This is a genomic window from uncultured Halovibrio sp. (genome assembly GCF_913056445.1).
Lineage (GTDB): Bacteria > Pseudomonadota > Gammaproteobacteria > Pseudomonadales > Oleiphilaceae > Halospina > Halospina utahensis_B.
On the sequence record NZ_CAJXMA010000017.1, the window covers coordinates 1 to 43630 of the forward strand.

Annotated in this window: 37 protein-coding genes; 10 read left to right on the forward strand and 27 right to left on the reverse strand. The window is 62.3% G+C overall.

Annotation, left to right across the window (positions count from 1 at the left end; genetic code table 11):
* Positions 1 to 146: 146 nt before the first annotated feature.
* From QZ501_RS05485 to QZ501_RS05495, 3 genes are all read right to left on the reverse strand, one after another.
* Positions 147 to 2249 (reverse strand): FAD-dependent oxidoreductase, encoded by a 2103-nt coding sequence (locus tag QZ501_RS05485; protein WP_295717840.1) that lies wholly within the window; start codon positions 2247 to 2249, stop codon positions 147 to 149.
* 233 nt (positions 2250 to 2482) lie between these two features.
* Complete coding sequence (locus QZ501_RS05490) at positions 2483 to 2875, reverse strand: nuclear transport factor 2 family protein (RefSeq protein ID WP_151441385.1); 393 nt, start codon at positions 2873 to 2875, stop codon at positions 2483 to 2485.
* A gap of 42 nt (positions 2876 to 2917) precedes the next feature.
* Positions 2918 to 3670 (reverse strand): aspartate/glutamate racemase family protein, encoded by a 753-nt coding sequence (locus QZ501_RS05495; protein WP_295717843.1) that lies wholly within the window; start codon positions 3668 to 3670, stop codon positions 2918 to 2920.
* A gap of 507 nt (positions 3671 to 4177) precedes the next feature.
* On the opposite strand from QZ501_RS05495, the gene QZ501_RS05500 reads away from it, so the two are divergent.
* Positions 4178 to 4645 (forward strand): transposase, encoded by a 468-nt coding sequence (locus tag QZ501_RS05500; protein ID WP_295717845.1) that lies wholly within the window; start codon positions 4178 to 4180, stop codon positions 4643 to 4645.
* Between the two features lie 322 nt (positions 4646 to 4967).
* On the opposite strand, the gene QZ501_RS05505 is transcribed toward QZ501_RS05500, so the two are convergent.
* Positions 4968 to 5225: a YkgJ family cysteine cluster protein gene (locus QZ501_RS05505; RefSeq protein ID WP_295717848.1), complete on the reverse strand. Its 258-nt coding sequence runs from the start codon at positions 5223 to 5225 to the stop codon at positions 4968 to 4970.
* A gap of 245 nt (positions 5226 to 5470) precedes the next feature.
* Positions 5471 to 6805, reverse strand: coding sequence for a conjugal transfer protein TraF (gene traF, locus QZ501_RS05510; RefSeq protein ID WP_295717850.1), 1335 nt, complete (start codon positions 6803 to 6805; stop codon positions 5471 to 5473).
* A 221-nt stretch (positions 6806 to 7026) separates the two neighbouring features.
* On the opposite strand from traF, the gene QZ501_RS05515 reads away from it, so the two are divergent.
* Positions 7027 to 7575, forward strand: a complete 549-nt coding sequence (locus tag QZ501_RS05515; protein WP_295717852.1) for a hypothetical protein — start codon at positions 7027 to 7029, stop codon at positions 7573 to 7575.
* Positions 7572 to 8735, forward strand: a complete 1164-nt coding sequence (locus QZ501_RS05520) for a flagella assembly protein FlgT middle domain-containing protein (protein ID WP_160897788.1) — start codon at positions 7572 to 7574, stop codon at positions 8733 to 8735. The genes QZ501_RS05515 and QZ501_RS05520 overlap by 4 nt, the downstream gene beginning before the upstream one ends.
* A gap of 99 nt (positions 8736 to 8834) precedes the next feature.
* Here QZ501_RS05520 and QZ501_RS05525 read toward each other — a convergent pair whose 3' ends face one another.
* The 7 genes from QZ501_RS05525 to sufB form a co-directional block, all read right to left on the reverse strand.
* The gene (locus QZ501_RS05525) at positions 8835 to 9287 is read right to left on the reverse strand and encodes a SufE family protein (RefSeq protein WP_295717856.1); all 453 of its coding nucleotides are present in this window, start codon (positions 9285 to 9287) and stop codon (positions 8835 to 8837) included.
* Between the two features lie 299 nt (positions 9288 to 9586).
* Positions 9587 to 10126 (reverse strand): putative Fe-S cluster assembly protein SufT, encoded by a 540-nt coding sequence (gene sufT / locus QZ501_RS05530; RefSeq protein ID WP_160897792.1) that lies wholly within the window; start codon positions 10124 to 10126, stop codon positions 9587 to 9589.
* A gap of 17 nt (positions 10127 to 10143) precedes the next feature.
* Positions 10144 to 10500, reverse strand: a complete 357-nt coding sequence (locus QZ501_RS05535; protein ID WP_151441378.1) for an iron-sulfur cluster assembly accessory protein — start codon at positions 10498 to 10500, stop codon at positions 10144 to 10146.
* Between the two features lie 246 nt (positions 10501 to 10746).
* Positions 10747 to 11964, reverse strand: coding sequence for a SufS family cysteine desulfurase (locus QZ501_RS05540; protein ID WP_295717859.1), 1218 nt, complete (start codon positions 11962 to 11964; stop codon positions 10747 to 10749).
* Positions 11961 to 13268, reverse strand: a complete 1308-nt coding sequence (gene sufD / locus QZ501_RS05545; protein ID WP_295717861.1) for a Fe-S cluster assembly protein SufD — start codon at positions 13266 to 13268, stop codon at positions 11961 to 11963. Before sufD ends, QZ501_RS05540 begins: the two co-directional genes overlap by 4 nt.
* Positions 13269 to 13278: 10 nt before the next feature.
* Entirely contained in the window at positions 13279 to 14040 is a 762-nt protein-coding gene (gene sufC, locus QZ501_RS05550) for a Fe-S cluster assembly ATPase SufC (RefSeq protein ID WP_151441375.1), read from the reverse strand.
* 264 nt (positions 14041 to 14304) lie between these two features.
* Positions 14305 to 15819 carry a Fe-S cluster assembly protein SufB gene (sufB, locus tag QZ501_RS05555; RefSeq protein ID WP_160897797.1) on the reverse strand — a complete coding sequence of 505 codons (1515 nt, stop codon included), beginning with the start codon at positions 15817 to 15819 and terminating at the stop codon, positions 14305 to 14307.
* Between the two features lie 343 nt (positions 15820 to 16162).
* Between sufB and QZ501_RS05560 the strand changes: the two genes are divergently transcribed.
* Positions 16163 to 16501: a tRNA-binding protein gene (locus QZ501_RS05560; protein WP_151441373.1), complete on the forward strand. Its 339-nt coding sequence runs from the start codon at positions 16163 to 16165 to the stop codon at positions 16499 to 16501.
* Positions 16502 to 16519: 18 nt separating this feature from the next.
* Here QZ501_RS05560 and QZ501_RS05565 read toward each other — a convergent pair whose 3' ends face one another.
* Together QZ501_RS05565 and QZ501_RS05570 are read right to left on the reverse strand one after the other, a co-directional pair.
* Entirely contained in the window at positions 16520 to 17674 is a 1155-nt protein-coding gene (locus tag QZ501_RS05565) for an MFS transporter (RefSeq protein WP_160897798.1), read from the reverse strand.
* Positions 17675 to 17845: 171 nt separating this feature from the next.
* Positions 17846 to 18412 (reverse strand): porin family protein, encoded by a 567-nt coding sequence (locus QZ501_RS05570; protein WP_295717866.1) that lies wholly within the window; start codon positions 18410 to 18412, stop codon positions 17846 to 17848.
* Positions 18413 to 18750: 338 nt separating this feature from the next.
* Here QZ501_RS05570 and QZ501_RS05575 point away from each other — a divergent pair, with 338 nt between their 5' ends.
* Positions 18751 to 19782 carry a hypothetical protein gene (locus QZ501_RS05575; protein WP_151441370.1) on the forward strand — a complete coding sequence of 344 codons (1032 nt, stop codon included), beginning with the start codon at positions 18751 to 18753 and terminating at the stop codon, positions 19780 to 19782.
* A 51-nt stretch (positions 19783 to 19833) separates the two neighbouring features.
* Here the strand turns inward: QZ501_RS05575 and QZ501_RS05580 are convergent, their stop codons facing one another.
* A complete protein-coding gene (locus QZ501_RS05580) occupies positions 19834 to 20613 on the reverse strand; it encodes a hypothetical protein (RefSeq protein ID WP_151441369.1) in 780 nt (259 codons plus the stop codon).
* Positions 20614 to 20805: 192 nt separating this feature from the next.
* On the opposite strand from QZ501_RS05580, the gene QZ501_RS05585 reads away from it, so the two are divergent.
* Positions 20806 to 21402 carry a hypothetical protein gene (locus QZ501_RS05585; RefSeq protein ID WP_295717871.1) on the forward strand — a complete coding sequence of 199 codons (597 nt, stop codon included), beginning with the start codon at positions 20806 to 20808 and terminating at the stop codon, positions 21400 to 21402.
* A gap of 196 nt (positions 21403 to 21598) precedes the next feature.
* Here the strand turns inward: QZ501_RS05585 and QZ501_RS05590 are convergent, their stop codons facing one another.
* From QZ501_RS05590 to ilvD, 4 genes are all read right to left on the reverse strand, one after another.
* The gene (locus QZ501_RS05590) at positions 21599 to 23119 is read right to left on the reverse strand and encodes a SpoVR family protein (RefSeq protein ID WP_295717874.1); all 1521 of its coding nucleotides are present in this window, start codon (positions 23117 to 23119) and stop codon (positions 21599 to 21601) included.
* 147 nt (positions 23120 to 23266) lie between these two features.
* The gene (locus tag QZ501_RS05595) at positions 23267 to 24556 is read right to left on the reverse strand and encodes a YeaH/YhbH family protein (RefSeq protein ID WP_225741767.1); all 1290 of its coding nucleotides are present in this window, start codon (positions 24554 to 24556) and stop codon (positions 23267 to 23269) included.
* A gap of 23 nt (positions 24557 to 24579) precedes the next feature.
* Positions 24580 to 26502 carry a PrkA family serine protein kinase gene (locus tag QZ501_RS05600; RefSeq protein ID WP_151441365.1) on the reverse strand — a complete coding sequence of 641 codons (1923 nt, stop codon included), beginning with the start codon at positions 26500 to 26502 and terminating at the stop codon, positions 24580 to 24582.
* Positions 26503 to 27068: 566 nt separating this feature from the next.
* A complete protein-coding gene (gene ilvD, locus QZ501_RS05605) occupies positions 27069 to 28748 on the reverse strand; it encodes a dihydroxy-acid dehydratase (protein WP_295717881.1) in 1680 nt (559 codons plus the stop codon).
* Positions 28749 to 29007: 259 nt separating this feature from the next.
* Between ilvD and QZ501_RS05610 the strand changes: the two genes are divergently transcribed.
* From QZ501_RS05610 to QZ501_RS05620, 3 genes are all read left to right on the forward strand, one after another.
* The gene (locus QZ501_RS05610; protein ID WP_295717884.1) at positions 29008 to 29427 is read left to right on the forward strand and encodes a secondary thiamine-phosphate synthase enzyme YjbQ; all 420 of its coding nucleotides are present in this window, start codon (positions 29008 to 29010) and stop codon (positions 29425 to 29427) included.
* A gap of 12 nt (positions 29428 to 29439) precedes the next feature.
* On the forward strand, positions 29440 to 30735 hold the full coding sequence (locus tag QZ501_RS05615) for a YihY/virulence factor BrkB family protein (RefSeq protein ID WP_202405502.1): 1296 nt from the start codon (positions 29440 to 29442) through the stop codon (positions 30733 to 30735).
* Positions 30736 to 30943: 208 nt separating this feature from the next.
* Positions 30944 to 32461, forward strand: a complete 1518-nt coding sequence (locus QZ501_RS05620) for a methyl-accepting chemotaxis protein (RefSeq protein ID WP_160897813.1) — start codon at positions 30944 to 30946, stop codon at positions 32459 to 32461.
* Between the two features lie 7 nt (positions 32462 to 32468).
* Here QZ501_RS05620 and QZ501_RS05625 read toward each other — a convergent pair whose 3' ends face one another.
* The 8 genes from QZ501_RS05625 to QZ501_RS05660 form a co-directional block, all read right to left on the reverse strand.
* Complete coding sequence (locus QZ501_RS05625) at positions 32469 to 33245, reverse strand: transporter substrate-binding domain-containing protein (RefSeq protein WP_295717887.1); 777 nt, start codon at positions 33243 to 33245, stop codon at positions 32469 to 32471.
* A gap of 83 nt (positions 33246 to 33328) precedes the next feature.
* Positions 33329 to 34558 (reverse strand): hypothetical protein, encoded by a 1230-nt coding sequence (locus tag QZ501_RS05630; RefSeq protein ID WP_295717889.1) that lies wholly within the window; start codon positions 34556 to 34558, stop codon positions 33329 to 33331.
* Positions 34555 to 35304, reverse strand: coding sequence for a 16S rRNA (uracil(1498)-N(3))-methyltransferase (locus QZ501_RS05635; protein ID WP_160897815.1), 750 nt, complete (start codon positions 35302 to 35304; stop codon positions 34555 to 34557). Before QZ501_RS05635 ends, QZ501_RS05630 begins: the two co-directional genes overlap by 4 nt.
* 7 nt (positions 35305 to 35311) lie before the next feature.
* Positions 35312 to 36664 (reverse strand): adenosylmethionine--8-amino-7-oxononanoate transaminase, encoded by a 1353-nt coding sequence (locus tag QZ501_RS05640; RefSeq protein WP_295717892.1) that lies wholly within the window; start codon positions 36662 to 36664, stop codon positions 35312 to 35314.
* A gap of 163 nt (positions 36665 to 36827) precedes the next feature.
* The gene (gene metF, locus QZ501_RS05645) at positions 36828 to 37709 is read right to left on the reverse strand and encodes a methylenetetrahydrofolate reductase [NAD(P)H] (protein ID WP_151440965.1); all 882 of its coding nucleotides are present in this window, start codon (positions 37707 to 37709) and stop codon (positions 36828 to 36830) included.
* 104 nt (positions 37710 to 37813) lie between these two features.
* Positions 37814 to 39196, reverse strand: a complete 1383-nt coding sequence (gene ahcY / locus QZ501_RS05650; protein ID WP_151440966.1) for an adenosylhomocysteinase — start codon at positions 39194 to 39196, stop codon at positions 37814 to 37816.
* Between the two features lie 78 nt (positions 39197 to 39274).
* Positions 39275 to 40462 (reverse strand): methionine adenosyltransferase, encoded by a 1188-nt coding sequence (gene metK, locus QZ501_RS05655; RefSeq protein ID WP_151440967.1) that lies wholly within the window; start codon positions 40460 to 40462, stop codon positions 39275 to 39277.
* A gap of 54 nt (positions 40463 to 40516) precedes the next feature.
* A complete protein-coding gene (locus QZ501_RS05660; protein WP_151440968.1) occupies positions 40517 to 41509 on the reverse strand; it encodes a metalloregulator ArsR/SmtB family transcription factor in 993 nt (330 codons plus the stop codon).
* Between the two features lie 183 nt (positions 41510 to 41692).
* On the opposite strand from QZ501_RS05660, the gene tkt reads away from it, so the two are divergent.
* Positions 41693 to 43630 (forward strand): transketolase (gene tkt, locus QZ501_RS05665; RefSeq protein WP_295717898.1); only part of this gene is annotated, 1938 nt, incomplete at its 3' end.

The window sequence follows — 43630 nt, forward strand, 5'->3', positions numbered from 1 at the left end:
GACCAGCCCCACCGGCAGTATCCGCAGCACGGCCGCCATCAGCGGCTTGTCCGGGGGCAGCAGCTCGGTGGTCACCAGGTAGGTGCTGCCCCAGATTGCCGGGGGCAGCGCCGCCATGAGCAGGATCAGGGCACGGTGAGCGGGGCTCACAGAAGCTCCTTGCGCCAGCTCTCGTCAAAGCCCTCCAGCGCGCCGTGCTCGATGAACCGGTCCGGGCTGTCCAGCAGTTCCCGGCCGGCAAGCATGCCCTCGTAGATCACGTCCTGGAGGGGACGGGGGAGCTGGGCATCACCGACGCAGTGCAGGTTCTCGATGCGCCCCTGGAGCGCCCCGTAAAGGGCGTTGTCCGAACGGTGACCGCAGGCCATGACGAAGGTGTCGGCCTCCAGCACCTGGGTGTCCTGGTCGGTGAACAGGTTGAACAGCTGCGTCCTGCCGCCGTCGATCCAGCGGACCCAGGCATTGATGGTGTACTCCAGCCCCTTGCGGAAGACGTGCTGGTAGTTCACCGGCAGGTCCAGTGTTACGGCCAGGTTGGGGGCCAGGGCGTTGAACCGGCTGATCAGGTGCACGTTGTGGCCCCGGTCCAGCAGGAATTCCGCCGCGCCCAGGGCGTAACGGCCGCCATCCTCGTCGAACAGCACGACGTTTTTACCCACGGAGCCGGGGTTGTCCAGGATGTCCATCACGCTGAGCACGTTGGCCTGGTTGGTGCCCGGGACTTCGTCCACGGCGGGGCGGGTGGAGGTGAAGCCGGTTTTCAGCGGTACCGAGCCGGTGGCGATGATGACGCCGTCCGCCCCGAACGCTTCGATCTCGTCGGCGCTCCAGCTGGTGTTGAGCTGGATATCGACGCCGGCCTTGCGCAGCTGGCGTTCCAGGTCGCGCGGGATGAAGCCGAACTTGTCGCGCCGTGGCAGCTGGGCGGCGTAGTTCACCTGCCCGCCCAGCTTGCCGGCACGTTCGATGAGGGTCACCTCGTGACCGCGCTGCTGCAGCGTCAACGCGGCTTTCATGCCGGCAGGGCCGCCCCCGACAACAAGCCAGTTCGCCGGTTTCCGGGCGGGCTGCAGCGTGTGCGCCCCAAAGGCCTGCTCACGCCCGGCGGCGGGGTTCACCACACAGGAGATGGCATTGCCCATCATCAGCCGCGCAATACAGCCCTGGTTGCAGCGGATGCAGTGGTTGATCTCGTCCTCACGGCCTTGCTGGAGCTTGTTGGCGAAGGCCGGGTCGGCGATCTGGGTGCGGGTCATGGCGACCATGTCCGTGGCGCCGCTGGCGACCAGTTCCTCGGCGCTGTGCGCATCCACGATGTGGCCGACGATGAACATGGGCACGTTCGGGTTGACCGACTGGATGGCCTTGCGCATGCGGGCGCCATCCTTGACCAGCCAGTTCTCGGCGTAGTCCCCGGGCGGGATCTGGTCGGCGTGGGCGGCGTAGGTGCCGGCGGTGGCGCTGACGTAGTCGACCTTGCCGGTGGCGACCAGCAGCTTGGTCATCTCGATGGCCTCATCGGCCTGCATGCCGCCAGCGGTGCACTCGTCCATGGAAACGCGGATGCCGACCATGAAGTCCGGCCCCACGGCCTCGCGCACCCGATCGATGGTCTCGATCGGGAAGCGCACGATGTTCTCACGGCTGCCGCCGTACTCGTCGGTGCGCTTGTTGTAGACGTAGGACAGGAACTGCTGGTGGAGGTAACCGTGCGAATAGTGCAGCTCCACGCCGTCAAAGCCGGATTCCTTGGACTGTACCGCCGTGTGGGCAAAGGCCTCGGAGACTTCGTCCATCTCGGCCTTGGTCATCTCCCGGGCCCACTCGTTGTAGGCGGGGGATTTCATGGTGGAGGGGCCCCAGACCACGCGGTAGTCGTCCTGGGAGCCACTGCGCCCCTGAGGGCCGAAGTGGATGAGCTGGGCCACGATCCGGCCGCCGAACTCGTGCACCGCCTGGGTCATCTGGGCGTCGCGCTCGACAATGGCCCTGAGGTTGCCGCGGGCCATGGTCCGGTGCGGGCCGGTGGAGTTGGGGTGGACGTGGCGCGCGCCGGTGACGATCAGGCCAATGCCGCCCTTGGCGCGCTCGGCCTGGTAATAGATGTCGCGGTTGTTGGTCAGTCCATCGCCGGCATGGAAGCCCTTGGCATGGGCGGTCTGCATCAGCCGGTTACGGATGGTGACGTTGCCGATGGTCAGCGGCGTGAACAGGTTCGGGTAGGCGTGGGAATTGTTATTGGTGCTCATGGTGGACCCCTTTGTGTGGTTCAAGGAGGTGTAGCAAACCGCAGGCCAACCCGGATAGGCTTTTAAAAACATGTGTTTATGGTTGTGGTTTGGGGTTTGGGAGGTGGGGGTGATCCATTGTGAAAGGGTGCGTCTTTCACAGCTGAAAAAAAGGCGCCGACCCGGAGGTCGGCGCAAGGACAGCGCTCGCATCGCTGTATCGGAGGCAGGGTGGTGCGCGAGTTGATGCTGGCTTACTTGAGAACGTTGGGGCCGCTCATGAACACAAAGACCCGGGAGAACTTGCCGTCCTCGACGTACCAGAAATTGCAGTTGGTGAGTTTGATCTCGCCGCCGTCTTCGGTTTTCAGGTAGACGTTGAAGCGGGCGGCGATGCTCTGGGTGGCTTCATCCGCCGTGCACTCGAAGTCGCCGTGCCAGATCTCGGTGTAGGAGTCGAACAGGGTCTGGAACATCTGGCGGATGCCGTCATCCCGGCCTTCGTGGACGATCGGGTCCGTGGGCACGGTGAGCGTGGCGTTGTCGTGGAAGTTGGCGAGCACGCCATCCATGTTCTTCCTGTCGACGTTGGCGAAGTAATCCATGGTCGCCTTTTCGATGAGCTGGTCGCGTGTGAGCTTGGTCATTGGGGTTATCCTCTCTGGTGTTGTTGGTGGCCTCGGACAGTCTCAGCCGCCTTTCACGATCTGGTGGTAGACCTCGAAATTGGGCTTCTCCGGCGCGGGATAGGCCTTCTTGCTGTGGGTCAGCCCCAGTTCCAGCATCATCTGGCAGGTCTTGAACGTGACCTGGCCCGGGTTGACCACCGGCACCGGGAGTCGCTCGGCCAGGAAGGCGTGGGACTGGTGCATGGTGGTCGAGCCCAGAATGATGGTGTCGGCGCCGTCTTCGGTGATCGCCTTCTGGGATTCCTCCAGAAGCTTATTGAACACCACTTCTTCCTTGCCGGCGAGCAGTTCCGACAGGTCCGGGCGTGTCTTGATCGAGCGCATGCACGCCAGACGGTCCCACATGCGGTATTCGGTCAGGGTCTTGTCGTAGAGCGGGAACCATTCGTCCCACATGGTGACAATGCCGAACTTCTTGCCCAGGTTGGCAGCCATGTAGAAGCTGGAGGCGCCGGGGGCCACAACCGGGATGTTGAGGCACGAGCGCAGGGCGTTGATGCCGGAGTCGCTCATGGTGTCGATGCAGACGGCGCTGTAGCCTTCCTTCTCGGCAGTCAGCGCGGCCTCGACCACGCTCACGTCCATCAGCAGGGCATCGTGGAAGCTGTCGCCCAGGGCCGCGCCGGCCTTGACCGCCTCAAACACGACCTCGTAGTCCGGAGGCAGCAGACCGTCCGGCAGCTGGGCCTGGCGCGCGGCCACGCCGGCGGCATCCACCGGGATGGGAATGATCACTTTGATTCGGTGGCTCATGGTGCAGTGTCCTTGTTGTGGCGTTGTTGTGAAGAGACAGCAGCATGCTCTGTGCCATGTTGTGATCGGATGGAAAGGGTCTTTTTAAAACAGGGTCTTAAAGGGGCGCGAGCGATAAGGGATGGGCACGGATTCTTCAATTCTGAAAAGCCCCCGTCCACGAATGAAACGCCCCCTATCGCGGCCATGGCCGCTCCCACAGAACCCCGCTCCCCCTCCCCCTGTAGGAGCAGCCATGGCCGCTCTAACAAAACCTGCTACCTATCCCCCTGTAGGAGCAGCCATGGCTGCGACAGGAAAAGGTCGCGGCCGTGGCCGCTCCTTCGGGTGAGCCTGGATTTGTAGGAGCAGCCATGGCTGCGACAGAAACAGGCCATGCCATCACTGCGATAGGACAGGAGTCGCGGCTATAGCCGCTCCTACAGGGATGGTGGGGGTTCCGTTGCGGTAGGCCGCGTGGGATCATTCCGGCCGGAACGCGTCTACAACCAGGGAAGGAGACCGCCCATGGAACGGGCCACCCAACCTGCAGGCCATCGCCTGCGTCGAGGCCGGGTCAGCGAGCCGGGCCGCATCTATCTCGTTACTGCAAACTGCTGGAACCGGCACACCGTATTCAGGGAATTCGAATCCGGCCGAGCCGTTGTTGGAGGGCTTCGTGAGGCGGAAGACCTTGCGGAGACCTGGTGTTTTGTGGTGATGCCCGACCATATCCATTGGCTGATGCAGCTGCGCGACGGCGCGTCACTTGAACGGGCAGTGGGCAAGGTAAAGGCCAGAGCTACGCTGCGCCTCAGAAATCTTCGTCCGGAACTGGCCGAAGCCCGTATATGGCAGCCAGGGTTCCATGACAGGGCGTTGCGCCGGTACGAGGATTTGCGGGCAGTGGCGCGCTATGTTGTGGCCAACCCCCTGCGGGCGGGGCTGGTCGAGCGGATTGAGGATTATCCACTTTGGGATGCTTGTTGGTTGTGATGGGGGATGATCGCGGCCATGGCCGCTCCCACGGGTGAGCCTGGATTAGTAGGAGCAGCCATGGCTGCGACAGGAAAGGTCGCGGCCGCGGCCGCTCTCACGGGTGAGCCTGGATTTGTAGGAGCAGCCATGGCTGCGATAGGAAAAGGTCGCGGCCGCGGCCGCTCTCACGGGTGAGCCTGGATTTGTAGGAGCAGCCATGGCTGCGACAGGAAAAGGTCGCGGCCGTGGCCGTTCCTACGGAGGAGGATGGGTGTTTGGTTGTAGGAGCAGCTATAGCTGCGATCAGTGAATCGCGGCCGTGGCCGCTCTCCTACGGGGGTCAGCCTTCCATTTCTTTCAGGATCATCAGGGCCTCTTCCCGGCTGTTTCCGCACACGCTGTGTTCGGCCTGGAAAGCTTCACACACGGCGGGGCGGCTGGGGTCACCGAAAAGTCTGCAGTGGTAATTCTCATCGAGTTGCACACAGGGCGTGCCGGCGGGCTTGCCGTTGGGCATGCCAGGGATGGGCGACGAGATGGAGGGCGCGATACAGCAGGCGCCGCAGCCGGCGCGGCATTCGAAGGTGTTGGTATGCATTGGGGCATGATACCAGCCACCGCCCAGTGCCTGTAGGAGCAGCCAGGGCTGCGATAGAAGCAGGTCGCGGCCGTGGCCGCTCCTACGGGGGAGGATGGGCTTTTGGTTGTAGGAGCAGCTATAGCTGCGATCAGGGAATCGCGGCCGTGGCCGCTCCTACGGGGGAGGATGGGTTTTTTGGTTGTAGGAGCAGCTATAGCTGCGATCAGTGAATCGCGGCCATGGCCGCTCCTACGAGGGGGTGGTCAGAAGGACATGCCCAGCTCCACGGCGCCGCCTACTTCCTCGCTGCTGAACAGCGCGCCGGCCTCGATGCGCAGGGCCCAGGGGGACAGGGCAAAGCCGGCGGTGTACTGGGTTTCCTCCTCGATGCCATCCTCCCCGGTATCGCTGGCGAGGTTCTGGCGGGCGCCAGCGCGCACGTTGATCCAGTCGTAGACGTTGAATTCACCACCCACGGCGAGCCACTGCTGGTCGGCGGCCGGGCCGATGCCTTCGTTCTTGGTCAGGTCCAGGTCCGCGGTCAGGGTGTGCCAGCCGCTGGTGTGGGCCACGCCGACGGTGACGAGCGGATCGAGTTTCATTTCCTCACGATCGTATCGGCCCGGAACAGGGCTGTCGTTGTCCTCAACCGTTTTCAGGGTTTGCGGGATCAGGTTGCGGACGGAGGCACCGACCCGCCATTGGTCACTGCTTCCAAGATCGGCGCTGGCGCCGATGTCCACGTTGATGTGGGTGTCTTCGGTTTCGTATTCGGAGGCGTCGAAGTCGTCTTCGTCAAAATCATCCACGCCCTGGGCGTAGTCGAAGGTGCGCATCTGAACGAGTTTGGGGGTGACGCCGAAGTTCACGCTCTGCCCCTGGATCTCGAAGGAACGGGCAAGGGTGAGACCGATTTCGCCGACGGCTGAGGCGAGGACGCGGCCATCGGATTTCGGGTTGATTTCGCCGGACTCATAAAGTGAGCCGAGAGCGTTCTCAATGTCATTAGCATCTTGAGGGTTGTTGAGATTTGCTACTTCGTCCAATGCCTCAAGGTCTTGCGGGTCAATTCGGCTTTCCACGGTGGCGCGAAGCTGGGCGTTGGCGTGTAGGCTTACTCCCAGCGTGGGTGAGGGCAAAGCGAACAAGGTGCCAAGGCCCACATCTCCCCGGACGAATTCGTTATCGATACCGCGCAGTTGGCTGGCCAGTTCGCCGGCCTGGTTCTGAACTGCATCGATATCCGATTGGGTCGCAGTGTTCGTGTTAAGACTGTTAAGGGTGGTTTCCAGATCTTCAATCGTATCCTGGATCCGGTCGACTTCATCCACCACATCCTCGTTCTCCGCATACCGAGCATTCACGGAAGGCAGGGTGACTGAGAACCCATCGTTCCAGCCGCTGTGATCGGCCGCCAGCAGCGATGGGTTGAACAGCGCGGCACCGCTCGGGCGTGCTGCAGCGACGCCGGTGCCGCCCATGCCGAAGGCTCGGACGTCGTTGAACTGGGGTGGCGCGGCCTGGGTGCTCGCAGCTGCCGTAGTGAACGCAACCGCCATGGCGAGGCGGGTCCGGGCTCGGGAGGAGCTTGTGGTCATGGGGTGATTCCCTCTCAGTGACGTGGATTTAATCCGGTGAACACTGGCAGCGTAGTCAAAGCACGGGGAAAGGCCATGTTTTGCTACGTGCGGAAACGACTTTTTACAGGCACTTGCAGAGTGATCAGATGCTGTACTGTCGGAGTATGGAAGGTGTTCTTTCTGGTCCGGTATTTGCATGCATCTACTGACGGCAAACCTGAGGGGAGCTCCGGCAAAGCGTGAAGATTGTGCAACTGACCCTTGCCATGGTGGCGGCACTGCTGGCGGCAGGCTGTTCCAGTCTGCCCTGGATGGATACGCCTTTCGGTGCCCCGGAGGAGGCCTGGTTGCTGCTGGCCCGGGGGGAACTGGATGAGCCCACGGCTGAGTTCGGTGAGGTTGAGGACTACTGGCGCCAGCGTCTGTGTGAGACCGAGCAGCAGGCGAGAAGCCGACTGGAACACCGGGTGAGGGCGGAACTGGAAACGGCATGGGCCGAGGCAAGGCTGGCCGGGGGAGGCAATGCCTTGCCGGCGCTGACCCAGGGGAAACGGGAACAGATGGTCTCGCAGGTGATGGCCGAGGCCCGTCTGCTCGGTCGGGTCCGGCCTGAGTCGGGGCGTTTTGAGTCGTTCCATGGGGTTCGGTTGAGCGGCCGGCTGGCACAGTGCCTGACCGAGACCGCAGGGGCGAAGGGGTGCGCCCGTCCGCCGGTAATGGAGCCGGTATCGGCCTGCGGGGATCTGACTCCCGCGCCTGAGCCACTGTATTTCCTGGAGGGGGCATGAGAATCACATTGATGGGAGCGCTGCTCATGGCGCTCGTGGCCTTGCCGCTGGGTACCAGTGGTGCCCAACAACAGAGCGCTGGCGCGGATAAGCAGCCCGTGCAGGTCCACTTCCCACAGCAGCTGCGCCCCCAGCCTGCGGTTTCGAGACTAGGCGGGCCGGGCAGTGCCGGGCAGGGTGAGGCAGTGAAAGAGACCCGCCCGGTCGCGCTGGTACCCCGGGATACGGACAACCGTGAGCGCTCGGCCGCCAACCTCCGGCGTTTGCAGCGGGCGCCCTCGCTGCAGGAGGGGTCCTCCTGCCCGGGGCGTGATACCAGCCGGTTCCGCAAGAGTGTGGCCATCACCCGTTTCCCATTGCTGGACTCCGATGGGGCGATGCTGGGGCGGCTGGGCAACGTTGTCCGGGCCCTGCCGCGGATGCTCAACGATGATCTGAGTTCCCGTGAAACCATCCTGATGCATCAGGCCTTTGACCGCCGGCTCTATGATCGGGCGGTCAACGCCCCGACCGTACAGGCGGTTGACCGGCATCTGACCCGTGCCTCGGAGCTGACCCGTGCCATGGGGGTGCAGTTTGTGATCTCCGGAGTGGTTCACGACATCGGCGTTGAGAACCCGGACGCCTGGGGAACCTCAGCCGCATCCTGGCTGGGTCGCGGATTGGGCGTCGCGAATCAGCAGCGCCGGCTGGCGGTGGATCTCTTCGTGTATGACGGGCTCAGTGGTGTGATGGTCATGAGTGACCGGCTGGCGGTGCGTGGCGAGTGGGATCACGCTCGGGAAGCCGACGTGGGTTTCGGCACGCCAGCGTTCGCGGAGACCGAATTCGGGAAACGGATTGGTGAGCGGGTTTCTGAGCTGGCGGACGAGGTGGCGGTGAATCTGGGCTGCCAGCCGTTCATCGCCTCCGTGGAGCGGGTGGACAGTCGCCGCGTACGGATCAGCGCCGGTGCGGATTCCGGGCTGCGCCCTGGCCAGACCATGGAAATTCTGCGCGCTGAGCGCTATCTGGATCAGCCCCAGGAATACCCGGCCCTGAGACCCATTGGCCGGACTCTGGAAATCCAGCAGGTCCAACCGCGCTTCAGCAGTGGTCAGCTGCCAGTGGAAGGTGGGCGGATCAATGTTCAGCGTGGGGATCGTGTGGTGATCTGGTAACCAGAACGGCGCCGTCACTAACCGTAGGAGCGGCCATGGCCGCGAAACCCGAAACAGATCGCAGCTATAGCTGCTCCTACAGGGAATAGGTGGGGCGGGTCAGGTGTACTGCTGGGCGGTGGCGCGGATCTGTTCGACCATGGCGCGCAGGCCGTTGCCCCGGGTGGGCGAGATATGGCGCATCAGGTCCAGTTCCTCGAACAGGCCCTCGATGTCCACCGCCAGAAGGTCATCCGGTGTGCGGCCGTTCAGGGCGATCATGATGATGGCGGCGAGACCGCGCACGATCATGGCGTCGCTGTCGATCAGCAGGTAGAGCCGGCCACTTTCCGGGTCTTTCCAGTGGATCAGCCAGACCTGGCTCTGGCAGCCGTGGACGTAGTTCTCCTCGCGCCTCTCGTCGTCCGGGAAGGCGGGAAGCTTCTTGCCCAGGTCAATGATGTAGCCGTAGCGTTCTTCCCAGTCGTCCAGCAGCTCAAAGCCGTCCCGTACATCATCGGTTGTGATGTCGGTGCCGAGTTCGGTGTTGGTGAAGTTGGTATCCGTCGTCATGGGAACCTGTTCATCAGTAGGAGCAGCTATAGCTGCAATCTGTTTTGGGGTTCGCGGCCATGGCCGCTCCCACATGTTCTGTGTTTTCTGTAGGAGCGGCTATAGCCACGATTTGTTTCGGTTTCGCGGCCATGGCCGCTCCTACGTGTTCTGTGTTTTCTGTGGAAGCGGCTATAGCTGCAATCTGTTTCGGTTTCGCGGCCATGGCCGCCTCTACGTGTTCTGTGTTTTCTGTAGGAGCGGCTATAGCCGCGATCTGTTCGGGGTCTCGCGGCCGTGGCCGCTCCTACAGTGGGGGATCAGAGCAGGCCGAGTTCGAGTTTGGCCTCTTCAGTGAGCATCTCACTGCTCCAGGGTGGATTAAAGGTGAGTTCCACCTCGACATCGTCCACGTTCGGAACGGACTCTACCTTACGCTTCACGTCATCGGCAATCACAGGGCCCATGCCGCAGCCCGGCGCAGTCAGGGTCATCAGGATGTAGGCGTGGTTACCTTCGCTGTCGTTCCAGACCTTGCAGTCGTAGATCAGTCCCAGATCGACGACGTTCACGGGAATTTCCGGGTCGTAGCAGGTCATAAGGGCTTCCCAGACCTGGTCCTCGTTGATGCTGCCGTCGCTGGGGGTCTCGAACTCGCTTTCGGCTACCTGTTTGCCGATGGCGTCGGCGTCCTTGCCGTCAAGGCGCGCCAGGTTGCCGTTGACGGCCACGGAGAAGCTGCCGCCCAGTGCCTGTGTGAGCGTGACAAAGGTGCCCTCGGGGATGGTGATGGCGGTGCCGGAGGGCACCAGCCGGGCTTCCACATCCCGTTGGGTTACGACAACTTCCCGATCCTGCATAGTCTGTTCCGGTTGCCTCAGTTCACCGCAAAGCTTTCGCCACAGCCGCACTCGGCGGTGGCGTTGGGGTTGCGGAATTCGAACATGCTGTTGATGCCCTGAGTGACGAAGTCGATCTCAGTGCCGCCGACCATCGTCAGGTCCTTGGCGCTGACGTAGACCGTTACGTCCTCTGACATCTGAAACGCGGTGTCATCGTCGCCGGGGTCGCGCACGAAATCCGTGGTGTACTTGAACCCGGAGCAGCCGGATTTTTTCGTACCCAGGCGGATGCCGGCCATTTCCGGCCGCTTTTTCAGCTGTTCACGACAGTGTTCGATGGCTGCATCGGTCATGGTGACGCCGGTCTGGGGCGTTACGGTTTCCACTGTCATGTTGCCCTCCTTATTCCGATGGGCATTTTTTCCGTGGGAATCGCTTGTTAGCAAGCGCCTACGGTAACTCTGTTTGCAGGGTTTCGCAGCTGTAGCTGCTCTTACTGAAACCCGAACCTTGGGAGCGGGCGCCGCGGCGATCAGCACTGATCGCAGCTGTCGCTGCTCCTACAATAAATCTGGAGTCGTAGGAGCGGCCATGGCCGCGATTACCGCCGGTCGCAGCCATATGGCTGCTCCTGCTGTTTATTTGCCGGTGAACAGGCGCTGGATCCTCTGCAGGCCCTGGAAGAAAGTGTCCACCTCTTCCACCGTATTATAAAACGCGAACGAGGCCCTGGCAGTACCCGCGATGCCGAAGTGCTCCATCAGCGGCATGCAGCAGTGATGACCGGTGCGGATAGCGATGCCCTGCTGGTCGAGCAGGGTGCCCAGGTCGCTGGGATGCAGGCCTTCGAGCCAGAACGAGAGCACTGGGACCTTATTTTCCGCCTGGCCATAGCGCGTCAGGCCGGGGAAGTCGGCAACCCATTCGTCCACGCGCCGGCCCAGCGCGGCCTCGGCCTCACGCAAGCCGTCGTGGCCCAGATCGTCCAGGTAGCGCATGGCGGTGGCCAGGCCGATGGCTTCGGCGATGGCCGGTGTACCGGCCTCGAAGCGGTAGGGCGTCTTCTGGAAACTGGTGCCCTCGAAGCTCACCCGGTGAATCATCTCGCCGCCGGTCTGGTAGACAGGCCACTCGTTGAGCAGGTTCTCCCGCCCATAGAGCACACCGATGCCGGTGGGGCCGAACAGCTTGTGGCCGGAGAAGACGTAGAAGTCGCAGTCCAGAGCCTGAACGTCCGCGCCCAGATGCGGTATGGCCTGGGCGCCGTCGACCAGGGTGTAGGCGCCGGCTTCCTTCGCGGCTGCCACCATTTCCCGGGTGGGATTGATGGTGCCGAGCACGTTGGACACCGCCGTGATGGCGAAGACCTTCGTGCGCTCACTCAGCTGGTCGCGGAAGCTCTGCTGGTCCAGCTCGCCCTCGGGGGTAACCTCGATCACCTTCAGGCTCGCGCCGGTGGCCTCGGCCAGCATCTGCCAGGGCACGATGTTGGCGTGGTGCTCCATGCGCGAGACCAGGATTTCGTCCCCCTGTTTAAGAGAGCGGTAGAACCCGTTGGCCACGAGGTTGATGCCCTCGGTGGTGCCGCGCGTCCAGATGATCTCGTTGGCGCTGGCGGCGTTGATCTGGCTGCGGACCGTCTCGCGGGCACCCTCGAACAGGGCCGTGGCACGATCACCCAGGCTGTGCGCGCCGCGGTGCACGTTGGAGTGCGTCTCGCGGAAGTACTGGGTCATGGCGTCCATGACCGCCTGCGGTTTCTGGGCCGAGGCGGCGTTGTCCAGATAGACCAGTGGCTTGCCGTTGACCTCCTGCTCGAGGATCGGGAAATCCGCGCGCACCTGCTCCAGATTCATTCAGCCGCCCTCCGGAAGCTGGCTTCGATGAAGTCCGTCAGGCGGGTGTTGACCGCCTCGCGGATGTCCTCCAGCGGTACCTGGCCCACAAGCTCGTGCACGAAGGCCATGCTGAGCATGGTTGCCGCCGTGTCGCGGTCAATGCCGCGCGAGGTCAGGTAGAACAGCGAGCCTTCGTCCAGCTGGCCGACGGTGGCGCCATGGGCGCAGGTGACGTCGTCCGCGTAGATCTCAAGCTCGGGCTTGGTATCAATCTCGGCGTTGGTCGACAGCAGCAGGTTCTTGTTGTTCATATCCGCGTGGGACTGCTGGGCGTCCGGGTGGATATGAATGCGGCCGTTGAAGATCGCGTGTGAGCGGTCCGCCGCGAGGCAACGGTAGTTTTCGTCGCTGTCGCAGTTCGGTACCACGTGGTCGATGGCCGTGTGGTTATCGTAGTGCTGGCGGTCCTGGGTCAGGGCAATGCCGTTCAGCCGTGCGTAACCACCCTGGCCTTCGAGCCTGACCTGGAGGTCGTGCCGGCGCAGGTCGCCGCCGAAGCCGATGCAGTGGCTGTCGAGTTTGGCATTGGCGCCGACCTTCACGCCGGTAGCGCCGATGTGGCGCACGTTGGCCGGGTCCATGCACAGCCGGATGTAGGTGATGTTGGCGCTGTCGTCGAGCAGCAGTTCGGAGACGCTGTCCACCAGTACCGGCTGGTCGCCATTGCTGATGTATTCTTCCACCAGTGTCATCTTGCTGCCCTGGCCGGCTTCGACCATGACGCGGGGGTAGTTGGAGCCACTGGCACCGGCATCGGTGACGTACTGGATGTAGACCGGTTTGTCGACGCTGGTGTCCGCTGAAAGCCGGATCAGTACGCCGTCTTCGAGCCGCGCGGTGTTGAGCGCCGCCAGCTGGGTGGTGCCGTGGTCGAGCGTGGTGTCGAGTTTCTTGGCCACGCTCTGGGCGGCGACATCGTCCAGATCCACAAAACGGCGAATGTCCACGCCGCTGGCGCTGGGCAGGTTGCTGCTGTCGAGATCGACCACCCCGTTGCGGATGACCAGACGGTAAACGCCTTCAACGCTGCGGTAATCAGCGTCACCCGTGGCCTGGGTCTGCGGCGCCAGTTCCGGATCCAGCTTGAGGTAGCGGCTGGAGTATTTCCAGTTCTCGGTCCGGCGGTTGGGCAGTGCCATGCCAGTGATGGCCTTGCTGCGGATGTCGCGCAGGCTCTTCAGCGGCGCGGGCAGCTGCTTGCCACCTTCCGGTGTGAAGGCATCGTCCAGCGGTGTCAGGGGCGTCTTGTGCGCAAGTGTCATGGAACCTCCTTCAGCCGGCGGCTTCCGCTTCGTTGATGCCGAGCCAGCCGTAGCCGTGTTCTTCGAGTTCCATCGCCAGCTGCTTGTCGCCGGTCTTGATGATCTGACCGTTGGCGAGCACGTGCACGACGTCCGGCACGATGTGGTTGAGCAGGCGCTGGTAGTGGGTGACGACGAGGAAGGAGCGGTTGTCGGCCCGCAGGGTGTTCACGCCGTTGGCGATGGTTTTGAGCGCGTCGATGTCGAGGCCGGAGTCGGTCTCATCGAGGATGCCCAGGCGCGGCTCCATCATGAGCATCTGCATGATCTCGTTGCGCTTTTTCTCGCCACCGGAGAAGCCTTCGTTGACGCCACGCTTGAGGAAGTCGGGGCTGAGGTCAACCTGCTTGGCTTTTTCCTTGGCCAGCTTCATGAAGCTGGGGGCGTCGAGTTCGTCCTGGCCGTGGTGCTTGCGCAGGGTGTTGAGGGCGGTGCGCAGGAACTGGAGGTTGCTGACGCCGGGGATTTCGACCGGATACTGGAACGCCAGGAAGAGGCCAGCGAGGGCGCGCTCTTCGACTTCGAGCTCGAGCAGGTTCTGGCCGTCGAACAGGATTTCGCCTTCGGTGACTTCGAAGGCTTCGTGGCCGACGAGAACCTGGGCGAGGGTGGACTTGCCGGAGCCGTTGGGGCCCATGACGGCGTGGACTTCGCCAGGTTTGATCTCGAGGTTGATGCCCTTGAGGATCGGGGTGCCCTCGACGCTGGCGTGGAGATTTTTGATGGTCAGCATGTGGGTGCTCTCTACCTGTTTACAGTTGTTCAAATGATCAAGACTGATGAATTCCTGCTCCGGGCGCTGGGGGACTTCGCTCCGGGAATCGCCACGAGTACGTCCATGTAGGCTGCTCTTCCGCCATCCATGGCTCCAGAGCTTCCCGGATCGAAGTCCCCCACCACCCGGTATCTGATTCTCTGCTGTACGCCGCTGGTGATGGGGTGATGTACCCCACCCACCTTGATCTGATCGCCTCGAAGACGCCTGATCCGGGTGTCTTTACCCGACTGAGCCTTCCAGGCTCACTTCCAGCAGCTTGCCGGCTTCGACGGCGAACTCCATGGGCAGTTCCTTGAAGACTTCCTTGCAGAAGCCGTTGACGATCATGGACACGGCCTGTTCCGGGTCGATGCCGCGCTGGCGGCAGAACAGCATCTGCTCGTCGCTCACCTTGGAGGTGGTGGCTTCGTGTTCCACCGTGGCGGAGCTGTTCTTGTTCTCGATGTAGGGGAAGGTGTGCGCGCCGCACTTATCCCCGATCAGCAGCGAGTCGCACTGGGTGAAGTTGCGCGCGCCTTCGGCGGTGGGCTGGAACTTCACCAGGCCGCGGTAGCTCTGGTCGCTGTGGCCGGCGGAGATGCCCTTGGCAATGATGGTGCTGCGGGTGTTCTTGCCCAGGTGGATCATCTTGGTGCCGGTGTCGGCCTGCTGGTAGTTGTTGGTCAGCGCCACGGAGTAGAACTCGCCGACGCTGTTGTCGCCCTTGAGTACGCAGCTGGGGTACTTCCAGGTGACGGCGGAACCGGTTTCGACCTGGGTCCAGGAGATCTTGGAGTTTTTGCCCCGGGCCATGCCGCGCTTGGTGACGAAGTTGAAGATGCCGCCGTTGCCGTTTTCGTCACCGGGGTACCAGTTCTGTACCGTGGAGTACTTGATCTCGGCGTCGTCCAGCGCTACCAGTTCGACCACTGCGGCGTGCAGCTGGTTTTCATCGCGTTGGGGCGCGGTGCAGCCTTCGAGGTAGCTGACGGAGGCGCCTTCGTCGGCGATGATCAGCGTGCGCTCAAACTGGCCGGTGTTCTCGGCGTTGATGCGGAAGTAGGTGGACAGCTCCATGGGGCATTTGACGCCCTTGGGCACGTACACGAAGGAGCCGTCACTGAACACTGCCGAGTTGAGTGAGGCGAAGTAGTTATCGCCACGGGGCACGACGGAGCCCAGATACTGCTTCACCAGCTCCGGATGCTCCTGCAGGGCTTCCGAGATGGAACAGAAGATGACGCCGGCTTCGGCCAGCTTTTCCTTGAAGGTGGTGACCACGGAGACGGAGTCGAAAACCGCGTCCACGGCGACGTTGCTGTAGGCGCCGCCACCGCCGGTGCTTTCAGCCTCGGACTCCGCCGGTGTGCCGGCGCCGGCCACGCCCGCCAGCGCTTTCTGTTCGTGCAGCGGGATGCCGAGCTTTTCATAGGTGCGCAGCAGCTCCGGGTCGACCTCGTCCAGGCTCTGGGGCTTGTCGCTGTCCTTCTTGGGCGCGGAATAGTAGGAGATGGACTGAAGGTCCACGGGCTCGAAGTTGACCTTCTGCCAGTTCGGCTCGGTCATTTCCTGGAACTGGCGATAGGCTTCCAGGCGCCATTCGAGCATCCATTCAGGCTCGCCCTTGATCTGGGACAGGCGCTTGATGACGTCCTCGTTCAGGCCGGGTTCGAAGGTGTCCGATTCGATGTCGGTGACAAAGCCGGCTTCGTATTCGTGCTTGACGAAGTCTTCGGGCTTATTGGATTCGGCCATGGCTGCAACTCCACTGGTTCTGGGCCTGTGCGCGCGAGGCACCGGCCTTTCATGAACGGATAAATTCGGGGAAGACTGTGCAGTGCAGTGTCTTGCCGGAATTCATCCAACCCCTTTGAAAAGCGTCTCCTGAAGCGGATTCCCGCGAGTTACGCTATCACTGGCTTCTACGTCCAGCCTTGTTCTGGAGATTGATTGTACAATACCTGAGTAAATATGTCAGGTATTCCGCCTGAGTGGTAACCATTATACCGGAAGCGGCATGGGCGGGGTTAATCGTGCTGATAGGGATCGGCTCCGGGTATAATCCGTGGCTCCTGGATTGACTCTGGAGAGAGTTGTAATGGAGACCATTGAGTGGGGTGATTTCGAGCGGGTGCAGATCCGGGCCGGCACCATTGTTGAGGTCGAGGACTTTCCGCAGGCCCGGCGCCCGGCCTACAAATTGCGCGTGGATTTCGGGGCCGGGCTCGGGGTTCTCAAATCCAGCGCCCAGATCACGGATCTTTACGCCCGTGAGGAACTCGAGGGGCGCCAGGTTCTGGCGGTGGTGAACTTCCCCGCCAAGCAGATCGGCCCCATCCGCTCGGAGTGCCTGGTCACCGGCCTGCATCGTGAGGACGGCGCGGTCGTGCTCGCAGTACCGGACAAGCCGGTGCCGAATGGGGCGCGGCTGGCCTGAGCTCGGCTGGCTGGCGGATCAGTTGGGCAGTCTCAGGCGCAATGCCAGAGGAACAGTGAGTGCTGTGCACAGGGTGATGAATCCCACGGCGGCGAGTGCGGCCCCGGTGGTGTCCGCCAGAAGGCCGCCGCCCAGGGGTACGAGGAACGCCACGGTGTAGCCGATGGTGAAGGTTCCTGCCGACAGCCGGCCGGCCTCGGCGCTTGGGACCAGTTGGGGTGGCAGTGAGACGATCAGGATGAGCAGGATGCCGGCAAAGAAGCTCATGGCCACGGCGAAGGCAACACCGGGCCAGCCGTCGACCAGGATGAAGCCGAGCATGGCGGCCACGCTGAGACCGGCGCTGCACAGGATTGGGCCGCGCCGGCCGACCCAGTGCCGGGCCATCCACAGCATCAGGGCCGAGGCGACGACCTGCGCGAAGTTGAAGCTGAACAGGGTGGTGTCCAGCCGGGCCAGTTCGCCGCGGTCCTCAAGGACGCTGGCCATGTAGGCGTTGGTGCCGAAGAAAAGCGACGCGGTGCCGGCCAGGAGCAGGCCGAGCTTCCACATCAGCGGGTCGCGCAGGCGCGGCAGCCACTGGCTGCTGTCGCTGCCATCGCTGGAGGCGGTTTTTGGCAGCATCAGAAGGAGCGCGATCAGCAGGGCCGGCAGCGACCACACAAGCAGTGTCAGTCGCCAGCTGTTTCCGGTCAGCGGCATGATGACCGGCAGAGTCAGGCCGGCGCCGATGAACTCGCCCATCAGCATGCCGTTCATGTAACAGGCCGAGCCCAGAGCGAGCCGTGTGGGAGTGAGCCAGCGTGGGAGAAGCGCCGGCAGCGACGGCTGCATGACGGCTATCGCCAGACCCATGACGGCACTGGCGCCCAACAACAGGACGGGGCCCTGGGCGAGCCCCCGGGTTGCCGACATGACGCCGACCACGGCCAGGGCAGCTGCCAGTGCGTTGCGTGGGCCCATGCGCATGATCAGGAGCGACCCCGCGAGTGCCCCCAGGGCGAGCATCAGAACCGGCAGGGTGGTCAGTGCCCCGATGTGGGTCTGGCTCAGGGCCAGTTCTTCGCCGATGGCCGGTGCCAGGGCGGGAGCCACCAGTATGGGCAGGCGCATGTAGAGCCCTGCCAGCCAGAGCAGGACCAGCAGGCCGATGTCCCTGGTGCGGTCGTTCATGGGATCCCCCTGACAGTACCCCCGTAGGAGCGGCCATGGCCGCGATTGCCTGTGACCGCCTTTCGATCGCGGCCATGGCCGCTCCTACAGAAGGGTGTTGCTGTATGCCGTTGTGGAGCAGGCTAGGCCCGGAGCGCAGTCCGGGCCATGGGGATAAACCGAGATGCGGTGTCAGAAGTGATACTGGATCGAGCCGGTGATCAGGCTCAGGTCGTCCTCATCCAGTGCCCCGTCGCTGTAGTCAACGTTGGGGACGTAGTCGTAGTCCGCGCGGATATAGAGGTGCTCGGTTATACCCACCTGGGCACCGACACCGGTTCGCAGACTGATGCCGGTGTTATCCACCGTTGCTGTCGCTATGTCCAGTTCTGAGTCCCAGAAGAAGCCGCCGGCTTTGGCAAAGACGTCCATCCGGTTACCCAGCGGCAGGTGAACGAGGCCGGTTACATCCAGTCCGTGCAGGCTGAGTTCCGTGTCTGTTGTATCGTTCAGCTCAAAGTCCTGACTCTGGGTATAGCCCACTTCCACGCCGAAGTTCGAAAGCAGCCGCGCACCGCTGTAGACGCGGAAAGCCGTGGTCCCATCGTCACAGTCGGAGCCCTGGTTGTCGCAGGCATCGGCCAGTGATGCCATGCCGCCGCCAATGCCGGAGTAGGGATACTCATAGTCCCCGCTGGCGTTCGCCTGGAAGGGAACGGCGGTGGCGAGCAGTGCGACGGCGGGAAGAAGTCGATTCATTGGTTGCCTCTTTTGCTGGAATGCGCGGTAAGGGTTTGATTCATCTGAGCAGAGATATAGCCGCTGCGATGCACCCTGTCAACGTGGGGGGCTCGCCGACAGCCCCGGTCGCAAAGGCAAATGCAATGCAAGGTGTTCTGTGGTTTGCTGTTTCCGTGTCGCGTTGGAGTAGCCAGTACTGAATCGCAGCTGTAGCTGCTCCTGTACAGAGGTCCGTAGGGGGCCATTGCCGCGGTCGAATCGCAGCTGTAGCTGCTCCTACACAGGGGGCCCGTAGGAGCGGCCATGGCCGCGACTGGACCGCAGCTGCTCTGAAGGGATCTGAAGAGAGGTTGATTATGACAGAGAACGATGCCGGCCCGATCCTTGATCGGCTTCTCGAGGCGCACGTGCAGCACGAAATGGCGCGGATGGATCATGACGCGCTGCGCGAGGACCTGGAAAGGGAACTGGGCCATGCCCTTGAGGCAGCCAACAGCATCCGGCTGAACGAGGTGATCAGTGCGGACACGGTCAATGCCATCATTTACCGCCATACCGTGGAACGGGAGATGCCGCCGATTATCCCCGAGATGGCGGCCACCTTTACCCAGGATGTGGTTGGCTCGCAGTTCCACCGGGATGCCACACCGGGTGATCTGATGGACCGCCAGCGGCTGGAGGCCTTCGTGGACCAGGTGCTGCTTCTCAGGGAACAGCGCCAGAAGCTGATTGACCGGATGCTGGAGCAGCCGGTGTACAAGGAGCTGGTGGCCAACCTGATGTACGAGGCCATCGTGCGCTACGTGTACGAGGAGAACCTTCTGAGCCGGCGGGTGCCGGGGGTGAGCTCGGCGCTTAAGTTCAGCTCGAAGGTGCTCAACAGGGCCGTCTCCGGGCTGGACGATGTCTGGGAGAAAAGCATCAAGGGCTACATCTCGCGCAACGTTGAGAAGCTCGCACGCCACAGCGCGGACTTCCTGGCGGAGCAGCTTACGGATGAGGAGATCAAGGCCAGCGTGATGGATGCCTGGGATACGTTCAGCGACCGTCCCCTCTCCGAGCTGGAGCAGGGCCTTGGTGAGGTTGAGTGGAGCGAGTTTGTGGTGATGGGCTACGACTACTGGCTGGCCTTCCGCAAGAGCGATTACTACCGCAACGCCTACGAAACGGTGGTGAACCAGCTGTTCGAGCGTTATGGAGACCGCACCCTGGGTGATCTGCTGAACGAGTTCAACATTGACCAGTCAACCATCATGACGGAACTGGACGCGGTCCTGCCCCGGGCTCTGGAAGCACTGAAGGCCAGTGGCCTGCTGGAGGGGATTGTTCGGCGTCGGCTGGAAGGGTTCTATAACAGCGAGGCGGCACGCGCGGCGCTGGATGGATGAAAAGCGGGCGGCCGAAGCCGCCCGCGGTGTGTCGTGCTGCCCTGGTGCACCTCAGAAGGCGACGTTCAGCCGGATATAGCCAGGGATGCTGACCTCGGTAGAGGCATCCGCCAGACCGTTGTTCGGGGTGGCCTGGATCATCGACACATCCAGGGTCACATTTTCGTTGTACAACCAACGGGTGCCCAGCATCAGCGAGGGGTCCACGCTGTCGCCGAAGCGGTCTTCCCGGGTCGTCACGTTGACCTCAAGGCCGGGCTCAAAGCGCCCGAAATCAGTCTCCGGCAGGGCGTAGTGGGCGCCCATGCCCAGGTTCAGGTAGGCATCACTGGCGTCATTCCGGGCACCGTCGTCGAACACCAGTTCCGGGTTGAAGTTGAGGATGAACCGGTCGATGTCGGCCGTGAAGGCGGCGCCGGCACCCAGGTTGGTAGTGCTTTCCTCGGTATAACCCTGCTGTTGTTGGGCATCGTCTGAATCGTAGTGGGCAACCGCACCGTAGGCCGCCCAGTCAATCACCACGTCATCGCCGGCCTGCAGGGGGCGCAGTCCCACCTTGAACAGCGCTTCATTCTGACTGGTGCGTGGGTTGATACGGCTGTGGTTGAGAACCAGCTCGGAGCCGGGCAGTCCCAGCCGTACACCGGCACTGAAGTCCTGATCACCCCCGGTGCGCAGATCAACACTGGCCTTTTTGTTGGGGGCCGTGGTGCCGCGCTCGAGCATGAAGCCACGCGTGGGTTCGTTGTAGCTCTGGTTCTGGGCGAGTGCACCGGTGGAAACAGCGGCGGTTGTCAGCGCCAGAGTGGTAACACGGAACATCTTGTTCATGGTGCTCTCCTTGGTGTTGAGCTGCATGGTTGTCAGGTCTGTATTGCAAAAGCAATGTAAACGCGGGGCTGCGACTGGTTCAATTAAACCTGTGACAGGAAACACATTTGTGGGGTAGTAGCCTGTTCCCGCCATGACAGAGCGTTATCCTCAACGCTGCGTATTCCGTGGCAGTAAGGGAGAGTGAAGACTATGTCATCCAGGTTTTTTGTGGCGTTGCTGGCCGTTCTGGCGATGCCTGTCTGGGCCCAGGGCCCATCCTTTTCCTACGCGGAAGCCGGTCTGGCACTGTATCCGAACTTCGAGAGCGAGCCACTGCTGGGGGCCCAGGTGCGGGGCAGCCGGGCGCTGAACACGCAGTGGTTCATGTTTGGCGGGCTCAAGGCGCTGACGGGGGATATTGATGTCACGGCCCTGCATGGAGGCGGAGGGTATCGCTATTCGGTGGATCACCGGACGGATGTCTGGGGCGGCCTGACGCTGGAGTATCAGGATATTGAAGTGGAGCGTTGTCGGAGTGTTATGCGCCCCGGCGGCAACTTTGTGCGTTCATGTGCCAGTGTATCCAGCGATGACACCGCACCGGGCCTGCGCGGTGGTATACGGCGCCAGCTGCACCGGGACCTGGAGATCGGCGCCTCGGCGCGCTACATCACCGGCGATCTGGACTACCTCGGATTCACCGGTACTGCCCGCTACCGCTGGCAGCCCAATGTGAGCGTGCTGGCGGAAGCGGACTATTACGATGGCAATTTCGGGGTGATCGGCGGTCTGTCGCTGCGTTTCTGATGGTGTAAAGGGTCGCGGCCATGGCCGCTCCTACGGTTGTTGTCTGCAGGAGCAGCTACAGCTGCGATTGGGTCGCGGCCGTGGCCGCTCCTACGGTTGTTGTCTGTAGGGGCAGCTACAGCTGCGATTGTGGGTCGCGGCCGTGGCCGCTCCTACGGGTTGTTGTTTGTAGGAGCAGCTACAGCTGCGATCCTGATCAGGCGGCGTTGTTGTGGCTGCCGCCCTCGGGCGGCATGCGATAGCGTTCCTTGACCTCGCCGTTGTCCACACTCTCCAGAACCACATCGAAGCCCCAGAGCCGGTGCACGTGTTTGAGCACCTCCTGGGTATCATCGTCCGCCATGGGGATGCCGTCCACCCGGGTGTGGCGCAGCAGCAGGGAGCGGTCGCCGCGGGTGTTCACGTTCCAGACCTGGATGTTCGGGTCCTTGTAGCTGAGGTTGTACTGGCGCGCGAGCTTCTCGCGCACGCGCCGGTAACCGCGGTCGTCATGAATGGCCTTGATCTCGTAGGCATCGTCGCCTTCCTCGTCAGCAATGGCGAATAGTTTGAGATCCCGGATCACCCTGGGCGAGAGGTACTGGAGGATGAAGCTCTCGTCCTTGAAGTTGCGCATGGCGAAATCCAGGGTCTGCTGCCAGTCACTGCCGGCGATGTCCGGGAACCACGCCTGATCCTCCTCGGTCGGGTTCTCGCACATGCGTTTTAGGTCCATGTAGATGTTGAATCCGAGCGTGTAGGGGTTGAGCCCGGAGTAGTAGGGGCTGTCGAACGGCGGTTGGTAGATCACAGCGGTGTGGTTCTGCAGAAATTCCAGCATGAAGCCGTCGTCCACCAGGCCCTCGTCGTACATCCGGTGCACGATGGTGTAGTGCCAGAAGCTGGCCCAGCCCTCGTTCATCACCTGGGTCTGGCGCTGCGGGTAGAAGTACTGGGCGATCTTGCGCACGATGCGCACCAGCTCACGCTGCCAGGTTTCGAGCAGTGGGGCGTTTTTCTCGATGAAGTAGAGCAGGTTCTCCTGGGGTTCGGCCGGAAAGCGTCGCTTCTGGGACTCGGGGTCGTCGTCGCCCCCCATATCGGGGATGGTGCGCCAGAGGTCGTTGACCTGCTCCTGGCGGTATTCCTCGCGTTCCTTCTGGCGGCGGCGCTCCTCTTCGGCGGAGATGGGGGCGGGGCGCTTGTAGCGGTCCACACCCTGGTTCATCAGCGCGTGGCAGGAGTCGAGGATGGCCTCCACTTCCTCCACACCGTAGCGCTCCTCGCATTCGGCCACGTAGTTCCGGGCGAACATCAGGTAGTCGATGATGGAGCTGGCGTCCGTCCAGCTTCGGAACAGGTAGTTGTTCTTGAAGAACGAGTTGTGGCCATAGCTGGCGTGGGCGATCACCAGCGCCTGCATCATCATGGTGTTTTCCTCCATGAGGTAGGCGATGCAGGGGTTGGAGTTGATCACGATCTCGTAGGCCAGTCCCATCTGGCCGCGCCGGTAGCCCTTCTGGGTGGCCATGAACTGCTTGCCGAAGGACCAGTGGTGATAGCCCACGGGCATGCCCACGGAGCTGTAGGCATCCATCATCTGTTCGGCGCTGATCACCTCGATCTGGTTGGGGTAGGTATCCAGGCCGAAGTCGGCGGCAATGCGGGCGATCTCGCGGTCGTATTCCTCGATCAGCTCGAAGGACCAGTCGGAGCCGCTGGATATTGGTATGCTCATAGCCACCTCATAGCCCGTGTTTCTGTTCACGTGGTTGCGGCCGTGGCCGCTCTTACGGGTTTGTGTTGTCTGTAGGAGCGGCTATAGCCGCGATTCCCGTGTCTTTATTCCCGTGATCGCGGCCATGGCCGCTCCTACGGTTCGTGATCAGGCGGTTTTGGGCTCGAACAGCTTGCGGAAAACCGGGTAGATCTCGCTGGCGTCCGACAGCTGCTGCATGGCGAAGCGGTCCGGGAAGTTCGCCTGTACCGTTTCGTACTCCTCCCAAAGGGCCTGGTGCTCGTGGGGGGTGATCTCCACGTACGAGTAGTACTGCACCATGGGCAGGATCTTCTCCTCGAGCAGTCTGCGGCAGATGGGCGAGTCGTCGTTCCAGTTGTCGCCGTCCGAGGCCTGGGCCGCGTAGATGTTCCAGTCGTCGCTGGGGTAGCGTTCCTCAATGATCCGGTGCATCAGCTTGAGCGCGCTCGACACGATGGTGCCGCCGGTCTCGCGGGAGTAGAAGAACTCCTCCTCATCCACTTCCTTGGCGGCGGTGTGGTGGCGTATGAACACCACCTCGATGCGCTTGTAGTTTTTCTGCAGGAACAGGTACAGCAGGATGAAAAAGCGCTTGGCAATGTCCTTGTGCACCTGGGTCATGGAGCCGGAGACGTCCATCAGGCAGAACATGACCGCGCTGGTGGAGGGCTTGGGCTCCCTGCGGTGCTGGCGGTAGCGCAGGTCGATCTCGTCGATCCAGGGGATGCGCTTCACCTGCCGGCGCAGTTCGTCCAGCTCCTCCTGCAGGCCTTCGATCTGGCGTTCCCTGGAGAAGGCCGGGTCATCCGAGTCCGGCTGGGCTTCCAGAGCCGCGATCTGCTGCTCCAGCTCCCTGATCCGGCGCTTGCGCTTGCCGGCCAGGCTGATGCGCCGGGCGTAGGCCTTGCGCAGTGAGCGCACGACGTTGAGTTTGGCTGGGGTACCGTCAGTGGTGAAGCCGGCGTGGACGTACTGGTACGAGTCCGCGCTCTTGAGCTTCTTGCGCACCAGAAAGGGCAGTTCCAGGTCGTCGAACAGGAAGTCCAGGAACTCCTCCTGGGTGATCTGGAAGACGAACTCATCCATGCCCTCGCCCTGGTCGCTGGCCTGGCCCTCGCCGCTGCCGCCACCGGAGCCGCCGTCGGGCTTGGGCAGGCGGTCGCCGGTGACGAACTCCTTATTGCCCGGATGAACCATCTCGCGGTTGCCGCCGGCGCCGTGGTGGAACACCGGCTCGTGGATGTCCTCGCTCGGGATACTGACCTGCTCGCCCTGCTCCATGTCCGTGATGGAGCGGTTGTGAACGGCTTCGGATACCGCCTGCTTGATGTGCTTGCGGTAGCGGCGCAGGAACCGGTTCCGGTTCACCGCGCTCTTGTTCTTGCCGTTGAGGCGGCGGTCAACAACGTGACTCATGCCCATGCAGACACCTGCTTACCCTACTGGGATTTCCGGACGCGCAGGTACCACTCCGCCAGCAGCTTGACCTGCTTCTCGGTGTAGCCCCGTTCGATCATCCGGTCCACGAACTGCTGGTGCTTGCGCTGATCCTCCTCGGAGGCCTTGGGATTGAACGAGATCACCGGCAGCAGCTCCTCGGTGTTCGAGAACATCTTCTGTTCGATCACGCTGCGCAGCTTCTCGTAACTGAGCCAGGACGGGTTCTGGCCGTTGTTGCTGGCCCGTGCCCGCAGCACGAAGTTGACCACCTCGTTGCGGAAGTCCTTGGGGTTGCTGATGCCGGCCGGCTTCTCGATCTTTTCCAGTTCCTCATTGATGGCCGCGCGGTCGAACATCTCGCCGGTCTCCGGATCCCGGTAGTCCTGGTCCTGGATCCAGAAGTCCGCATAGGTCACGTAACGGTCGAACAGGTTCTGGCCGTACTCGGAGTAGGACTCGAGGTAGGCGGTCTGGATTTCCTTGCCGATGAACTCGACGTACTCCGGCGCCAGGAATTCCTTGATGAAGCGCAGGTAGCGCTCGTGGGTCTCCGGCGGGAACTGTTCCTGCTCGATCTGCTTCTCCAGCACGTACAGCAGGTGCACCGGGTTGGCGGCCACCTCGGTGGTGTCGAAGTTGAACACCTTGGACAGGATCTTGAACGCGAAACGAGTGGACAGGCCGTCCATACCCTCGTTCACGCCGGCGGCATCCCGGTACTCCTGGATGGACTTGGCCTTGGGATCGGTGTCCTTGATGTTCTGGCCGTCGTAGACCTTCATCTTGGAGTAGATGCTGGAGTTCTCCGGCTCCACCAGCCGTGACAGCACTGTGAACTGGGCCAGCATGCTCAGGGTGTCCGGCGCACACGGGGCACCGGCCAGGGAACTTTCGCGCAGCAGCTTCTCGTAGATCTGCTGTTCCTCGGTCACGCGCAGGCAGTAGGGCACCTTGACGATGTTCACCCGGTCCAGAAAGGCTTCGTTGTTCTTGTTGTTGCGGAAGGTCTGCCACTCGGACTCGTTGGAGTGGGCGAGGATGATGCCGTCGAACGGGATCGAGGACATGCCTTCGGTGGTGTTGTAGTTGCCTTCCTGGGTGGCGGTCAGCAGCGGGTGCAGCACCTTGATGGGCGCTTTGAACATCTCCACGAATTCCATGATGCCCTGGTTGGCGCGGTTCAGGCCGCCGCTGAAGCTGTAGGCGTCCGGGTCGTCCTGGCTGAAGTCCTCCAGCATGCGGATGTTGACCTTGCCGACCAGCGCCGAGATGTCCTGGTTGTTGTCGTCGCCGGGCTCGGTCTTGGCCACGGCCACCTGGTCCAGGATGGAGGGGTATTTCTTGACCACCCGGAACTGGCTGATGTCGCCGCCGTATTCGTGCAGGCGCTTGACCGCCCAGGGCGACATGATGGGCTTGAGGTAGCGCTGGGGAATCCCGTACTCCTCCTCGAGGATGGGGCCGTCCTCTTCCGGGTCGAACAGCCCGAGGGGGGATTCGTTCACGGGCGAGCCCTTGATGGCGTAGAAGGGCACTTTCTGCATCAGGTGCTTGAGCTTCTCGGCCAGCGAGGACTTGCCGCCGCCGACAGGGCCGAGCAGGTACAGGATCTGCTTCTTCTCCTCCAGGCCCTGGGCGGCGTGGCGGAAGTACGAAACGATGTTCTCCACGGCTTCTTCCATGCCGTAGAACTCGGAGAATTCCGGATAGCGCTTGATAACCTTGTTCTGGAAGATCCGGGAGAGGCGCGGGTCGCGGGAGGTGTCGACAAGTTCCGGCTCGCCGATGGCGAGCAGCATGCGCTCGGCGGCGGTGGCGTAGGCGGAGGGATCCTCTTTGCAGATGCTGAGGTATTCCTCGAGGCTCATTTCCTCTTCCTTGGTTGCCTCGTAACGGTCCTGATAGCGCTGCAGTATGCTCATGCTTGGCCCCCTTGCTGTGACCTGGGTAAGGGGTGGTGCCTGCGCTGGCCGCACTCGCCCCTGATGGTGTCAGTTCATCATGCCTCTGTTCCGTTGGGTTCTGTCTTCAATTATGGGTAAGCCGGCGCGGGTTGCGAGTCTGATTGACGTTTCTGTGACCCGTTCGCGGCCGGGGTGCTTTCCATTGAGATTAGTAGACGGTGGTGGGGTTGAACAGGGGCGTGTGGATTAAGGTTTGATCTTTTCGGGGGCGTAACGGGCTGGCCGCGGCAGGATTGCTGGCTTCTGGGTGGTTGAGACGCCGAAGCGGGGTGCTCCTTTCCGGGACCGCTGTCGATACATCCCTGTACGCTGGCGCGATGGCATCCCTGCCATCGAGCCTCCCGGAAAGGAGCACCCCACTCCGGCGCTTTGACGTTTATGCATGGGATCCGCGATGTTGTAGGAGTCTGCTTGCAGACGAATCTGGGGGTATCGCGTGCGGGGCACGCTCCGACGGAAATGGGAAAGGGCCCACTGTAGGAGCGCGCCTCGCGCGCGATGGTTTCGCGGATGCGCTGCGGCAGTCAGTCCGGCATATCCGTTACCGCGCCCTCAGAGGCGGAATTCACGGTCTTGGCGTATTTGGCCAGGGCGCCGCGGCGGTATTTGGGGGCCGGTTTCTGCCACTGGGCGCGGCGTTGCTCCAGTTCGGAATCGCTGATATCGACATCGATCCGGTTGGTTTCGGCGTCGATCGTGATGGTATCGCCGTCCTGGAGAAGGGCGATGGGGCCGCCGTCGACCGCTTCGGGGGTGACGTGGCCCACCACAAAGCCGTGGCTGCCGCCGGAGAAGCGCCCGTCGGTGATCAGCGCTACCTGGTCGCCCAGGCCGCGGCCCATGATGGCGGAGGTTGGCGTGAGCATCTCGCGCATGCCGGGGCCACCCTTGGGTCCTTCGTAGCGGATGACCACCACGTCGCCGGCCTGCACGGTGCCGTCGTTGATCCGCGCCTGGGCTTCCTCCTCGGACTGGTAGCAGCGCGCGGTGCCGGTGAAGTGCGTGCCTTCCTTGCCGGTGATCTTGGCCACCGCGCCGGTGGGCGAGAGGTTGCCGTAGAGGATCCGCAGGTGGCTGTCCGGCTTGATGGGGTTGTCGAAGCTGTGAATGATGTCCTGGCTCTCCGGGTAGGGCTCCACGCCTTCAAGGTTCTCGGCGAGTGTCTTACCGGTCACCGTCAGGCAGCCGCCGTGAAGCAGGCCGCGATCAAGCAGCATCTTCATCAGCGGCTGGATGCCGCCGATGGCGACCAGCTCGGACATCATGTACTGCCCGCTCGGACGCAGGTCCGCCAGCACCGGGACGCGCTTGCCGATCTCGGTGAAGTCATCCAGCGACAGCTCCACGCCAATGGTGTTGGCCATGGCCAGCAGGTGCAGCACCGCGTTGGTGGAGCCGCCCAGAGCGATGACCACGGTGATGGCGTTCTCGAACGCCGCGCGGGTCATGATGTCCGAAGGCTTGATGTCCTTCGCGATCAGGTCCAGCACCGCCGCACCGGCAGCCCGGCAGTCCTCTTCCTTGGTCTTCGACACCGCGTTCTGCGCCGAACTGTCCGGCAGACTCAGCCCCAGCGCCTCAATGGCCGAGGCCATGGTATTGGCCGTGTACATACCACCACAGGAACCGGGTCCCGGAATCGCCGTTTCCTCGATCTGCTTCACGTCGATCAGCGACTTGTCGCCCTTGGTGTAGGCGCCAACTGCCTCGAACACCGACACCAGGTCCGTGTGGTTCTCGCCCGGCTGGATGGTGCCGCCGTAAACAAACACCGAAGGCCGGTCCAGTCGCGCCATACCCATGACCAGCCCTGGCATGTTCTTGTCGCAACCGCCAAGCGTCACCAGCCCGTCAAAGCCCTCACAACCGGTCACCGCCTCCACCGAGTCCGCGATGATCTCGCGCGATACCAGCGAATACTTCATTCCCTCGGTGCCGTTGGCGATGCCGTCCGAGATGGTGATGGTGTTGAAAATCACACTCTTGCCACCGGCCTCATCCGCCCCGGCGCCTGCGTGTTCCGCCAGTTTATTGATGTGCATGTTGCAGGGCGTGACCATGCTCCAGGTGGAGGCGATCCCGATCTGGTTCTTCTGGAAATCCTCGTCCTCGAACCCCACCGCCCGGAGCATCGCCCGGCTGGCGGATTTGCCGACTCCATCGACGACTTGGCTGGAATAGCGGCGGTTGTTGTCTTCGGCCATGGCGTGACTCTCTTTTATCCTGCTGATTGTTTTCAGGCTTTGGCGTTAACCGGGGCGTTTGAAGTAAGGGAGCGGGGAGTCCTGATCGGGAAGCTCTGGAGCCATGGATGGCGGAAGAGCAGCGTACAGGGATGTATTCACAGCGTTTCCCGAGCAGGACTCCCCGCTCCCTTACCGCAACAAACCGGAACGCTGGTATGGTAAAGCTTAAAGGCGTAATAGTACCGCGACTGAGAACTCAGGGTAAGGGACTCCATCAATGTGGCAGCAACGCATTCTCCAGTTATCCCCGAAATCCAAGGGCTTCCACCTCATCAGCCGTGAAGTCCTCGACCAGCTCCCCGAGATCGCCGACATCCAGACCGGCCTGCTGCACCTGTTCATCCAGCACACCTCCGCCTCCCTGAGCCTGAACGAAAACGCCGACCCCAGCGTACGCGGTGACATGGAACGCCACTTCCAGCACGCCGTGCCCGAAAATGCGCCATACTACGAACACACAATGGAAGGCCCCGACGACATGCCAGCCCATATCCGATCCGTGATGCTGGGCGAATCCCTCAGCCTGCCAATCGGGCAGGGCCGGCTGCTTCTGGGCACCTGGCAGGGGATCTATCTGGGCGAACACCGCAACAACGGCGGGGCCCGCAGGGTCGTGGCCACCATCAACGGCGATTAACAGGGGCAGCACGTGATACCCGAGTACCTGACCGCACGTCTTAAGGAATGGGAGAACTGGCTGCTGGAAAAGCCGGACGCCGAGCACCCCCGTTCGGTGGCCTTTGCCCGCCGCCAGCTGCGCGTCGCCTATGCCGTGGTCCGGGACCTGATGGCCGGTCAGCTCAACCTCCACGCCATGAGCCTGGTCTACACCACACTCCTCTCAATGGTGCCGCTGCTGGCACTGAGTTTCTCCGTGCTCAAGGCCATGGGCGTGCACAACCAGCTCACGCCAGTGCTGTACCAGTTCTTTGAACCCCTGGGTCGACAGGGAACCGAGATTGCCGAGCAGGTCATCACCTTCGTGGACAATATCAAGGTCGGCGTGCTCGGGTCGGTGGGGCTGCTCCTTCTGGTCTATACCGTGATCGCTCTGGTTCAGAAGATCGAGCGCTCCTTCAACATGGTCTGGCGTGCCCCGATGGGCCGCTCACTCGGGCAGCGGTTCTCCAACTACCTGAGCGTGATCACCATCGGCCCGCTCCTGATGGTGGCCGGCATTGGCCTCTCGGCCACGGTCTTCGGCTCCGACATCGTCCAGCAGCTCAGCGCCATCGAGCCCTTCGGCACCCTTATCGCCGTGGTCAGCCGCTCCACCCCCTTCCTGATCACGGTGATCGCTTTCACCTTTGTCTATGCCTTTGTGCCGAATACCCGGGTCCGCTTCCAGAGTGCCTTCGTGGGCGGGCTTGTCGCGGGTGTGGCCTGGCAGGCCGCGAGCCTCGCCTTCGCCTCCTTTGCGGTGAATGCCAGCCGCTACGAGGCGATCTACTCCAGCTTTGCCATTGGCATCCTCCTGCTGATCTGGCTCTACATCAACTGGATCATCCTGCTTTCAGGCGCCAGCATCAGCTATTACCACCAGCACGAACAGGCGATCTCCTCGCGTCGGGAAGTGCGGTCGTCACCGCAGGTGGAGGAGCGCCTGGCGCTGGCGCTGATGGAGCGCGTCGCGAAAGCCTTTGACCAGGGCGATAAGCCACCCCGCCAGGAGCTTCTGGCGCTGGATTTCGGCATTCCCGGGGACATCACCCAGCACGTGAGCGACAAACTGATCCGTGCCGGCATCCTCCACCCTGGCGGGGATGATGGTGAGGAACTGATCCCCGCCCGGTCCCTTGACCGGATCCGCCTGGTGGATATCCTCAGCGCCGCCCGGGCGGATGAGGACGGGTTGCTCGCGCGTCTGCCGGCTGTGGATGCGCCGCAGATGGAAGAGATTGCGGATGCCCGGCTTACGCAGACACTGGCGGACTGGGTGCGATGATCCTGGGTCGTGCAGCGTCTGATGGCTGATCCCTCCCGGAAGCCTGCGCGTACTCCTCCCCCACATGGCTCTATCAGAAGCTGCCCCTTGTTGAGGTTCTTTTCCTCCGGGGCAGCAATGACGCCTCTTTTCGCCCTGTGTTTGGACCGGATCCTGCTGGATCTGCTTTCCTTGACAGCAGGACAACCGGCTCCGGGAGTAGTAACCCATGACGACCCTGAATCAACAGGCGCATGAACGCCTGCCCAATGACAGACTGATGCTTGGCCTGCTTCTGGCCCACGTGCCCGTTGTCGGGCTGATCATTCCCTGGGGGTATGAAACCACGGCGTTTGCTCTGACGGCTTCCGTGGTCCTGGGATTGCTCGTGGCCCTCGCCCACGCGGCTCTGAAGGGTCAGCGTGCGTTCTCCGTCGTTGTGGCAATGGCGCTCATGGCGTTTTCGGCGATCATGATCCAGGCCCAGATGGGGCGCATTGAGATGCACTTCCACATCTTTGGTGCCCTCGCCTTTGTGATTCTCTACCGGGACTGGCTGCCGGTTGTCGCTGGTGCCCTCGTGATTGCTGTCCACCATATGGTGATGACGGCACTGCAGCTGGAGGGCGTGTCCGTCGGTGGTATGCCACTGATGATTTTCAGCCATGACTGCAGCTGGGGGGTGGCTTTCCTGCACGCGGCCTTCGTGGTGTTTGAGGCTTCCGTGCTCGTATTCCTGGCGCGGCTTCTGGGCGCGGAGAAAGAGCGAACCCACCGTATGCGTGAACTGGTGGAACGCGTTGCCGGGGATGGGGATCTGAGTGTGCGCCTGGATGCTGGCGGGCAGGATGCCAGTGCCACGGCCTTTGATCGGTTGATGGAACAGTTTGAAGGGCTGGTCCGCGACGCTACCGGGCTCTCCCGGAGGCTTCAGTCCGTTTCCGGCAATGTGGATGAGCTCAGCCAGGGAACTCTTGCCGCGGCGGATAACCTTCAGGGCCAGACCACGCAGGCGGCTTCGGCCATGGAGCAGATGAGCTCCTCGGTCAGGGGGGTCGCGGACAATGCGGCCCAGGGCTCCGAGGCGGCCACCCGTGCAGCGGCCCACGTGGGCGCCAGCCGCCAGGATGCCGATCAGGCCCACCAGGTGACCCGGGCCAGTAACGAGGCCATGGAGCAGGCGAGTAGCGTGATCCGCCGACTGAGTGATCAGGTGGCGGAAATCCACGGGGCCGTGAGCGCCATCAATGAAATCTCCGACCAGACCAACCTGCTGGCGCTCAATGCGGCCATAGAGGCGGCGCGTGCGGGTGAGCACGGGCGGGGCTTCGCGGTTGTGGCTGATGAAGTGCGCAGCCTGTCCCAGCGCACCCAGTCCTTCACGCAGCAGGTGCAATCCATTGTGGCCCAGCTCAACGAGGGCAGTGAGCAGGCGCTGGCGGCGATCGACATGGGGACCACCCGCTCGGGCGAGGCGCTGCAGCAGATGGAGCGGGTCAGTGAGGGCGCCCAGGAACTGGAGACGCTGGTGAACGACCTCAGTGGTTTGAGCCAGCAGATTGCTGCTGCCGCGGAACAGCAGTCCTCCGCTGCGGATGAGATCAGTGGCAGTGTCCAGTCCGCGGCGGATGAGAATCGAACCGTGGCGGAGAAATCGGGTGAGACCCGCGAATCCGCGTCCGAGCTGCGCGCCCTGGCGACGGAAATGGATCAGCTTCTGAGCGGGTTCAGTATCAGGCGCGATTGAGCCTGGTCTACGGGCTCTTGATGTTGTAGGTCTCTTTAGACGGCATCCGATCGTGCTGCTTGAGGTCTCTCAGGTTCTGATCCCAATCATCAGCCAGGGCCTGAGCGTTTGCCAGCATCTTTGAGACGAAGAAATGGACATCCAGTCGAGCGATGACATCGCTCTCAAGGCCGGTGAGCCCATGCTGGGCAATGGTGGTGTCCGCCGACGTCTGGTAGTTCAGCAGGTAGTCGGCACGCCCAAACTGGATCATCTGGAGCGCTGACTGGTGCGTTCGGGCCTCAGTGATGCGCATGGCATCGCTTTCAGCCTCAAAGAAGCGCCCGAGCTGACCGTAGGAGTAGCCTTTCATCAGCACTACGTGATGGCCCTTCAGTTGCTCCACATCGCTCACGGGTTGGGTGTCCTTGCGGTGGTACACGGTCAGGTTGAGGGTGATGGCGGGTTCTTCGGCCTCGACCGCAGTGTTTTTCAGTCGGTGCAGGTCGGCTGCAGCCAGTGTGAAAGCGGTCTCGCCGGAGTCAATCTGGCGATAGAGGCGGGTGGCCGGGTGCTGTACGAAGCGCACGGGCTGATCCATGGCACTGAATACCTGGCGAGCCAGCTCTACAAGGTATCCCTTCGACTGGCCCTCACTGTCCGTGTACCCGAAAGGCGGCAGGTGAATATAGCCGAATTCCAGTGGCTCGGGTTCCGTCTGCGCGGATGCCTCCGTGGACAGGAGCAGGATGCTGAACAGCAGAGACATGAACAGTGAGGTTCGGGAACTGCGGCGCAGGGACATCGTTCACCTGTCAGAGGGGGGATAGGGGAAGGTGATTCTATCGGCTGCACTCACTTTATGCGTTGGTCAGGATGTAAACAATTTCAAAACATCGTCGCCCCGAAGATGAAGGTCAGCTGCGCCAGCCCCGCCAGGAAACCCAGGGCAGCGCCGGCGGCGATCAGCTTGATCTCGTCCTCCTGGAAACAGGGGCGCAGCAGCTCCTGGAATTCCGCGGGTGAGAGTTCCTCCATGCGCCGGCGCATGATGTCCTCCACGGCGGCGGCCCGGTCGTTGGCGAACATGGGGTCGTCGAAGGTTTCGCTCGCGATTTCGATGGACAGATCGCCCACGCGCTGCTTGAGGTTGGCGAAGGAGGTGGGGCCGAAAGCCATCTGGGTGAAGGCCTTGCCCATGCCGGCGGTCTCATCCACCAGCTTTTTCATGTGCTTGCGCACCAGGTTGCGGGCGCGGTCGGCTTTCGGGCCATTGAGAATGGCATCCACCAGGTTGCCCACGGTCAGGATCTCGTGGGTGACAATGTGGCAGAAGGATTGGGCCACCTCGGGCTGACGGCGCAGGAACTGGCCCTGCAGTCGGAAGGGGCCGATCTTCACAGGGTAGAGCGGGCGGAAAATGAAATTGAGCGCGATCCAGTTGGTGGCCCAGCCCACCAGAAGCCCGAAGAAGGGCAGGATCCAGCCGGCCTGGAAATAGTACCAGACGATCATCTGGATGATGCCGAAGGCGAAGCCGAAGTAGAGCCCGGAGTTGATGATGAAGCGGAACTCCTTCTCGCCGCACTCGAGGAAGATGCGGTTGAGCAGGGAGCGGTCCTCGCTCAGCTGGGTGACTACCATGTTCTGGATGTCGAGCAGATCCTCGGCGTTGTCGGAGAAGTCATCGACCAGGTTGTCCACCAGTTCGGGGGACCGGTCCCGGACCCGCTGGTAGATCATTTCCCGCGCTTTCTGGGGCAGGTTTTCCCAGAAGGTCGGGTGTTCGGCGAGCATGATCTCGTCCACGTATTCGTCGGTGCGTGGCACGGTGTGGTCCACGATGTGCTGGGTCAGAACGCGTGGATCGATGTACTCGAAGATCTCCTGGACGGTGCCGATCTTGGCGATGGTGGAATCCACGGCGATGCGGGCCATCTTTTCGGCCTTGGAGGGAATGATGCCCTGCCAGCCCAGGAAGGGGCGGATGCCGATGAATTCCTTGGGGTAGAAGGTGAGCTTGATCGCCATCCAGTTGGTGATCCAGCCGATGAGCGCGGCGATCACCGGGATGCTCAGGTATTTCCAGAATTCCGGGTTGGTGAGCAGGTCCGTCATTCAGCAGTTTCCTTACCGGAGGAATGGAAGTCGCCCCACAGCCACTGGCACAGGCCAATGGCAGCCACCGGCGCGGTTTCAGTGCGCAGTACCCGTGGGCCCAGGGCCAGGGGCGCGAAGCCCGCCGTTGCGGCGGCATCGAGTTCGGAATCATCCAGCCCGCCTTCCGGGCCAATGAGCAGGGCAACCGAGGTGGGCGCGGTGTCCTGGCTGCGGACCGGCTGGCCTTCATGGTGAAGGACGAGCCGGATAGCGTCGTCACAGTGCGTGAGCCAGTCGGCCAGTTTCATGGGGGAATGGATCGTCGGTATCCGGGCGCGGCCACACTGTTCAGCGGCGCTGATCGCCACCTGCTGCCAGTTCTTCAGGCGCTTGCGCTCACGTTCCGGGTTGAGCCGCACCTCGCAGCGGGCGCTGTCCAGAGGCTGGATGGCGGTCACACCCATCTCGGTGGCCTTCTGGATGGCGTAATCCATGCGATCACCCCGGGACATGACCTGACCCAGGGTGATGGCCAGCGGGGATTCGGTGCCGGGGTCATGGGGCGACTCAACGTGTACGGTAAGCCGCTTGCGGCCGGCCTCGAGGATTTCCGCCGGGTAGTCCAGTCCGTCACCGTTGAACAGCACCACTCGGTCGCCTGCATTCATGCGCAGGACGGTACCGGCGTGATGGGCGGCGTTACCGGCAAGGGTGTGCTCGCCCGGCGCCAGAGTCTCCGGGGTGTGGATCCGCGGTATCCGCATCAGTGCCTCAGTCCCTGGTGGCCTTGTCGATGCCTTCGGTGGCCACGGTGGCCAGGTGCCGGATCTGGTCCTCATTGATGACGTAGGGCGGCATGAAATAGGTGACGTTGCCCAGCGGCCGCAGCAGTGCCTCGCGGGTGATGGAGTGCTGGTAGACGCGCAGCCCGCGGCGTTCCTGCCAGGGGAAGGGCTCCATGGTGGCTTTGTCCTTGACCAGCTCCATGGCGAGGATCATGCCGTGCTGGCGGATATCGCCCACGTGCGGGTGCTCGCGCAGGTGTTCCACGCTCTCGCCCATGATCCGGGCTTTCTCACGATTGCTCTCGATGACGTTGTCATCCCGGAAGATGTCCAGGGTTGCCCGTGCCACGGCGCAGCCGATGGGGTTGCCGGTGTAGCTGTGTGAGTGAAGGAACGCCTTCATGGTTTCGAAGTCATCGTAGAAGGCCTCGAAGACGTCGTCCGTGGTCATTGTGATCGACAGTGGCAGGTAGCCGGCGGTCAGGCCCTTGGACAGGCACATGAAATCCGGTGAGATGCCGGCCTGCTCGCAGGCGAAGAGGGTGCCGGTGCGGCCGAAGCCCACGGCGGTCTCGTCCGCGATCAGGTGGATGTTGTAGCGGTCACAGGCCTCGCGCAGCTTCTTCAGGTAGATGGGGTCGTACATGCGCATATGGCCGGCGCACTGAACCAGCGGCTCGACGATGACGGCGCAGACGTTGTCCGCGTTCTCGGCCATGAGCTTTTCCATGTGCTCAAACTGGCGCAGGGCGTAATCCTCCCAGCTCTCGCCCTTCTCGCGGTAGAAGGCGTCCGGGGCCGGGGCGGTGAGCATCTCCATCAGCAGCGGTTCGTAGGTCTCGCGGTAAAGGCCCACATCGCTCAGGGCGAGTGCGCCCAGGGTTTCGCCGTGGTAGCTGTTGGAGATGTTGATGAAGTTCTTCTTTTCGGGCTTTCCAGTGTTGCGGAAATAGTGGTAGCTCATCTTGAGCGCCACCTCGATGGCCGAGGAGCCGTTGTCCGCATAGAAACAGCGGTTGAGTCCTTCGGGCGTCACATCGATCAGGCGTTCGGAGAGGTCGATCACCGGTTCATGGGTAAAACCGGCAAGCATGGCGTGCTCAAGCTGCTGGGTCTGCTGGTTGATGGCCTCGTTGATGCGCGGGTTGGCATGCCCGAACAGGTTTACCCACCAGGAGCTGACCGCATCGATGTAGCGGTTGCCGTCAAAGTCGTAGAGCCAGACGCCTTCACCGCGCTTGAACGGAATGAGTGGGAGCGTCTCGTGGTCCTTCATCTGGGTGCAGGGGTGCCAGACGGCCTTCAGGTCACGCTCGATCATCTCGCGGTTGGATGTCACGACTGCCTCCCGGTGGATCGTTTACAGAATCATCAGTGGGGGAGTGATGATACGGGCCGGGGGCCGGGCATGGAAGGGCTGTAATGACGGGGAGAGGATGTAGGAGCGGCTATAGCCGCGACCGGCTCGCAGCCATGGCTGCTCCTACATGGAAGGGCGGTGTTCAGAATGCGATCTTTTCCTGTACCTCATTGTCGAGGCCGAGGTTTTTCCAGATGCGCATGCTGGGATCCGCCTGGTTCAGCGTGTAGAAGTGCAGGCCCGGTGCGCCGGCGTCGAGCAGCTGCTCGCACATGCGCGTGACCACTTCCTCGCCGAACTTTTTGATGGAGTCGGTGTCGTCACCGTAGGCTTCCATCTGCTTGCGGATCCAGCGGGGAACATCCGCGCCGCACATCTCGCTGAACTGGACCACCTTCTGGAAGTTCACGATCGGCATGATGCCGGGAACCACCGGAATATCCACGCCCATCTTCTCCAGCCGGTCGATGAAGTGGAAGTAACTCTCGACGTTGAAGAAGTACTGGGTGATGGCACTGTTGGCGCCGGCCTCGACCTTGCGCTTGAAGTTCATCAGGTCCGCCTCGGCGCTCTGCGCCTGCGGGTGGAACTCCGGGTAGGCCGCCACTTCCAGAGAGAAGTGATCGCCACTGTGCTCGCGGATGTATTCCACCAGCTCGTTGGCATAACGCATCTCGCCATAGCCGGTGTTGCCCATGCCGGAGGGGATATCACCGCGCAGGGCCACGATCCGTTCCACGCCGCCTTCCTTATAGGCGTCGAGAAGGTCGGAGATGATGGCCTTGTCGGAACCGACGCACGACAGGTGCGGTGCGGTCGAGATGCCTTTCTGGTTGAGCTCGATCACCGTGTTCTTGGTGCCTTCGCGGGTGGAGCCGCCGGCACCGAAGGTGACCGAGAAGAATTCAGGGTTGAGCGTCGCGAGCTTGTCGCGCGTCTGATGCAGAGTCTCAGCGCCTTTGTCGCTCTTCGGAGGGAAGAACTCAAAGCTGAAACGTCGCTTGAACTGCTTCTGACTTTTCATGAATCTGTTCCTTTCGGGCGCCTGGCCCGGTCAATCACTGATTCAGAACCGGGAAAGCCGGGGCCCGAAGACCCCGGCTGTCGCCTTGATGAATCCGCGTGGGATCAGTACTTGTAGGCTTCCGCCTTGAACGGCCCGTGAACCGGAACGCCAACGTAGTCGGACTGTTCCTTGGTCATGCGGGTAATGGTGCCGCCAAAGCCTTCGACCATGTACTGGGCAACTTCTTCGTCCAGTTCCTTCGGCAGGACGCGGACGTAGAGGTTGTCCTTCTTCTTGTCTTCCGGCAGATCGGCGAACTTGCGCTCGAACAGGTACATCTGAGCTGCAACCTGGTTGGCGAAGGAGCCGTCCATGATGCGTGACGGGTGGCCTGTCGCGTTACCCAGGTTAACCAGGCGGCCTTCAGCCAGCAGGAAGATGTGATCGTCCTTGGACTTGTCACGATAGATCTTGTGAACCTGCGGCTTGATCTCGTCCCATTCCCAGTTCTCGCGCATGAACGCGGTATCGATCTCGTTGTCGAAGTGACCGATGTTGCAGACGATGGCGCCGGACTTGACCGCGGCGAGCATGTGCTTGTCGCACACGTCCACGTTACCGGTGGTGGTTACCAGAACGTCAGTGTCCTGCAGCAGCTGCTTGTTGATGCTGTCGGCCTTGCCAGTGTTCTCGCCATTGAGGTAGGGAGAAACCACTTCGTAGCCGTCCATGCACGCCTGCATGGCACAGATCGGGTCGATCTCGGAGATGCGAACGATCATGCCTTCCTGACGCAGTGACTGCGCGGAGCCCTTGCCGACGTCGCCATAGCCGATGACCAGGGCCTTCTTGCCGGACATCAGGTGGTCGAGTGAACGCTTGAGGGCGTCGTTCAGGCTGTGACGGCAGCCGTACTTGTTGTCGTTCTTGGACTTGGTGACCGAGTCGTTCACGTTGATCGCCGGCACCTTGAGGCTGCCTTCTTCGATCATGTGCTCGAGACGGTGAACGCCCGTGGTGGTTTCCTCGGAGATGCCGTGGCAGTTCTTGAGGATTTCCGGATACTTCTCGTGCAGCATCTCGGTCAGGTCACCGCCGTCGTCCAGGATCATGTTCGGTTCCCAGCCGTCAACGTCGGCGCCGATAGTGCGCTCGATGCACCACTCGTACTCTTCTTCGGTCTCACCTTTCCAGGCGAATACCGGAACGCCGGTAGCGGCGATGGCGGCAGCGGCCTGGTCCTGGGTGGAGAAGATGTTGCAGGAGGACCAGCGGACGTTGGCGCCCAGCGCGGTCAGGGTCTCGATCAGCACGGCCGTCTGTACGGTCATGTGGATGCAGCCCATTACGTTCGCGCCTTTCAGCGGCTGCTGGTTGCGATACTTTTCGCGCAGCTTGATCAGAGCGGGCATTTCGCTCTCGGCGATGGCGATTTCCTTGCGGCCCCAGCCGGCAAGGTCGATGTCGGCTACTTTGTAGTCAGTAAAATTACTGTCCAAAGGCATTGTTAATACTCCTGATTCATATGGGTAATTCGGTTGTGCAACAGGGCCAGCCGGCGGCCGGCCCTGTGTGGCAGAGGTTTACTTGGCTGCAGCCTTCAGTTCTTCCGCCTTGTCGGTCTTTTCCCAGGGGAAGGTAGTGAAGGTCTGGCCATTGACGGTCTTCTGTTCCGGCTTGCGGCCGAAGTGACCGTACGCGGCTGTGTCGCGGTACATCGGATGCAGCAGATCCAGTTGCTTGGTCAGTGCATAGGGACGCAGGTCAAAGGTCTTGCGGACCAGCTGCTCGATCTTGCGGTCATCCATCTTGCCGGTACCGAAGGTGTTGATGGAGATCGAAGTCGGCTCGGCAACGCCGATGGCGTAGGAGATCTGGATCTCGCACTTGTCGGCCAGGCCAGCGGCTACGACGTTCTTCGCTACGTAACGGCCAGCGTAGGCAGCGGAGCGGTCGACCTTGGACGGATCCTTACCGGAGAAGGCGCCGCCACCGTGGCGAGCCATGCCACCGTAGGTGTCAACGATGATCTTACGACCTGTCAGGCCAGCATCGCCTACCGGGCCACCGATTTCGAAGTTGCCGGTCGGGTTGATGTGGAACTTGGTGTCGTTGTGGATCAGTTCGGACGGGATCACGTCCTTCACGATCTCTTCCATGACCGCTTCACGCAGCTGCTCCAGGGAAACATCCGGGCTGTGCTGTGTGGAAAGGACAACGGCGTCGATGCCGGTTACCTTGCCGTCTTCATAACGGCAGCTCACCTGACTCTTGGCGTCCGGACGCAGCCAGTCAAGCTTGTTGCTCTGCAGCAGCTCGGCCTGCTTTTCACACATACGGTGCGCGTAGCAGATCGGAGCCGGCATCAGCACGTCGGTCTCGTTGCAGGCGTAGCCGAACATCAGGCCCTGGTCGCCAGCGCCCTGGTCTTCCGGCTTGGAGCGGTCAACGCCCTGGGCGATGTCGACGGACTGCTTGCCGACAACGTTGATGAAGGCACAGGTGTTGCCGTCGAAGCCAACGTCGGAGTGGTTGTAGCCGATGTCGGTGATCGCTTTACGCGCCACTTCTTCGAACTCAACGTTGGTGTTGGTGGTGATTTCGCCAGCGATCAGGCACATGCCAGTCTTGACGACAGTCTCACAGGCGACACGCGCATAGGGGTCGTCCTGGAGAATGCGGTCAAGAATGGCATCGGATACGGCGTCGGACAGCTTGTCCGGGTGGCCGGCTGTTACCGACTCGGATGTAAAGAGACTGTAGTCACTCATGCTTGCTTTCCTCCTTTTGAAGGTGGTTAAAGGTCATATTGGGAAGCCGGTTCGCTAGCCCGTAAATTCCCTGACCTGGATCTGAAAACCATTGCGCAGGCCGATGAACAGGGTTTCGCCCTGTTTCAGGCCAGCGTCTTCTGCCCATCCCGTGAGCTCTTCCGGCTCAAAGCCCTGCCAGATATCGCCGCAGTTATCCCTGACCCAGCTCTGTTCGTGCCGGCAGAGTTCACTGACAATCATTCGGCCGCCGGGTTTCAGCAGCTGGGCGCTGTCGCGGAAGATGTTCGCGGGGCTGGCGACGTGGTGCAGCACCATGTTGGCCACCACAAGATTGAACGTTTCCCCGCGTTCAATCACATCAGGACACTCCCCGTGCACCAGGCGCACGTTGGTGAGTGCCTGCTGTTCGCAGAACTGCCCGGCGCGGTCGAGCATGGCCTGGACGTTGTCCACCGCCACCACCTCGCCGAAGCAGTTCGCCAGAACCGGCAGGAAGGGGCCTTCACCCGGCCCGATCTCCAGCGCGTTACCGCTGCCGTCGCAGGCGTAACGCCGGTGGACGAGTTCCGCCACTGGCTGCGCATAGCGCTGGTGATTGGCGATCAGCTCCTGCTGCTCCCGGAAGTGGCGGGCGTAACGCGCGAAAAAGACTTGGGACTGTTCCGAGCGTTGACGCCGTATCGTGCGGATCCGGTCCAGCAGTTCCTCGGTGAGCTGGATCTGGTCCACGGCCTCGAAGACCGAGCGAACCGCGGTGTAGCGGGGTTCGTCTCCGACCCGAAGCAGTGGACGCCGGTAGAAGGTGGCGTTGCCTTCCCGCTGGGGTTCAAGCAGTCCGGCCTGGGTCAGCACCTTGAGGTGATGGCTCATGCCGGACTGGCGCATGTTAAAGAGCCGGCACAGTTCCATGACTCCGAAGGTGTCTCGCTGCAGGACCCGGAGGATATCGAGTCTCAGCGGGTCGCCGGCGGCCTTGTAGAGGCTCCCCAGCGTGTGCAGCGCTGTTTCGGTATCTGCGGATTTGACGTGTGCCGTTGAATTCATTGCCCCTACTTTACGGTCGGGTCTGAACCGGGGTCAACAGCTATATCAAAAAAAATTGATATAGCGTTGCGTCAAAGGTCGGATGACATTTGCTCAATCGGGTGGCGATCGGTGAAAATACGCGCCTCTTGAAACGGCCCCGTTGTGGGGCTGTATCCAATCAGCCAGTGGGAGACAATTCCGATGCCGTCGCGTAAAGACCTTGCCAACGCGGTACGCGCGCTCAGTATGGACGCCGTGCAGAAGGCGCAGTCCGGCCATCCCGGCGCGCCCATGGGGCTTGCCGACGTGGCCGAGGTGCTGTGGAACGATTACCTCAGGCACAACCCGGCCAACCCGTCCTGGCCCGATCGCGATCGCTTCGTGCTCTCCAACGGCCATGGTTCCATGCTCCAGTACAGCCTGCTGCATCTCACCGGCTACGATCTGGGCATCGAGGATCTGAAGCAGTTCCGCCAGCTCCATTCCCGTACCCCGGGGCATCCGGAATACGGCTACACGCCGGGGGTTGAGACCACCACCGGGCCGCTCGGCCAGGGCCTGGCCAATGCGGTGGGCATGGCACTGGCGGAGAAGAACCTGGCAGCGCAGTTCAATCGCGACGGCCATGAGGTCATCGACCATCACACGTACTGCGTTGTTGGTGACGGTTGCCTGATGGAGGGCATTTCCCACGAGGCATCCTCGCTGGCGGGAACACAGGGGCTGGGTAAGCTGGTTGTGTTCTATGACGACAACGGCATTTCCATTGATGGCGACGTCAGTGGCTGGTTCACCGATGACACGGCCAAGCGTTTTGAGGCCTACAACTGGCAGGTGATTGCGGGCGTTGACGGGCATGACCCCGAGGCGGTGAAAAACGCGATTGAGAAAGCGCGGGGCAACACCGAGCAGCCCACGCTCATCTGCTGCCGCACCGTGATCGGCTTTGGGTCACCCGGCAAGGCGGGCTCTGAAAGCAGTCACGGGGCGCCGCTGGGCGATGATGAGATTGAGGCGACCCGCCAGAACCTGGGCTGGAACCACGGGGCCTTTGAGGTGCCGGATGACCTGTATCAGGCCTGGGATGCCCGCGAGGCCGGCGCGGCGGCTGAGAAGGACTGGAATGAACGCTTCGCAGCCTATGAGAAGGCGTATCCGGAGCTGGCCGCTGAGCTCAATCGCCGTCTGGCTGGCGAGCTGCCGTCTGATTTCTCACAGAAGGCCCAGGACTACATCCGCCAGTGCCAGGAGGGGGGCGAGAACATGGCCACCCGTAAAGCCTCCCAGAAGACGCTCAACGCGTACGGTCCGGTTCTGCCGGAACTGGTGGGTGGCTCGGCGGACCTTGCCGGTTCCAACAACACGCTCTGGAGTGACTGTCAGGCGATTACTGCGGGCGATGCCAGTGGCAACTACGTGTACTACGGCGTGCGCGAGTTCGCCATGACCGCCATTGGCAGTGGCATGGCCCTGCACGGTGGTGTGGTGCCCTATGTGGCCACCTTCCTGATCTTCATGGAATACGCCCGCAATGCCACACGCATGGCCGCGCTGATGAAGCAGCGCAACGTGCTGGTCTATACCCATGACTCCATCGGCCTGGGTGAGGATGGCCCCACCCATCAGCCGGTCGAGCAGCTGGCGACTCTGCGCCAGACCCCGAACATGAGCCTGTGGCGCCCCTGTGACACGGTTGAAACGGCCGTGGCCTGGAAGGCTGCCATTGAGCGCACCGATGGCCCCACGGCCCTGGTGTTCACCCGTCAGGCCCTGGCACATCAGGATCGGGATGAGCAGCAGCTTGCCGACATCGAGCGCGGGGGCGTCTTCGCCTCGATCCTGGGCACGCTGGAACTCCTCCCCGACGACGTCCGCGAGCGGGTCGTCGGCGTCGCGATCACGAAGTTCCGCGGCGACCGCTCGCTGCTCGCTCCCGGGATCGACGCGATCGAGGACCGAACGGACGTTCCCGTTCTCGCGGTACTCCCCCACGACGACCCCGGCCTGCCCGAGGAGGACAGCGTCTCGCTGCCGGCCGTCGGCGAGCGCGCCGTCCGCGGCCGCGACGACGGCGTCGCCGACGACCGGAGCGTGACGGTCGCGGTCCCCCGGCTCCCGCGGGCGTCGAACACCGCGGAC

What these genes read in the sequence shown, in the direction of transcription:
- QZ501_RS05580 (WP_151441369.1), bottom strand. Translation starts at nt 20,613, where the DNA reads ATGAACAAGATGTTCCGTGTTACCACTCTGGCGCTGACAACCGCCGCT.
- QZ501_RS05570 (WP_295717866.1), bottom strand. Translation starts at nt 18,412, where the DNA reads ATGAATCGACTTCTTCCCGCCGTCGCACTGCTCGCCACCGCCGTTCCC.
- traF (WP_295717850.1), bottom strand. Translation starts at nt 6,805, where the DNA reads ATGACCACAAGCTCCTCCCGAGCCCGGACCCGCCTCGCCATGGCGGTT.
- ahcY (WP_151440966.1), bottom strand. Translation starts at nt 39,196, where the DNA reads ATGCCTTTGGACAGTAATTTTACTGACTACAAAGTAGCCGACATCGAC.
- QZ501_RS05595 (WP_225741767.1), bottom strand. Translation starts at nt 24,556, where the DNA reads ATGAGTCACGTTGTTGACCGCCGCCTCAACGGCAAGAACAAGAGCGCG.
- QZ501_RS05630 (WP_295717889.1), bottom strand. Translation starts at nt 34,558, where the DNA reads ATGACGGACCTGCTCACCAACCCGGAATTCTGGAAATACCTGAGCATC.
- ilvD (WP_295717881.1), bottom strand. Translation starts at nt 28,748, where the DNA reads ATGGCCGAAGACAACAACCGCCGCTATTCCAGCCAAGTCGTCGATGGA.
- QZ501_RS05600 (WP_151441365.1), bottom strand. Translation starts at nt 26,502, where the DNA reads ATGAGCATACTGCAGCGCTATCAGGACCGTTACGAGGCAACCAAGGAA.
- QZ501_RS05535 (WP_151441378.1), bottom strand. Translation starts at nt 10,500, where the DNA reads ATGACAGTGGAAACCGTAACGCCCCAGACCGGCGTCACCATGACCGAT.
- QZ501_RS05635 (WP_160897815.1), bottom strand. Translation starts at nt 35,304, where the DNA reads ATGCGGATACCGCGGATCCACACCCCGGAGACTCTGGCGCCGGGCGAG.
- QZ501_RS05590 (WP_295717874.1), bottom strand. Translation starts at nt 23,119, where the DNA reads ATGAGCATACCAATATCCAGCGGCTCCGACTGGTCCTTCGAGCTGATC.
- QZ501_RS05490 (WP_151441385.1), bottom strand. Translation starts at nt 2,875, where the DNA reads ATGACCAAGCTCACACGCGACCAGCTCATCGAAAAGGCGACCATGGAT.
- QZ501_RS05660 (WP_151440968.1), bottom strand. Translation starts at nt 41,509, where the DNA reads ATGAATTCAACGGCACACGTCAAATCCGCAGATACCGAAACAGCGCTG.
- QZ501_RS05520 (WP_160897788.1), top strand. Translation starts at nt 7,572, where the DNA reads ATGAGAATCACATTGATGGGAGCGCTGCTCATGGCGCTCGTGGCCTTG.
- QZ501_RS05485 (WP_295717840.1), bottom strand. Translation starts at nt 2,249, where the DNA reads ATGAGCACCAATAACAATTCCCACGCCTACCCGAACCTGTTCACGCCG.
- sufT (WP_160897792.1), bottom strand. Translation starts at nt 10,126, where the DNA reads ATGCAGGATCGGGAAGTTGTCGTAACCCAACGGGATGTGGAAGCCCGG.
- QZ501_RS05560 (WP_151441373.1), top strand. Translation starts at nt 16,163, where the DNA reads ATGGAGACCATTGAGTGGGGTGATTTCGAGCGGGTGCAGATCCGGGCC.
- metK (WP_151440967.1), bottom strand. Translation starts at nt 40,462, where the DNA reads ATGAGTGACTACAGTCTCTTTACATCCGAGTCGGTAACAGCCGGCCAC.
- sufC (WP_151441375.1), bottom strand. Translation starts at nt 14,040, where the DNA reads ATGCTGACCATCAAAAATCTCCACGCCAGCGTCGAGGGCACCCCGATC.
- QZ501_RS05495 (WP_295717843.1), bottom strand. Translation starts at nt 3,670, where the DNA reads ATGAGCCACCGAATCAAAGTGATCATTCCCATCCCGGTGGATGCCGCC.
- QZ501_RS05525 (WP_295717856.1), bottom strand. Translation starts at nt 9,287, where the DNA reads ATGACGACGGATACCAACTTCACCAACACCGAACTCGGCACCGACATC.
- metF (WP_151440965.1), bottom strand. Translation starts at nt 37,709, where the DNA reads ATGAAAAGTCAGAAGCAGTTCAAGCGACGTTTCAGCTTTGAGTTCTTC.
- sufB (WP_160897797.1), bottom strand. Translation starts at nt 15,819, where the DNA reads ATGGCCGAATCCAATAAGCCCGAAGACTTCGTCAAGCACGAATACGAA.
- QZ501_RS05565 (WP_160897798.1), bottom strand. Translation starts at nt 17,674, where the DNA reads ATGAACGACCGCACCAGGGACATCGGCCTGCTGGTCCTGCTCTGGCTG.
- QZ501_RS05500 (WP_295717845.1), top strand. Translation starts at nt 4,178, where the DNA reads ATGGAACGGGCCACCCAACCTGCAGGCCATCGCCTGCGTCGAGGCCGG.
- QZ501_RS05610 (WP_295717884.1), top strand. Translation starts at nt 29,008, where the DNA reads ATGTGGCAGCAACGCATTCTCCAGTTATCCCCGAAATCCAAGGGCTTC.
- QZ501_RS05575 (WP_151441370.1), top strand. Translation starts at nt 18,751, where the DNA reads ATGACAGAGAACGATGCCGGCCCGATCCTTGATCGGCTTCTCGAGGCG.
- QZ501_RS05625 (WP_295717887.1), bottom strand. Translation starts at nt 33,245, where the DNA reads ATGTCCCTGCGCCGCAGTTCCCGAACCTCACTGTTCATGTCTCTGCTG.
- sufD (WP_295717861.1), bottom strand. Translation starts at nt 13,268, where the DNA reads ATGACACTTGCGCACAAGACGCCCCTGACACCGCTGGACGATGCCTTC.
- QZ501_RS05620 (WP_160897813.1), top strand. Translation starts at nt 30,944, where the DNA reads ATGACGACCCTGAATCAACAGGCGCATGAACGCCTGCCCAATGACAGA.
- QZ501_RS05540 (WP_295717859.1), bottom strand. Translation starts at nt 11,964, where the DNA reads ATGAATCTGGAGCAGGTGCGCGCGGATTTCCCGATCCTCGAGCAGGAG.
- QZ501_RS05505 (WP_295717848.1), bottom strand. Translation starts at nt 5,225, where the DNA reads ATGCATACCAACACCTTCGAATGCCGCGCCGGCTGCGGCGCCTGCTGT.
- QZ501_RS05585 (WP_295717871.1), top strand. Translation starts at nt 20,806, where the DNA reads ATGTCATCCAGGTTTTTTGTGGCGTTGCTGGCCGTTCTGGCGATGCCT.